This is a genomic window from Nostoc sp. 106C, from assembly GCF_002154725.1.
GTDB lineage: Bacteria > Cyanobacteriota > Cyanobacteriia > Cyanobacteriales > Nostocaceae > Aulosira.
This window is the reverse complement of record NZ_MTAW01000209.1, coordinates 1-50932: the sequence shown is the minus strand read 5'-3', so window position 1 is coordinate 50932 and position 50932 is coordinate 1. Positions and strand designations below refer to the sequence as shown.

39 protein-coding genes and 1 pseudogene are annotated in these 50932 nt (G+C 41.6%); 21 read left to right on the top strand and 19 right to left on the bottom strand.

The window, feature by feature from the left end; translation table 11 throughout:
• Window positions 1-312: 312 nt before the first annotated feature.
• The 3 genes from BV375_RS31415 to BV375_RS37350 all read right to left on the bottom strand — a co-directional run bounded on the left by BV375_RS31415 (window position 313) and on the right by BV375_RS37350 (window position 5183).
• Window positions 313-2259 carry a response regulator gene (locus BV375_RS31415; RefSeq protein ID WP_086767831.1) on the bottom strand — a complete coding sequence of 649 codons (1947 nt, stop codon included), beginning with the start codon at window positions 2257-2259 and terminating at the stop codon, window positions 313-315.
• A 631-nt stretch (window positions 2260-2890) separates the two neighbouring features.
• Window positions 2891-4375, bottom strand: coding sequence for an ATP-binding protein (locus BV375_RS31410; protein ID WP_086767830.1), 1485 nt, complete (start codon window positions 4373-4375; stop codon window positions 2891-2893).
• A 637-nt stretch (window positions 4376-5012) separates the two neighbouring features.
• Window positions 5013-5183, bottom strand: a complete 171-nt coding sequence (locus BV375_RS37350) for a hypothetical protein (RefSeq protein ID WP_166507572.1) — start codon at window positions 5181-5183, stop codon at window positions 5013-5015.
• A 301-nt stretch (window positions 5184-5484) separates the two neighbouring features.
• Between BV375_RS37350 and BV375_RS31405 the strand changes: the two genes are divergently transcribed.
• The 4 genes from BV375_RS31405 (at window position 5485) to BV375_RS31390 (ending at window position 9007) form a co-directional block, all read left to right on the top strand.
• Window positions 5485-5919: a SufE family protein gene (locus BV375_RS31405; RefSeq protein ID WP_086767828.1), complete on the top strand. Its 435-nt coding sequence runs from the start codon at window positions 5485-5487 to the stop codon at window positions 5917-5919.
• Window positions 5920-5942: 23 nt separating this feature from the next.
• A complete protein-coding gene (locus BV375_RS31400) occupies window positions 5943-6854 on the top strand; it encodes an alpha/beta hydrolase (RefSeq protein WP_086767826.1) in 912 nt (303 codons plus the stop codon).
• A gap of 36 nt (window positions 6855-6890) precedes the next feature.
• On the top strand, window positions 6891-7862 hold the full coding sequence (locus tag BV375_RS31395; RefSeq protein ID WP_086767824.1) for a GTP-binding protein: 972 nt from the start codon (window positions 6891-6893) through the stop codon (window positions 7860-7862).
• Between the two features lie 101 nt (window positions 7863-7963).
• Window positions 7964-9007 (top strand): WD40 repeat domain-containing protein, encoded by a 1044-nt coding sequence (locus BV375_RS31390; protein WP_086767822.1) that lies wholly within the window; start codon window positions 7964-7966, stop codon window positions 9005-9007.
• 144 nt (window positions 9008-9151) lie between these two features.
• Here BV375_RS31390 and BV375_RS31385 read toward each other — a convergent pair whose 3' ends face one another.
• Together BV375_RS31385 and BV375_RS31380 are read right to left on the bottom strand one after the other, a co-directional pair.
• Window positions 9152-9460: a HigA family addiction module antitoxin gene (locus BV375_RS31385; RefSeq protein ID WP_086767820.1), complete on the bottom strand. Its 309-nt coding sequence runs from the start codon at window positions 9458-9460 to the stop codon at window positions 9152-9154.
• Window positions 9461-9470: 10 nt separating this feature from the next.
• Window positions 9471-9755 (bottom strand): type II toxin-antitoxin system RelE/ParE family toxin, encoded by a 285-nt coding sequence (locus BV375_RS31380; protein WP_086767818.1) that lies wholly within the window; start codon window positions 9753-9755, stop codon window positions 9471-9473.
• Window positions 9756-10032: 277 nt separating this feature from the next.
• Between BV375_RS31380 and BV375_RS31375 the strand changes: the two genes are divergently transcribed.
• Entirely contained in the window at window positions 10033-10296 is a 264-nt protein-coding gene (locus tag BV375_RS31375) for a hypothetical protein (RefSeq protein WP_086767816.1), read from the top strand.
• 64 nt (window positions 10297-10360) lie between these two features.
• On the opposite strand, the gene BV375_RS31370 is transcribed toward BV375_RS31375, so the two are convergent.
• The 8 genes from BV375_RS31370 to pstS all read right to left on the bottom strand — a co-directional run bounded on the left by BV375_RS31370 (window position 10361) and on the right by pstS (window position 24482).
• Window positions 10361-12529: a DEAD/DEAH box helicase gene (locus tag BV375_RS31370; RefSeq protein WP_086767814.1), complete on the bottom strand. Its 2169-nt coding sequence runs from the start codon at window positions 12527-12529 to the stop codon at window positions 10361-10363.
• A gap of 328 nt (window positions 12530-12857) precedes the next feature.
• Window positions 12858-16640 (bottom strand): carbamoyltransferase C-terminal domain-containing protein, encoded by a 3783-nt coding sequence (locus tag BV375_RS31365; RefSeq protein ID WP_086767812.1) that lies wholly within the window; start codon window positions 16638-16640, stop codon window positions 12858-12860.
• A gap of 135 nt (window positions 16641-16775) precedes the next feature.
• A complete protein-coding gene (locus BV375_RS31360) occupies window positions 16776-18230 on the bottom strand; it encodes an ATP-binding protein (protein WP_086767810.1) in 1455 nt (484 codons plus the stop codon).
• 285 nt (window positions 18231-18515) lie between these two features.
• A complete protein-coding gene (locus BV375_RS31355; protein WP_086767808.1) occupies window positions 18516-19130 on the bottom strand; it encodes a cysteine hydrolase family protein in 615 nt (204 codons plus the stop codon).
• A gap of 1262 nt (window positions 19131-20392) precedes the next feature.
• Window positions 20393-21199 carry a phosphate ABC transporter ATP-binding protein PstB gene (gene pstB / locus BV375_RS31350; protein WP_086767806.1) on the bottom strand — a complete coding sequence of 269 codons (807 nt, stop codon included), beginning with the start codon at window positions 21197-21199 and terminating at the stop codon, window positions 20393-20395.
• Between the two features lie 51 nt (window positions 21200-21250).
• Complete coding sequence (gene pstA / locus BV375_RS31345; protein WP_086767804.1) at window positions 21251-22132, bottom strand: phosphate ABC transporter permease PstA; 882 nt, start codon at window positions 22130-22132, stop codon at window positions 21251-21253.
• A gap of 19 nt (window positions 22133-22151) precedes the next feature.
• Complete coding sequence (gene pstC, locus BV375_RS31340; RefSeq protein ID WP_086767802.1) at window positions 22152-23102, bottom strand: phosphate ABC transporter permease subunit PstC; 951 nt, start codon at window positions 23100-23102, stop codon at window positions 22152-22154.
• Window positions 23103-23306: 204 nt separating this feature from the next.
• Window positions 23307-24482, bottom strand: coding sequence for a phosphate ABC transporter substrate-binding protein PstS (gene pstS, locus BV375_RS31335; RefSeq protein WP_086767801.1), 1176 nt, complete (start codon window positions 24480-24482; stop codon window positions 23307-23309).
• 508 nt (window positions 24483-24990) lie between these two features.
• On the opposite strand from pstS, the gene BV375_RS31330 reads away from it, so the two are divergent.
• Together BV375_RS31330 and lspA are read left to right on the top strand one after the other, a co-directional pair.
• A complete protein-coding gene (locus BV375_RS31330) occupies window positions 24991-25578 on the top strand; it encodes a biotin transporter BioY (protein ID WP_086767799.1) in 588 nt (195 codons plus the stop codon).
• A gap of 90 nt (window positions 25579-25668) precedes the next feature.
• A complete protein-coding gene (lspA, locus tag BV375_RS31325; protein WP_086767797.1) occupies window positions 25669-26145 on the top strand; it encodes a signal peptidase II in 477 nt (158 codons plus the stop codon).
• A 371-nt stretch (window positions 26146-26516) separates the two neighbouring features.
• Here the strand turns inward: lspA and BV375_RS31320 are convergent, their stop codons facing one another.
• On the bottom strand, window positions 26517-27272 hold the full coding sequence (locus BV375_RS31320; protein ID WP_086767794.1) for a hypothetical protein: 756 nt from the start codon (window positions 27270-27272) through the stop codon (window positions 26517-26519).
• 434 nt (window positions 27273-27706) lie between these two features.
• Between BV375_RS31320 and BV375_RS31315 the strand changes: the two genes are divergently transcribed.
• Window positions 27707-29977 carry a transglycosylase domain-containing protein gene (locus tag BV375_RS31315; RefSeq protein ID WP_086767793.1) on the top strand — a complete coding sequence of 757 codons (2271 nt, stop codon included), beginning with the start codon at window positions 27707-27709 and terminating at the stop codon, window positions 29975-29977.
• 114 nt (window positions 29978-30091) lie between these two features.
• Here the strand turns inward: BV375_RS31315 and BV375_RS31310 are convergent, their stop codons facing one another.
• Window positions 30092-31582: a DUF4335 domain-containing protein gene (locus tag BV375_RS31310; protein WP_086767791.1), complete on the bottom strand. Its 1491-nt coding sequence runs from the start codon at window positions 31580-31582 to the stop codon at window positions 30092-30094.
• Window positions 31579-32205: a DUF3038 domain-containing protein gene (locus tag BV375_RS31305; RefSeq protein ID WP_086767789.1), complete on the bottom strand. Its 627-nt coding sequence runs from the start codon at window positions 32203-32205 to the stop codon at window positions 31579-31581. Before BV375_RS31305 ends, BV375_RS31310 begins: the two co-directional genes overlap by 4 nt.
• Window positions 32206-32611: 406 nt before the next feature.
• Here BV375_RS31305 and BV375_RS31300 point away from each other — a divergent pair, with 406 nt between their 5' ends.
• The 4 genes from BV375_RS31300 (at window position 32612) to BV375_RS31285 (ending at window position 35274) form a co-directional block, all read left to right on the top strand.
• Complete coding sequence (locus BV375_RS31300) at window positions 32612-33130, top strand: adenine phosphoribosyltransferase (RefSeq protein ID WP_086767787.1); 519 nt, start codon at window positions 32612-32614, stop codon at window positions 33128-33130.
• A 73-nt stretch (window positions 33131-33203) separates the two neighbouring features.
• Complete coding sequence (locus BV375_RS31295) at window positions 33204-34250, top strand: ABC transporter permease (protein WP_086767785.1); 1047 nt, start codon at window positions 33204-33206, stop codon at window positions 34248-34250.
• Window positions 34251-34303: 53 nt separating this feature from the next.
• Window positions 34304-34585, top strand: a complete 282-nt coding sequence (locus BV375_RS31290) for a hypothetical protein (RefSeq protein ID WP_086767783.1) — start codon at window positions 34304-34306, stop codon at window positions 34583-34585.
• A gap of 53 nt (window positions 34586-34638) precedes the next feature.
• Entirely contained in the window at window positions 34639-35274 is a 636-nt protein-coding gene (locus BV375_RS31285; protein WP_086767781.1) for a hypothetical protein, read from the top strand.
• 167 nt (window positions 35275-35441) lie between these two features.
• Here the strand turns inward: BV375_RS31285 and BV375_RS31280 are convergent, their stop codons facing one another.
• Window positions 35442-35978, bottom strand: coding sequence for a hypothetical protein (locus BV375_RS31280; protein WP_143842269.1), 537 nt, complete (start codon window positions 35976-35978; stop codon window positions 35442-35444).
• Window positions 35979-36217: 239 nt separating this feature from the next.
• On the opposite strand from BV375_RS31280, the gene BV375_RS31275 reads away from it, so the two are divergent.
• The 4 genes and pseudogenes from BV375_RS31275 to BV375_RS31250 all read left to right on the top strand — a co-directional run.
• On the top strand, window positions 36218-37297 hold the full coding sequence (locus BV375_RS31275) for an AAA family ATPase (RefSeq protein WP_086767777.1): 1080 nt from the start codon (window positions 36218-36220) through the stop codon (window positions 37295-37297).
• Window positions 37294-40008: an ATP-binding protein gene (locus BV375_RS31270; RefSeq protein ID WP_086767775.1), complete on the top strand. Its 2715-nt coding sequence runs from the start codon at window positions 37294-37296 to the stop codon at window positions 40006-40008. The genes BV375_RS31275 and BV375_RS31270 overlap by 4 nt, the downstream gene beginning before the upstream one ends.
• Before the next feature lie 1079 nt (window positions 40009-41087).
• Window positions 41088-41282, top strand: coding sequence for a DUF2949 domain-containing protein (locus BV375_RS31255; protein ID WP_086767771.1), 195 nt, complete (start codon window positions 41088-41090; stop codon window positions 41280-41282).
• A gap of 34 nt (window positions 41283-41316) precedes the next feature.
• Window positions 41317-41615, top strand: a pseudogene (locus BV375_RS31250) (6-phosphofructokinase); the annotation flags it as partial.
• A gap of 247 nt (window positions 41616-41862) precedes the next feature.
• Here BV375_RS31250 and BV375_RS31245 read toward each other — a convergent pair.
• The gene (locus BV375_RS31245; protein ID WP_086767769.1) at window positions 41863-42078 is read right to left on the bottom strand and encodes a hypothetical protein; all 216 of its coding nucleotides are present in this window, start codon (window positions 42076-42078) and stop codon (window positions 41863-41865) included.
• A 942-nt stretch (window positions 42079-43020) separates the two neighbouring features.
• Here BV375_RS31245 and BV375_RS31240 point away from each other — a divergent pair.
• The 4 genes from BV375_RS31240 to BV375_RS31225 all read left to right on the top strand — a co-directional run bounded on the left by BV375_RS31240 (window position 43021) and on the right by BV375_RS31225 (window position 48048).
• Complete coding sequence (locus tag BV375_RS31240; RefSeq protein WP_086767767.1) at window positions 43021-43857, top strand: DUF2382 domain-containing protein; 837 nt, start codon at window positions 43021-43023, stop codon at window positions 43855-43857.
• A 482-nt stretch (window positions 43858-44339) separates the two neighbouring features.
• A complete protein-coding gene (locus BV375_RS31235) occupies window positions 44340-45230 on the top strand; it encodes a DUF2382 domain-containing protein (protein WP_086767765.1) in 891 nt (296 codons plus the stop codon).
• A gap of 239 nt (window positions 45231-45469) precedes the next feature.
• The gene (locus tag BV375_RS31230; protein WP_086767763.1) at window positions 45470-46405 is read left to right on the top strand and encodes a DUF2382 domain-containing protein; all 936 of its coding nucleotides are present in this window, start codon (window positions 45470-45472) and stop codon (window positions 46403-46405) included.
• A gap of 719 nt (window positions 46406-47124) precedes the next feature.
• Complete coding sequence (locus BV375_RS31225) at window positions 47125-48048, top strand: ion channel (RefSeq protein WP_086767761.1); 924 nt, start codon at window positions 47125-47127, stop codon at window positions 48046-48048.
• A 3-nt stretch (window positions 48049-48051) separates the two neighbouring features.
• On the opposite strand, the gene BV375_RS31220 is transcribed toward BV375_RS31225, so the two are convergent.
• Window positions 48052-48237, bottom strand: a complete 186-nt coding sequence (locus BV375_RS31220; RefSeq protein WP_086688960.1) for a hypothetical protein — start codon at window positions 48235-48237, stop codon at window positions 48052-48054.
• Between the two features lie 361 nt (window positions 48238-48598).
• Between BV375_RS31220 and BV375_RS31215 the strand changes: the two genes are divergently transcribed.
• A complete protein-coding gene (locus BV375_RS31215) occupies window positions 48599-50782 on the top strand; it encodes an AAA-like domain-containing protein (protein ID WP_086767759.1) in 2184 nt (727 codons plus the stop codon).
• Window positions 50783-50932 lie beyond the last annotated feature (150 nt).

Sequence of the window (50932 nt, the reverse complement as noted above, 5' to 3'; positions counted from 1 at the left end):
TCTATGCCCTATCCCTTATGCAGCAACCTTTATAGGTAGGTTGTCACCCTCTGAGATCAAGGAATGCTATGGATAGCAAGCTTGTTTTATATCATGTCCGGCTGAACACTTGTCATGGCAAGCGAAGTGTACTCCAAAGGAGAACTCTTTCCCCGAAAGCTAGAGTAGCAATTTCAACACCTTTGCGATTGCTTCACTTCGTACCCTTCTCCTGCCAGAGACGCTACGCGAACGGGTTCTCCGAAGGAGTACGCAATGACAAGTGTTCAATCGGACATGATATGACATGTTACTTCTGACTTCTGGTGTATATCACCTGACGTTTAAAGTGAGGCTAAGAACCGCTTTCAGCAATTCTGAAGGATCTATTGGTTTAGCTAGATGTAGTTGAAATCCTGCTGATATCGCCTGCTGCCGATCTTCTGCTCCGGCGTGTGCTGTAATTGCTAAGGCGGGAAGATTAGCTCCTTGTTGTTGCAGCAGAGTACGCACTTTTTGCAGCAACGTATAACCATCTTCATTGGGCATACTAATATCACTAATTATGATATCTGGTTTATATTGTGTGAGTTTTTCTAAAGCTTCACTAGCGGAAGCTGCACTGATCACCTCAGCACCTTGTTGTTCTAATACAAAAACAATCAGCTCGCGAGAATCTGTTTGATCGTCTACGACGATCGCTTTAATCCCACGAAGCTCACAAGTAAAATCAAGTGGCGCTTGCGTCTGTTCTATTTGCGCTTGAGCAGATCTGAACGGTAGCATTACAGTAAAGGTTGCTCCCTGTCCTTCGCCTGGACTGGTAACTTCCAGAGTCCCACCGTGCATTTCGACTAAATAACGCGAGACTGCTAACCCTAAACCTAATCCACCAGTTGAGCGAGTCGTGGAAGCATCAGCCTGACGGAAATATTCAAAAACGTGAGGTAAGAAATCAGCGCTGATGCCAATACCTGTATCAGCAACCTGGAGTTGAGCGTAAGAGTCCACTTTTTGCGATCGCACTATCACCTGTCCACCTTTGGGAGTGAACTTAATAGCGTTGGAAAGCAGGTTCCAGCAGATTTGTTGTAGACGATTGGCGTTACCTGCAATCATACCTAAATTATGGTCAAGGATAAGCTGCACTTCCACAGACTTAGCTTCTGCCGCCGGACGCAGAGTTTCCGCAGTCGCCTCCACAACAGACACTAAATTGACTGGATGAATCTCTAATTTCAACTTACCTTGGATAATCCGAGAAAGATCCAGCAATTCTTCAATCATTTGCGCTTGGAAAGTAGTATTGCGATCGATAACTTCTAGTGCGCGATTGACGGTAGCTTGATCGAGGTGTCCTTTGCGCAGGAGTTTAATCCACCCCAGAATGGCATTAAGTGGCGTTCGTAATTCGTGGGAGAGGACAGCCAAAAATTCATCTTTGAGCCGACTAGCTGCTTCAGCATTGGCGCGAGCAGTTTGTTCTCGCTTGAGCAGACTGATGCGTTCTGCTTCAATTTGCTTGCGCTTGGTGATATCTACAGCAGTCATCACCACAGCATAGGGTTGATTTTGCGCATCATACACAGGTGCGAGGGAAAGACTAATATCCACTACAGCACCCTTCTTATGATGCTGCTGGATTTCCAGGTTATTTACAGTTTCATTGTGCAATGCGCGTTGAAAGTTGCGCTCAAAAATCTCTTGTTCATCCCCAGAAACTAAAGGTAATCGGCGGTCAATTATTTCCTTGGCATCCCAGCCGTAAATTTCCTGAGCCGCAGGATTCCAGGTCATAACTCGACCATCGACATGGAGCGTAATAATTGCGATTGGTGAAGCATTGACGACTGCTCGTAGCATATCATCCGTTTGTCGCAATATTTGCTCTGCCCGTTGGCGATCGCGTCGTTCTCGGCTTTCTTGTAATGCTCGCTGTACAGATGGCACCAATCTTCCCAACCGTTGTTTGAGGATATAGTCGGTTGCTCCTTGTTTCAGCGCCTCAATCGCGCTTTCTTCGCCAATTACCCCAGACACCAAAATAAATGGGATATCAGGACAAGTCGCTTTAGCTATCTCTAAGGCAGAAAACCCATCGAATGCCGGCAGTGAATAATCTGCCAAAATTAATTCAAAATTGGTAGTTTTTAATGCTTCCAGAAATTCTTCTTGGGTTTCGACACATACTAATACACACTCAATCCCACCATTTTTTAGTGTTGTCTGAATTAATTCGATATCAAATTGCGCATCTTCCAGCAGCAAAATATGCAACATGATTTTTATTTTTCTAATTTATTCGTGAGCCAAGTATGGTCAAAAGTGCATATAATCAGCACAATTTAAACATATGTAAATTTCTTAGACAATCTCTCTTACGTATAGTATTCAAGTGCTAGCGATCCCCTATCTCTAGCTAGAAATAGTTTTTAAATTTACTGATTTTTGGGTGAATTTTTGCTATTTATCTTTACTGTGCTACGCATGTCAGTTGTTTTTTATCTGGTTTAAAGCCTCGACTCATTGTGGGCGTTTTAAACATATCTTTGCCAGTGACCACCGACGGCTGACATAACAAACCTATTTCATTGGTGAAAAAACAAATAACATTTGTAAATCCTTCCTTGCTGTTCCCTGACTTAATAAACCTCTTACATAAGTCGATTTTTTGAAGATCGAACCACAGATGAACACACAGAGAAGTCGGAGCGGCGGCTACCCTTCGGGAACGCCTAAAGGCGAACCGCCGTAGACGCACGACTTACCGCAGGCATCTGAACTTCGGTGTAAACAAAGATAAATATCGGTGCTCATCTGCGTTTATCTGTGGTTTTTTTATTCTTATTCGGATTTTTGCAAGAAGTCTAATGAGTAATTTCACAACTCCTACGCAGATTGCAATAGATTGTTATTTGGGAACTGAAAAATAAAAATTTGCACCGACATCGATTTTTGCTTCTGCCCAAACTCTGCCACCATGACGGTGAATAATCCGCTGGACATTAGCTAGTCCAATGCCTATTCCACTGAATTCTTGGTCGCTATGAAGACGTTGAAAGACGCCAAAGAGGCGATTGAGGTATCGCATATTAAAGCCAACGCCATTGTCTCGCACAAAGAAAATTATCTCTTGCTCACCGTCCTGAGCGCCGATCACAATTTCTGAACGATCGCGGCGGCTGCTATACTTAACCGCATTCTCGATCAAATTTTGCCAGACTTGACGTAATAAGTTGCGATCGCCTTTTACTTCTGGTAGTGGCTCAATTTGCCAAGTAATAATTCGTTGGGGATTTTCCAACTCTATCTGCTGTTTTATCTGATTTACCAAACTATTCATGTCAACAGTTACGTACTGAAGTTCCGTTCTACCAGTCCGCGAAAACTCTAGTAAATCATCAATCATCTTTCCTGCTTGAGCGGTTAGCTGTTCCATAACTTGAACATAGTGCAGAACAGTTTCATCACCAATTGCTGATTCTAGATGTTGTTTGAGCAGTGTAATGAAACTGCCGATCTGACGAATAGGCGCTCGCAAATCGTGAGAGATGGAATAAGCAAAAGTCTCTAGTTCTTTATTAGCCGCCTCTAGCTGAGAAGTCCGTTCTTGAACCCGGCGTTCTAGGGTTTGATTTAGCTTTTGAATGTCAGCTTCTGCTTGTTTAGCTTCTGTAATGTTGTTTAACAACCCATCAATTAGAGTTCTGCCATTAATATCAATTAAAGTTTCACTGACACGAACCCAGACTTTCTTGCCATTAGGGTAGTGGAGTAGTGCTTGATACTCCCACTGTTCGCCTGGTGTCCCTCTTTTGACATTTAGCTCTGGTTGCTGTCGAAAAAATGTTTGCGCTGCTTCTAATGTTTCCAAACCCAGCAATTCCAAAAAGCTATTGTTAGCTTCTAGCAGTTCTCTATCTGGGGTAGCGCGAAACACTCCTACATTCAGTCGATCGAGCAAAGATTCAAGCTGAAGTTCTAATTGCGCAGCTTGGTTGCGAATTTGGGCATTTTGCCAAACTATACGCACTACTTGGGGCAAGCGGATAAAGTGTTTTGGTGATTTGACAACATAATCATCTAACCCAGCCTTCATCGCTGCTACCGCAATCTCTTGAGTGCCAGAGTTGGTAAACATAACGATCGGTCGTTTGGGATCGTGGGCTTTAATTGCGTGCAAAATATCCAGCCCAGTTGTCCACAGCAGATCGTAGTCCGTCACCACTAAATCAAAGCAATCTACTTGGAGTGCTTGAGCAAATTGCTCTGCATTGCCAACTTCCTCAACCTGAATTTGGGGAAACTCTCGTTTGAGTTGCCGCATGGCTAAAAGGCGATCGTCTGGATTATCATCAATCAGCAGAATACTTTGCAGTGCGCGCTCTTGATTCATGAATTTGTGCTGGAGATCAGCATCAATAGGTCAAGGGTCAACTGGCAATAGTCAAAGTTATTTCTTTATTTTGAATTGTTTACCTCCCCAGCTGCTTCTCTCCAATCGCTTTGACTACAAATCACTTTACCGCATTGTTCAACTGGAAAGAATCGAAGGATACTGATTCAGTCTTAGCCAATAACTGTCAAGCGCTTCTACCATTTTAATCAGTGCGGAGAACTTGACTTGTTTGACAAAGTAATAATTTACACTAATATTTTAAGTATAAGTACAAGATATTACCACTGCACAGCCGCCGCTACAACAGCGAGCCACGTAAGTAACCACGCAAAATTAATTACAGTCATTGCGAGCGTTCGCTGAAAGCGTTCCCGTTCGGCAAAGCCGTTCTCGAAGAGTAGGGTAGCGAAGCAATCACAAGGGCTGGGATTGCTACCCTGCGGGAAGCCGCTGCGCGTCTACATTTCGCTTCGCTGCATAAAGCCCTTCGGGCATGGCTTCGCTTAGCGCAATGACTTTGTGTAATTAATTATGTTTAACTACTTACTTTGCTGAATTTGCTATGATTTCAGGTTAACAGCACCAAGTTTATCGAAAATGCGATCGCACTGCGGCAGATAATTTGTAACAAGTTTTACTTATTTTTTTGAGCAGCTAGTTTCTGCTCCTGCTCATCACACCAAGCTGCAATTAATTCTTTAGCAATACTGCTCATATCCGTTTCTGACTGGACGCACAAGGACTTGAAACGGATCTTTAATTCTTTACCAATTATTAGTTTGACTGTATCTTCGGGTTTTGCCATCCCATTATTCTGGCATGGCGTAGGAGGAACATTATCACTATTCCCCTAATCCTATGTTCCCCTAGAAAGTTAAAAGTGATCGCTCCCAGCGCCAACCGGAAAAGCGATCGCCCCATTGCTTTATTTGGGCGTAGTTATAATTAATACAATTATTTCCTTGGGTAAAGTGAAAAATAGAAATTTATCAATACTTAGTCCTAGATCTAGGAGTACACAAGCCTTGGGAAATGCTCATGACAAGCGCGATCGCTCTCTAGATAATTTACACTCAAGGTGAGACCGATTATTTGCAGCTTCTGTTATGTCCTCTTCTACAGATTCTTTACCACCTGCTCTCGCTAAAATTGTCCAGCGCTTTCAACGCGCTTCCGACCCAAAGCGACGCTACGAACAACTCATCTGGTACGCTCAGAAGCTCCCAGCGTTCCCAGAAGCTGACAAGGTAGCAGAAAATAAAGTCCCTGGTTGTGTTTCCCAAGTTTATGTCACCGCAACCTTGGATGATGGCAAAGTTAAATATCAAGGAGATTCTGATTCTCAGTTAACCAAGGGATTAGTAGCTCTGTTGATTGAAGGTTTAAACGGTCTATCTCCCACAGAAATTGTCCAACTCGCACCAGATTTTATTCAAGCAACTGGTTTAAATGTCAGCCTGACCCCTTCCCGCGCCAACGGCTTTTATAACATTTTTAAAACGATGCAAAAAAAGGCGTTGGAATGTAAATTAGAACAGTAGTAGTGAGTGCCGAGTAAAAACTCATGTCTACCAATTTATTATCAACTGATGATGCTGTCGGATTTGGTGGAGTAGTTCAAGAATTTCTCTGGAATTGGGAAAATCAAACATTAAAGGTGGTTTACGAAACCCTTGGTCAAGGTTCACCTTTATTGCTACTACCAGCTTTTAGCAGCGTTTCCAGCCGTGAAGAAATGGGCGAACTTGCTAGGTTACTAGCTCCCCACTTTCAAGTTGTAGCGGTAGATTGGCCTGGTTTTGGTGAATCTTCTCGCCCCAGTTTAGATTATCGTCCAGAGCTATATGAGCAATTTTTAGCAGATTTTGTGCAATCTGTGTTTAGTACAGCAATTAATGTCTTAGCGGCTGGTCATGCTGCTAGTTATGTGTTGAAATTAGCTGTAAAACAGCCTGCTGCTTTCGCCAAAATTGTCTTAGTCGCTCCTACTTGGCGTGGTCCTTTGCCGACAATGGGGGCAAATCCCCAGGTAGCAGGTATGGTGAGAGGATTAGTGCGATCGCCTATTGTTGGTCAATTTCTCTACAAACTCAATACCCTGCCATCTTTCTTAAATTTTATGTACCGCCGCCATGTCTTTGTAAATGAGGCGAGACTTACCCCCAGTTTCATGGAAAAGAAGTGGCAAACAACGCAAAAACCAGGAGCGCGATTTGCTTCTGCTGCCTTTGTGACTGGTAATATTGATGCGGTACACGAGCAATCTGATTTTCTGGGATTAACGCAATCGCTATCTGTGCCACTCATGGTGATAATTGCCGAATCCAGTCCGCCTAAATCAAAAGCAGAAATGGAAGCGATGGCGGCGTTACTAGGAGTCAGCAGCGTTATACTTCCTGGTTCTTTGGGTCTGCATGAGGAATACCCAGCAGAGGTTCTAGAAGCCGTACTACCTTTTTTAAAAGCGTTATCATAGGCAGGCAATAATTATCAATAAAGTTGCCTTGAGATTATGATCTCTGCCGAAACATCCAAATCAGTACCTGTAACCGTCTTGACTGGTTATCTCGGTGCAGGTAAAACCACCTTACTAAATCACATCCTCACCTACGAACACGGTAAGAAAGTCGCTGTCATCGTCAATGAATTTGGGGAAGTGGGCATTGATAATCAATTAGTTATCGATGCAGATGAAGAAATCTTTGAGATGAATAATGGCTGTATCTGCTGTACAGTCAGGGGCGACTTGATTCGCATCATCGGCAATTTGATGAAGCGGCGCGATAAGTTTGACCATCTAGTAATTGAAACTACTGGTTTAGCCGATCCTGCACCAGTAATTCAAACATTCTTTGTTGATGAAGATATGCAAAATCAACTGTCTTTAGATGCAGTAGTAACTGTTGTTGATGCCAAGCATATCTGGCAGCATTGGGATGCGGATGAAGCCCAAGAACAAATTGCTTTTGCCGATGTAATTTTACTGAATAAAACTGATTTAGTAACGCCAGATGTATTAGAAGAACTAGAAAAGCGGATTCGGGGGATGAATGCATTAGCTAAAATCTACCGTACCCGTAATTCTGAATTATCAATGGATGCCCTATTGGGTGTGAAAGCCTTTGATCTGGATCGCGCTTTGGAAATCGATCCTAACTTTTTAGGTGAAGATGCTCACGTACATGATGAAACTGTCTATTCTGTAGCTTTAGTAGAAAAAGGCGCAATTGATGGACAAAAATTAAATGCTTGGATGACCGAGTTACTACGTACCCAAGGGCCCGATATTTTCCGTATGAAAGGCATTTTAAATATTGCAGGAGAAGAGAATCGCTTTGTGTTCCAAGGAGTGCATATGATATTTGATGGCAGACCCGATCGCCCTTGGAAATCCCACGAAACTCCTAAAAACGAACTAGTATTCATTGGTCGCAATCTTGATGAAGCCAAACTAAAACAAGATTTTCTAGCCTGTCTGGTCTAACAAAAATACTTTGCATTTTCCTTTGTGTCTCTGTGACTTTGTGGTTCAAAACTCTTTTTTAACCACAGAGACACAAAGACACAAAGAACTTTTAACACACTATGAACTTTACAACTAGCAAAGCCCAGGAATTTGAAGAACACTCTTCGGGACTACTTTCAGATTATGTAACTGCGATCGCTTGGTCGCCTGATGGTACAAACTTAGCAGCAACGTCTGCCGCTGGAGAAGTAGTACTGTGGAATCATGGCGACTTAACAACCTTGCAAGCTAGTAATGGTAAATCAGCAGATTGCATCGCCTTCTCCCCAGATGGGAAATTTTTAGCCATTGGCGGACAGGATGGACAGGTAAAAATTTGGCAAGGTCATGAATTAATTGCCACTTTAGAAAATGCCCCAGCATGGGTTGATAAGCTAGCTTGGAGTCACACAAGTAACCAACTAGCTTTTAGTTTGGGGCGTTATGTGCAAGTTTGGGATGCAGACACCAATGAAATTGTCGTCACCTTAAATTTCGATAACTCATCGGTGTTAGGAATTGACTGGCGCAGGGATGGAGAATACTTAGCCATTAGCGGTTATCAAGGAGTCAAAATTTGGCACACTCAAGACTGGGATGAAGAACCATATATCTTATCCATGTCTACTGTCAGTGTAGCTATGGCTTGGTCTCCTGATGGCAAATATCTCGCTTCTGGCAACATGGATCGCAGTGTTACGGTTTTGGAGTGGGGAAACCCCGACCCTTGGGTGATGCGCGGCTTTCCTGGTAAAATTCGCCAACTAGCATGGTCAGAAGCTACCACTCAATTAGGCGCACCGATTTTGGCATCCTCCAGCGTTGAAGGTATTGTAGTTTGGGAAAAGCTAGAAGATGATTCCTTAGGTTGGGAAGCGCGAGTTTTAACTAATCATGTTGATGTAATATCTGCGATCGCTTTTGCACCGCAAAGCTTCCTACTTGCATCCGCCGCTGCTGACGGCTGGCTATGTTTGTGGAATAACGCCCAAGAAATCAGCCAAATTCTTACAGGTGTATCAGCAGGATTTTCCTGTCTTGCTTGGCATCCTCAAAGTAATTTTCTGGCCGCAGGTGGTGAACAAGGGGAATTACTGATTTGGTCAAAAGTCTTGCCGGATTAACAATTTTGGTATCAATCAGGGAAAGCAAAAAAATAAACTATCTGCTCATTAGAGAACACCAATAATATATCTGTTTTACCGCAAGTTTTTGGATGTTTCCTAGCATTTAGATATTGTTTGAATTAACAGCCTCTAAAGTATCTCTTAAGCTACATCATTACAGGAAAGTTGAGAAATTTGATTGTAAATTTCTGCATTTTCTGCCAAAGCTTGGCGTAGATCGTATTGCGTTTGTAAATTCAACCAAAACTGAGCGCTGTTACCAAAATAGCGAGATAGCCGCAAAGCTGTATCTGCTGTAATACTGCGTTTTCCTGATAAAATCTCACTAATACGAGTCTGAGAAACACCGATATCTTTGCTCAATCTATAAGCTGTGATATTTAGTGGTTCCAAAAATTCTACAAGTAGAATTTCGCCAGGATGGATAATTGGGAGACGGTCATTCATCATGATTTTTTAGTCAGTGGTAATCTACTATTTCAACTTCCAAAGCATTATTTTCCTCTGTCCATACGAAGCAGATTCGCCATTGTTCGTTAATCCGAATACTATACTGTCCTTTTCGATCGCCAACTAGCTTTTCTAAGCGATTACCAGGTAGAACGCGCAAGTCGTTAATAGATGTTGCCGCGTCAAGAATCAGCAATTTTCGTAAAGCATTTTTTTGGATATTCGGTGAATACTGAGAAGATGTAAAGCCCTCAAAGATCAGCTTTGTCTCTTCAGATTTGAAACTGACAATCATAATCTTATCGCTTCGCGCTACTATCGTCAAACGTTAGTATATATTAGAACCAGACTTTTCAATTTGACTCTTAAAACGTCTAAGTTTATGAAACTAAGCCTTTATGTCATAGCAAATTTTATCTCTGGGGCAACCAAAACCCTACCTTTACTTGAAGACAATCTGTGACAATGGGCACTAATGAAGAAATTTACCAGTCATTTATCTCAGTAATCGCGGTTGAACGTAGCCAATAAATTGGCTATGCTGTATCACCAGCAGTCTTTATTTGTGAACTATGAATACACTCAAACGAATTTTAATTGCTTTTCCTCTCTTTCTTGCGTCTATGCTGTTCATAGCGAATCCAGCACAGGCATTTAGTTTAAAATCTGCACCTACTACACAAATCACGATGGTAGCATCTACACAACCAAGTTCCGAATTAGTAGTCCCAAACTTAACTCCAGCATCTCATGCAATTAGCGATCGCGCTGGTTGCAATTGTACTCAATGCGTTCAGTCTAAATTTCATTTACTACAAGGCAAGTTACCTCTTTAATTGTAGTCAGGACTTCAGTTCTTAAAATCAGAGCTAAAGTCCTGACTACGGTAATTTTCTAAACCTACCAATGCGCCACTTGTTGCTGTAATTCTTCAATATCTAAATAATCATTAATAAAAGCCTTTCGTAATAGTGGGTAAGGAATAAACTCATCATACTTTTGCAATTCTGGCGCTTCGGACTCACTTACTAAATATTCCGGCGTAATTCTTTCTTCAGCCAATGCCGCAATTTGGTGAACCAAGTCTGAAAATTTATTCTTGCCTAATTTTAGTGTCAGATAATAAGGATTCATACCGCCAATACTTTTAATTTCTAAAAATTCCCGACAGCAGGAATTTAGCCATCTTTCTAATGTGCGGTAAGCTAAAGTTCCCATCCAAGGAAATATACAGCATTTACCGTTTTCTATTCGCAATATATTCTGTTTATCTAAACCAGCATTTCTTGCCAAGTGACGAACTGTTTGTAAACATTGTAGAGCATTTGTTTGTAAGTAACTATATTCTAAATCTTCTAGTAAAACTTGCCGCATTCGTTGCAAAACTTTGGTATGGATAATTCCTCCACCCCCACGCCAATAAATACTAGCTTTACCTTCTACAGGATTAACCGAAATCACTCTTTTTTTAAAGTCAATTTCTGCTACTTCCCAAGTTCTTCCTGCTAAGGCAAATTGATTGCCAACAGGAGGTGGTTTTAATATACTGCCAATTTCTGTTTTACCTTGCTTTACCGCATATTCTTGACTATCAGCAAAGACAGCATAAAACTGAAATTTTCTGACTATTTTTTCTCCAGCTAATCCAATGATTAATTTACCTGTTTCTGTTGTTTGAATATGGTCAATATCAATTAAATAACGTAGCAATAGTTTAAAATCTTCCTGAGAAATAGCAGCAAAAGGTGGCAGGTTTAAAACTTGTTTCGCTAAGGCAGCAGGTGAAAGTTCGCCTGTTGCTGCTAAAATACTTATTGTTTGGTGATATAGCAAGCTCAAGGGATATTTTACAGGCTTAATTGGTTCAATCCATCGTTTCTCTAAATAAAGTTGAATAATCGCAATACACTGCAATAATTGCCAAGGAATTTGCTCTGGTAAAGATGCATCTAGGGAGGGTTGAGTTTCCGTACAAACAAAGCGCATATCAGCAGCTTCACCTCTTCTTCCGGTACGTCCTAAACGCTGTAAAAAACTAGCTACAGAAAGCGGAGATTCTAATTGAATAACTCTTTCTAAATGACCAATATCTATGCCTAATTCTAGAGTTAGAGTAGCAGCAGTCACTGCTGGATTATTGGGTTCACGCATAGCATTTTCAGCTACTTGCCGCAAGCTAGCAGATATACTGCCGTGATGTACATGATAAATATCTGGTAGTGCTTGTTCAGTGGCTATTCTTCGCAAAGATGCAATTACAGATTCCGTTTGCGTGCGATTATTAGCAAAGATCAGACACTTACGAGAGTTGCTAAGATTGAAAAGATATCTATCATATACAGTTACTTCTAATTCATCAACTTCATCATTGAGATAAAAATGTTCTACAGCAAGTTTAATTTGGCGTTTTCCAGCTTCAATTTGCGGAGTAACCACTGAATTTTCAGTCCCGGAACGTAACCATTCTTCTGCCATTGAATAATCACCAAGTGTTGCCGACAAACCAATGCGACGAGGTTGTGTTTGCGTTAAGTTAGCCAAACGCTGTAATTGACAAATAATCTGACAACCGCGTTCTGAACCCATAAAGGCGTGAATTTCGTCAATCACCACAAACCGTAAATCACCAAATAAGCGAATTAAGTCATGATGTTTGTTAACTAATAAGCTTTCTAACGATTCTGGCGTAATTTGTAGAATGCCTTTAGGGTTTTTTAAAAGTTTATTTTTATGACTTTGAGAAACATCACCATGCCAGTGCCAAACTGGAATATCTGCTGCTTTCAGCAAACCGTTGAGGCGCTCAAATTGATCGTTAATTAAAGCTTTGATCGGCCCAATATATAGCGCACCTATGGTAGCCGAAGGGTTTTCGTATAATTGAGTCACAACAGGCAAAAATGCCGCTTCTGTTTTACCCGCTGCCGTTGCAGCAGCAACTAGCAAGTGAGCGTTAGTATCAAAAATAACTTGACAAGCTGCAATTTGGGCTGGGCGTAATTCAGTCCAGTTGTGATGATAAATATATTCTTGGATAAACGGGGCAAGCCGATTAAATGTATCACTCATACCAATTTTGTAGTCTAGATTTTAGAGATGTTGCATGAAAAGTCTATAAAGCTGTTCCAGCAATTTCAAACAATACTACATATGCCAATTAAGTATGATTTTTTTGCATAAAAAATAGGTAATAGTTAACTTGCTACTACCCATTACCTATTACCTAATGTAAAAATTACAAATATCAATAATAACAGGATCAAATTGTCAAAATTCTATATTGCAGTAGATAAACACAAAAATACAAACATACCCATTAGATAGTCAAAGTCGCTGATGTAGAATTGATGTAATTTGCCATAAGTAAGAAAAAGACAATCAGCCAATATCTTCCCATTTACCGTAAATACGATGAGATGCAGGTTGGAGTTGTTTTGGTTTCTAATTCTTCAATTTTTAATCCTTCTGTCGCAGGCGGATCGTTCAATCGCCGATTCCGGTTAACACTGGGAGCTTCAACAGTTAAGTAAATGATACCCTTGTAAATCAATTCATAGAGCCAATCTTGATTAATTGCCGTTGCATAGGTTGCCCATTTAGGTTGGGAGCGATTGATATCTTGCAATAGGCGATACATTTGTTCGCTGATCGGGTAAGTAGTGAAATAGGGGTTATTGAGAGAAAATAACTCGATTTCGCGCTCTCCTGTTGTGGGGCTAGTTTCTAGACGGAATCGCAAATCAGGAGACATAGCCAAAAAGCGATCGCTAATTTGCTGTTCTTCTAGTAACTGTCGTTGCTGGAAATATTCTTGTACATCCTGATGAATTGGTTGATTCGGATTGTGGATTGTGCGGCTGTAATAAGAGCCTGTACAAGTACTATCAACCTGACAAATTAGGATGTAACCAAAGTTAACTGTGCGTAAACCACTGGTATAAAAGTTCTGTAGCCACTGGTCTAACTCAATGTTGTATTGTTCCCAAGTTTGATTAAAAGCTGTATGGCAATGGGGAACTGAAAACAGAATGTCATTGCGATCGGCTGTACTCAGTACTAACTTATGAGCCGGTCCTCCTTGCCACCATTGTTCCAGCTTAGACTCATACTGCTGGATATTCACCAGATCCGAAACAATAAACAGCCTGCCATGAGCCGCAAGGTGTTTTGCACTCTTAGTAATGATTTGAGCGAGAATTTCTTCACCAGTTACACCGCCATCTCGGAAGCGACAGTCCTGACTAGGACTAGGAACAAAGGGGGGATTTGCCAGAATCGTATCAAAGTAGCCAGAAGCAGCATCGTAGAGATCGCCCAAATAGAAGTGAGTATTGGATATGCCATTTAGTTGAGCATTAAACCGGGCAAAGCGAATTGCTCGTGGGTTAATATCAACTCCGATCGCTTCTTTTGTGTAACGACTTGCTACTAAGCTTTGAATACCGCTACCACAGCAGAGATCTAAAACTCGATTGGCTGGATATTGAGGAGCTGTGTAAACCAGCCCCATGCTATCCATACCTACGTACATCACAACATCTTCATCAATCCGATCTTCTGGCAGGATCATGTAGCGATGATCCGTAGCGACATATAATCCAGCAACAGCAAATAAATCGACTCGTGACACCCAATTTTCACCACGCTGAATTAACATACCCAAGCTACATAGGGTTGAGAATACCTCATTCCCAAAGATTTCTTGCAATCTGGCTTGCGTTAATGCACCCCGTAGCAAGAACAGACGAATCAGGTCTGCCAATATGGATTGGGGGAGTTGATAGCGATCGTAGTAGTGGAGATATGTCGGCTCAATTTGTTGCTGCGAGTTAATATCTAGCAATTTACAGATATTAGCTTCGTTATAACCTGCTTGCTGTAGACATTTATACAACTTGCGAAGAATACGCCGAGCAGAGAAGTTTTCATTCTCAAAAGGTGCAAAAGTTTGAGCTGAAATTCGAGGTAATGCTGAATCTACGGGTAATGCTTGGATGTATGAGTAAGTGGGTTCTAGTCGATAAATACAGAGTTGTTGATTCGCCCATTCAATTCTTTGTGTAAATTCATAGTGTGTCAGACGCAAATCAATTCGCATTTGTTCTAGCCAACTCTCAGGTGCATTAAGAACAGCTAACAACAGCTTAACTTCCTCAAAAGAATAAGTTGAGGGAGGTACTTGTTGCTTAAGATCTACTAAAGTAGATTTACTGAGAGGATTTAGTAGCAGAATTACATCACTAGAAAGCTTTGTCTGCAAGTTCCCATAAAAAGGAGTTTCAGGGAAGAGTACACTTGTTTCTTTGTATTGAGCGCCTTGATTAGAGAGTAACTGCAACTCTTCCAAAGACCAAGGACAGCCAACAGTATGACCAAAGAATAATGCCCGATCTAGCTTTGCCATTAAATCAGTTACACCAGGAGCACCTGAGGGAAGTCCATGTGGCAGGACAATATCACCAACTTTCGTCAAATGCTCTTCATAACTACGAACGGGGACATGGCGTTTAGAGATCCAGACGTTCTCAATCGCTAAATAATCAATATCAGTTCCTAAGAAAGTGGCGATCGCTTCTAATGGCGTCTCCACAATTGGTTGTCCTGCTACATTAAAGCTGGTATTCAGTAATACAGGCGGGCCCTGTCGTTCTTCGACTAATTTATAGCACAGTCTGTAAAAGTATGGATTGTCTTGTTCTGTAACAGTTTGGACTCGCCCTGTACCATCCACATGGGTGACAGCAGGAATCTGCTCGTGATATTCATTCTTGATGGTCGATACGAGTAGCATGAAAGGCGCTGCCACCTGTTGCTCAAATACCTGGGAAACAGTTTCTAGAGGAATGACTGGTGCAAATGGACGAAATGCCTCACGGAACTTGACCCTAAGATTTAAGATATCTTTCATCCGTTTAAAAGTAGGGTCGGCCATGATAGACCGATGTCCTAGTGCTCGCGGGCCATACTCTGCACCGCCTTCAAAGCGAGCTACAATACTGCCTTGTGCTAGGACTTGAGCAGTACGAGCAATCATTTCCTCTGCGGTCAACTGCTCAACCACAATTGAGTCTTGGAAGTGTTGAATTGCCTGAGAGACTCGATCACCATCGTAATGACGACCTAGAGTTGCCTGAGTCAAGGCTACTCGCTTTTGTCCAGCGCCTACCGTATTATATGCCCATAGCGCACAACCAGCGGCAATCCCACTATCGCCTGCTGCTGGAAAAATAAAAATATCATCCAGCTTGAGCTGCCGCAACAATTCGTAGTTGGCAACAGAATTTAAACCCACACCACCAGCAATACAAAGTTTTCTCAGTCCAGTTCGTTTGATTGCCAGACTCACAATATGCTGCAATGCCTGCTCTAGCTCTTTTTGTACCTTATAGGCTAGGTCAACTAGATAAGGACGTAGGTAGGGTTTACCTTCGCCATTGTCATAGCACTTTTCTAGTGCAGTGACTTCCAAAAAGATATCGTAGGCAGAAATTTTCAGGCTAAAAGAATCTTCTGTTGACTGAATCCAACGGTGCCAATTAGGCTGCTCCCCACCAAAGGGAGCTAAACCCATGAGTTTCCCTGCTTCTGCGTGCTGAATCCGCTCGCCTACTTGGGTGACAAATCCAGCTTTACGGGTGATGTACTCATAAACAAAGCCGAGGGTTGAGAGTTGAGCCAAGTGAGCTGCAACCATCTCATTATGCAACGTTGTAATTGTCTGCCCCCGTCCTTCATAGAGGGTATAGGATTCGGTGTAATGTGCAGGTGTTGTACTACCTGTAGCATCTACTGCCAAAATTAGCGCTTCATCAAATCCCGAAGGCCAGTAGGCAGAGTAAGCATGAGCCAAGTGATGACTGGGAATTCGCATCACCTTATCTGCAATCTCAGCAGGTAGTACTCGACGCAGAATGTCGGGAGCACAATCGTGACCTGGCATATTAGCAGTAATTGTTGCCAAATCGCTTAAGGTGATATTACAGGTATCCAAACAGTAACGCATAGCTTCTGCTGGAATCTGCATTTGTGCAGCCACACCAGGTGCATGGAGCATATAGCCAGGACTATATTTGTGGCGGTCAAGCCGTTCTTGTTCAATTGCGACCACAATTTCACCATCTTTAGCGATCGCGACTGAGCGCTCATGCCCTAAATTCATTCCCATATGGTATTGTGTCATTGTTTTATCTCCTCACTCAATAACCATCACTAAACCAAATATTATTTCTGCTAAATATTTTCAGCAAAAAGGTCTTATCAGATTGCTATCACCAGTAGACTCAATGGTTTTTAATTAAAATTTAAAAATCAAGTTTTAGTGTAAAAGCGATATCGGCAAATGAATTAAAAATTCTGTTCCCTTGCCTAACTCTGACGAACACTCCAACACTCCACTATGTTTTTCTACAATTATTTGATAGCTGATAGAAAGACCTAAACCTGTTCCTTTACCCACAGGTTTTGTTGTAAAAAACGGGTCAAAGATTTGCTTTCTGGTTATTTCATCCATGCCAATACCATTGTCAATAATCCGAATTGCCACATAAAGCTCGCCTACTACTTCAGTGTGAATCCGAATCATCGGTGTGAATAAAGCTATTTCCTCATCTTCCTCTGGCGATATCCGATGGGGAATTGCTTCGCTTTTACAGCGAGTCACAACTGCATCAATGGCGTTACTCAGCAAGTTCATAAACACCTGATTCAGTTGTCCTGCATAGCACTCTACTTGTGGCAATTCGCCGTACTCTTTAATCACCTGAATGGGGCTACGGTCTTTCGCTCCTTTGAGACGGCTTTGTAAAATCATTAAAGTACTGTTAATTCCTTCATGAATATCAACAGCTTTAATCTCTGCCTCATCCAGACGAGAGAAATTGCGCAGTGAAAGTACAATTTCGCTAATTCGATCTGCCCCCATTTGCATAGAAGACATGAGTCTGGGAAGGTCAGTTAGCAGAAAACTCAGATCAATTTTACGCGCTTTTTCCTGGATATCCTTGACTGGAGTAGAATAGTGCTGCTGATACAGACAGAGTAAATTTAACAACTCTTGGATATACTCATTTGCATGAATTATATTGCCATAAATAAAGTTGACAGGATTGTTAATTTCATGGGCAATTCCAGCAACTAACTGCCCTAAACTCGACATTTTTTCTGCATGTAGTAGTTTAGCTTGGGTTTGTTTAAGTTCTTGTAAAGTTGCTTCTAGCTGCTGAGTTTGCTGCTTCAATTGCTCCCTTGATTGCAAAAGAGTTGCTTCTGTTTGTCTGCGTTCATGATTTTCAAACCGTAGCTGCTCAATTCGCATTTGTAATGCTTCGTTTGCTTCTTTCAGTGCAGCTTGTGCTCGTTTGCGATCAGTGATGTTTGTTAAAGAGCCACTAATTTCTCCTTCATCTTCAGAACGAGCTGATAATTCTAGCCAGATAATTTCTGTACTTTTATGATGAAATCGTAATTCCCAACAGGCAAGATCCTGCTTAGTATGCATTTGAGTTAGAAAATTGAGCCAAAGCTGCCGATCCTCTGCATGAAGATAGTCATCTATTGGGTGATTCAAGCATTCCGATGTACTATACCCTAAAGTTAGTGTCCAAGCTTTATTTAAAAGTGTAAGATTCCCTGCTTTATCACACTTAAATACAATTTCCCGGAGATTTTCAACTAACTCTCGATAACGTCTTTCTGATTCTGAAATTTGTTCTATTAAACGGTACTGAATCTGAGTATGCAGTTCATTATCAGCTAAAAAATCTGGCTTCATATAAATATATAATCTGTTATTATGCAGGTGATATGACAGGATTAAAATGTATTATGTCTCAATATCATGCCTAATTAAAACACTTGCTTTAAATGCCTTTATTTTTCAAATTCCCCCTTGAATAATAAAGGTTTAGAGTAATGTGTTATTTACATTGTTCTTTGAAACTTAATAGCATTGAAAAACAAATTTTATTAAATAGCCCTAAAACTGTAATATGTTATTATTTGTATTGATTAATACCAAAAAAAATATCAAAAAGTTATTTTAAAATAGGTTTATTATCTAAGCCGAAACTCTGATTGCTAAATGGCTCAGTAATTCTGTGTGAGTCATCACTTCTGCATAAAGTGGAAAAATATTGCTACAGTAAAATCCTTGCTCAAATACAGTACGAGCTGAAGTGCAGTCAGAGAGAATTATTACGTGATAACCTTTTTCATGCGCAGAGCGTCCAGTTGAATCTATACATATAGATGTAACAGCACCTGCTAGCACAACATCTGTAATACCTTTTTGTTTGAGAATTTCATCAAGATTAGTATTAATAAATGCATTAAATCCTCGCTTACCAGGTACTTCCAAAATTCTGTCTTGGAAAGAGTTTAACTCTTCAATTGCTTCTGAACCTGGAGTTCCCATCTGAAAAGCGTTGACTTCTTTAATCGTTTTCAGAATACCAATTGGCTCGATTAATTCTTCATAGTTAGATGTAAAGAATATAGGAGTTGTGATAATCAGTGCAGGCGTAGAAGCAAGACAATTAAGTAAATGGACCGTGTTTGCAATAACATTTGTAACCTTGGATGATTCCTCTATTACTCCATAGAGAATTCCATTGGGTGAAAAGTAATCATTTTGATATCCAATCAAGATAAGTGCAGTCTTGTGAGATTCCATTATTGTATTTATTTAGCTAATGTAAACTATGAAGAAGGTTTCCCTTTTTATCAAAGTCACGAAAAGCAAGTTTGACGCGTCAAGCTCTACAGACTTTTGTCATGTAGTTAATAAAGAAACGCCACTAGCCTCAATTAGCAAAATTTTACCAATAGTTTTTACTAACCCGAATCAGTAATTTCTTTGAAGTTCAGGCATAATCGTACTAATTTTATATAAAGATTAACTTATGTAACGTTAATTTTAGCTAATGCCAACAATAATTTATTCGGTAAACTTATGGAAAATGTCCAGAGCGAAAAATAGCAAAAACTTATAATAATTAACTGTTATGTTATCAGCTTGATGCTAATGTTCTCTGACACATTCACCCTGAATAAATATGTTATTGCCAGTTTAACTTAGACCCTTGAAATAACGGAAATACAGGGTTTTTGAGATTGCTTGTTTACCCAGCGCGAGAACGCTTGCAGAGAACGGTAGTCATGACAGTTATGTGAGCGTATATGATATATTTACTATTACTTACCGTGTAAAAATAGCACTGATAATTTTTTTGAGTAGATCCTATTTTAAGCTTGTTTCAGTTGTCATCAATGCGTCTTCAAGGTAAACTCATATACTATTTTTATATCAATTCTTTTTTTGTTGTTAATTACATCTTTTTAACGAGTTGAATTTCTCATAATTATAGAATCAATTTCTGTTTTCACTAGCATTGATTTATTTCTAAGTTTTTATTAAGGAAACAAAATATTGAATTCGACAGTGTAAACAAGAATTGGGTTGGACAGATTATCGTTTTACTAATTTCCAGCATATTGAGAGGTGGTGGGAAATTATTTTCTGTATAGATATGAGAAAAATTATAGGTTGAGTTAAACAAAGAGCCACTCAACAAAATATAGCTAGATGTTAAGTTTAGTTGCTCAAATATCACTCGCTTTAATCCGTGAATCTGTCCCCGGAGGAGATTCCCCAAGCTATTGGGTTTAATGTTTTTTGAACTAACTAAACCGTATTGAAATATAAATATCTTAATTAAGAATAATTTTATTTTCAAGGAAAATTTAACTATGGTAATTTCCCATAAATAAAAAATTTTCCGTGACTGTCAACTGTTAACAGCCACAGATGAGTTTTATCCAATTCAATTGAGATTGGTATAGCAAATGATTTCACAAGCTAGTGTTTAATAGCTTTAGCAAGAGAAAGTTTACAGCTATCTAAACTCACTATTCCAATAACATATTTGGTAATATCTAACCAAATCTGCCACTGACATAATCTCTAGTATCTTCCTGCTTAGGATTATTGAAAATTAATTCGGTTGCATCGTATTCTACTAGATAGCCGCTACGACCTCCTTTATCTGTTTGTTGGACATTGAAAAAGGCTGTCATATCAGAAACTCGTGCAGCTTGTTGCATATTGTGAGTAACGATGACAATGGTGTATTGCTCTTTAAGCTCATGAATCAATTCTTCAATTCGTAGAGTAGAGATGGGGTCTAGAGCAGAACACGGTTCATCCATTAGTATAATTTCAGGTTGCACAGCGATCGCTCTGGCAATGCACAACCGTTGTTGTTGTCCACCAGATAAAGATAAGCCGCTTTGCCGCAGTTTGTCTTTCACTTCATCCCATAAAGCCGCCTGACGCAAACTCCGTTCCACCAATTCATCTAGATTTCCTTTGTAGCCGTTAATTTTCGCTCCAAAAGTGATATTGTCATAAATTGATTTGGGAAACGGGTTTGGTTTTTGAAATACCATCCCGATCCGACGACGCACCTCTACTGGATCAACATCGGATGCGTACAGATTTTTATCGTAATAATAAACTTTACCCTCTGCCCGAAAAGATTCAATCAGGTCATTGAGACGGTTGTAACATCTCAGTAACGTACTTTTACCACAACCAGACGGACCGATAAAGGCAGTAACCCGATTCTTTGGGATATTTAACCAAACGTCCCGCACAGCTAGGAAGTTGCCATAGTAAATATTCAGGTTCTCTGTACGTAATACAGTTTCGGTACCATTCACTGTGCTAATGTTAGAAACCATAAATAGTCTTGTGTAAGTTTGGGGGGTAGTAATGTACCAGACAATACTGCACTAAGCTTTCTGGCGAGTTGCCCAGCGTGCAATGATACTGGTGAGCAGTACCATCAACACTAAAATCAGAGAAGCTGCCCAAGCTAGTGACTGTAAATTTTTAAAGGGAGTAGTGGCGAAGTTATAAACTAAAACAGCAAGAGATGCTGTTGGTTTGAATAAGCTATTCGGCCAAAACGGGGAGAATAAAGCAGTAAATAGTAAAGGAGCAGTTTCTCCAGCGGCTCGGGCGATCGCTAACGTTGTTCCTGTTGCAATTGCTGGTAAAGCAGATGGCAATACCACTTGCGTCACAGTTTGAAATTTAGTTGCTCCTAAACCCACAGATGCTTGCCGCAAATCTTGTGATACTAACTGCAAGGCTTCGTCAGTGGTGCGGACAATAATTGGCAACATCAAAATCGCTAATGCAAACCCACCACCTATTGCTGAATAAGAACCTAAGTTGAGTTTTACCAACGTCAACACTACAATCCCGTAAGCAAATACCCCAGCAATAATTGACGGAACTCCACTGAGGATATTAGTAGCAAATCGGATCAATCTAGCTATTTTACCAGAACTAAATTCTGTCAAATAAATCGCCCCCAAAACGCCAAATGGGATGCTAATCAATGCTCCAATGCCTACCATCAGTAGCGTTCCTAAAATGGCATTACCAAAGCCGCCACCCTTTCTCAAAGGTGCTGGTGGCAACTCTGTAAATATGCTAGGGCTTAGACTGCTAAAGCCTTGGATGATAACGTAAGAAAGCACTGCCAGCAAAGGTACAAGCGCCAATAAACCACATATAAATGCTAAGACAGTCATTATTGTGTTAAAAAGCGTCCTCTTAGACATGGGGGCGCGCGTTAGGCTGCTTTCTGGATAACTAGAAGTCATAATTCATTCCACAACTACCCTAAATTCGCTTCATTCGGATAACGATTAATTCTGCAAAAATATTAACTATCAGTGTTAATACAAACAGAACTAAAGCTGCGTACATTAAAGCCGCTACTTGCAGTCCGCTAGCTTCCGAGAATTGATTTGCTAGTAGGGAAGAAATCGTATTGGCTGGTGCTAACAGTGAAATACTAATATTGTTGGAGTTACCAATCAACATTGTAACAGCCATTGTTTCTCCCATAGCCCGACCAAGTGCTAGCATTACAGCGCTAACGATGCCAGAAAAGGCTGCTGGAATTAAAACTTGAAAAATTGTTTCCCAACGAGTTGCGCCTAATCCCACAGATGCTTGACGCAAAGTCGGAGGTATAGAAATCAAGGCATCGCGAGATATGGCTGTGATAATTGGCAAGGTCATAATTGCTAAAATAACTCCCGCAGGTAACATTCCCGGACCCGTGGGAGGCGTACTAAAAATTGGTAAAAAGCCCAAGGAACTGTTGAGCCATTTGCCCAAGTTGGTTATAATTGGCACTAAAACAAAAATGCCCCAGATTCCGTAGACAACGCTAGGTATAGCTGCGAGCAGTTCTACTAAAAATACCAATACAATTCGCACTTTTGTTGGCAGAAAATTCTCACTCAATAAAACAGCAGTGCCAACGCCAACAGGTACAGCTAACAATAGACCGATAAATGAACTTACTAAAGTTCCATAAACTTGTGGCAGGACTCCATATTCATTATTAACTGGATTCCAACTGCTCTCGGCTAAAAAGCCCACACCAAACTGCTGGATAGCTGGCCAAGCCCCAATCGCAACCTGTACTGTAATCCACAATAAAGTCGCGGCGATCGCCAATGCAAAAATTCGAGTCAGCCAAATAAAGCTCCGATCTAGCGACTTTTCTATTTCTGAGCGATTTTTGATCGCTGATTTCAGATTCTGAGTATTTGTAGCCATGACTACTGACTTTAAAAATTAGATCAAGAAAAATGTGGGAGAAAACCAGATTTAGTAGAATTGTCGCTAGATAAACTGTTGAATCTGAAACTAGAATTTTAATTTGGGAGCAGCAAGAAAGCGACAAATCTAAGATAATTAGTCAAAAGTAAATTGACTTATAGCTCCCCATCCTCTAGCTCTTGACTTCTCTTACAAAAAATGCTATTTACTAGCACTAGTCGCACCGCCAACAGCAATCTTATAATCGGGACTGATTTGATCGGCAGCAGCAGCCACCTTAGCAATTACAGGTTGAGGTAAAGGAACATACCCTAGTTCCGTAGCTAGCTTTTGACCATCAGTTAAAGCGTACTCGATTAAGGCTTCTACTGCCTTGCCTTTTGCAGCATCATCATATTTTTTGTAAGCCAAAATCCAAGTATAGGTAACTATGGGATAAGAATCTGCACCTTCTGGATCTGTAATAAAAGCGCGGAGATTTTCTGGCAGAGTTACGGCTTCCAGGGTTTTAGATGCCGACTGATCGCTAGGTACAATAAATTTACCACCTTTATTTTCTAAAGCCGCAAATTTGAGATTATTTTGTTTGGCGTAGCCATATTCAATGTAACCAATTGCACCTTGAGTTTGTTGAATTTGGGCAGTCACACCTTCGTTACCCTTTGCACCAACACCCACTGGCCATTTTACACTTTTACCTTCACCTACCTTTGTTTTCCACTCTGGGCTAATAGCACTAAGATGTTTTGTGAACACACCCGTGGTTCCGCTACCATCAGAACGATATACAACTGTGATCGGCTGTTTAGGAAGCTTTGCGCCAGGGTTAGCCTTGGCAATGAGGGGATCATCCCAAGACTTGATTTTGCCTAGTAAAATATCGGTGTAAACTGTGCGTGGTAGCTTGAGTTCTGGAACATCAGGTAGATTGTAGGCTAGTACAATGCTACCTGCGGTCACAGGCAGCAAAATCACACCTTTCTGCACCTTCTGGATTTCTTCATCCTTCATGGCAACATCACTGGCACCAAAGTCTACAGTACCTTTGATAAACTGCTCAACGCCAGCACCGCTACCAACTGACTGATAGTTAACTTGCAAGTTAGGATATTTTTTGTTCAAATCGGTGAACCAACTTGTGTAAAGCGGTGCAGGAAAAGATGCACCAGCCCCTGTCAAAGAAATGTTTCCACCTAGATCCAATTTTTTGCCTGGGTTGGAGGCAGTAGTATCCGTAGCAGTACCAGGTGATTCCTTGGTAGCTGTATTTTCTGGGGTTTGCTGACCGCCACAAGCAGCTAGGCTAATTGTCAGTGCTAACACTGATATTGAAGCTGTTAGGCGATTATTTTTTATTGCACTTAAACGTGAGAGCATTGCTGTCAATTTTAGTCAACTTGCAAGTGAGCGCTTCTAAGATACCTCTAAAAGGTAAACTTGAAGGTAAACAAGAGGTTAACAACGTGAAAAATCTCTGTATTTTTTAGATGAATTTCCTAAAGGTAATTTTTTTATATTTAGATACAATTTATACATTTAATTGCAGGTGTAACATATGATGCTGAAAAAATTATGTAATACATATCTACAAAAGCTGTTTATATACTGTAATTTTGGTTTCTCAAGTCATGAAAAAAGTATTTAAATCAATATGAAGGTGATATAATTAAACGCTTCAATTTTTAACGATGAAGGTAGCTCTTAGCGCCCGATTAAATAGACATAGCAAATTCTGCATTTGGCGCCTGAGTTTATTTGAAACTACTGATTGCACAATAAAAATATTTACTGTTTAATGTGCCAGCACAAGTTTAATTTGAATGTTAATGCTTAGACTAGTTGTTTTAATCTCTTTTGCTTGCTTATTCCTTCCTCCTTTATATTAATGTTTGCTGCTTCCAATCAATTACTATGGTCCATGATTGGCTTACTCCTAACAATGGGTAGCACCTTCCTAGAAGCTTATGGCATTACCTTACCTTGGAATTGGAGTAAGCACGGTATTCAAACTTTTTCTTTAGGTGTCAGTTATCAAATTGGTGCGGTGCTTCTAGTAGGTTGTTTAGGAGGCAAAAATGCTGGCGCGCTCTCGCAAATCGCTTATTTAGTTATGGGTTTAACATTGCTACCAGTTTTTTCTGAAGGTGGCGGTATTGGTTATGTAAAGTTATCACACTTTGGTTATTTGCTGGGCTTTATTCCTGGAGCTTGGATTTGTGGCTTGTTAGCATTTAAAGCCAGACCAAGAGTAGAAAGTCTCGCATTTAGTTGTCTTTGTGGCTTGTTATCTGTCCACATCTGCGGTATTGCTTATTTGACTATCAGCTATTTTTTTCAGTGGAAAGGCACAGAAGATTTGACATTAATGCAAGCAATTCTGAAATATTCTTGGTCAGTACTACCAGGACAATTTACTGTAGTTTGTGCCGTTACTGTAATAGCATATGTATTAAGACATTTAATGTTTTACTAGTTATGCAGGGGCTAGAGAGCGAAAATCAAAAACTATTCTTCTCATCCCTACACTCTAGTCCTTAGTTCTTAGTCTCTAGTTCCTAATTTCATGCGTTTAAAAAATCACCTCTTCTGGCTCGCTGCTTTTATAGCTTTTTTCATTGACCAACTGACAAAATACTGGGTGGTGCAAACCTTTAAATTGGGACAAACACTACCACTTTTACAAGATGTTTTTCACATTACTTATGTTACCAACACTGGCGCAGCTTTTAGTCTTTTAACTGGAAAAGTGGAGTGGTTGCGTTGGCTATCTTTGGGAGTGAGTTTGGTCTTGATCGGACTAGCACTATTTAGTCCATTATTAAACTTGTGGGATCAGCTTGGCTACGGCTTGATTTTGGGTGGAGCAATGGGTAATGGAATTGATCGGTTTATTTTAGGTTACGTCGTTGATTTTCTTGATTTTCGGCTAATTAACTTTGCTGTATTTAATATGGCAGATTCATTTATAAGTATAGGTATTGTTTGTTTGCTAATTGCGTCTTTGCAAAAAACACCAACTTCAAGTCACAGATCGCGGTAATTCTCGATATTCAAATGTTGATTTATCTAATACTTTAGTTGAGGTTGAAGGAAAAAGAAGAGTAGAGAGTTATTTCTCGTATCTCATCTGCGGAAAAACTGCGATCGCACTACTACGCAAGATGAAAAAATACTACGGTAATTTGATTGTTAAACATCAACAAAACTCTTTAATGCTATTAAGCCTGGAGGTTTTTACCCCCAGGCTTATATTAGCTGAAATCTTTACTTAAAGATATTTAACCAGAACTTGAGATATTGGTTTTTGGAACTTTGCATTGCACAGTATGTAATTTTATTAACTGGTGCAAGATGTCAGATGAACTGACTATCTATGGTTGGCAAATTAATCTCAGAATTCGGTCTCAGCTTTTAGTTACCAGTAGAGGGAGCTTTTGGTAAGCCAGTACCTGGAACTTGAGTTGGAGAACTAGCACCTGGTTCGGTAGTGCTACCTGGGTTGCTAGAATCAGGTACGGTTGTGCTACCTGGCGCTAAAGTCCCAGGAGTACCAGAATCAGGGGTAGTAGTGCTGCCTGGTATTGGAGTTATTTTGTTAGTAGAGCCAGAATCAGGGGTGGTAGTGCTTCTTGGGACTGGAGTTAAACTACCAGGAGTACCAGACTCAGGTGTAGTAGTGCTGCCTGGTGCTGGAGCTGGAGTTATTTTGTTAGTAGAGCCAGAATCAGGTTTGGTAGTGCTTCCTGGTGCTGGAGTTGTATCTGGGGTAGATCCAGGTGTGGTGGTGCTTCCTGGTGTTGGATTTGTATCAGAAGGTGTAGGTCCAGGTGTGGTAGTAGTGTCTGGTGCTGGAGTTAATGTCCCAGATGGACGAGACTCAGGGCTGCTAGGGCTTCCTGGTGTTGTATTATCAGGAGTAGGACTAGTTGTACCGCTACTAGGCGCACCAGTGTTGACTGCGGTGCCACCTGGACAGCGTGAATTCAGCGGAAAATTCTCACACAGAACTTTCATGCCTTCTGGTGACATTTTAATTTCCGTTGGTGAACTAGTGGATGAACTATTAGACTGGGCAATGGAGGATTTACTAGACTGGGCTGCAGCAACATTAGCACTTAGCGCCAAAGTTAGGGCTGTACCAATCAGGCTCAGAGTTTTTCCCTTCATTCTGAATTAACCTCAACGGAACACTCCGCCCATTAAATCAAACAAAATTATTTATAAAATCTGTCTAAATGGGGATGTATATTTTTGCTGCAACATATGTGGATATGTTAAAGCGGTAAAATTTACATCCTTGATTTTGCGCTCGCTAGTTCTGACAAATACAAAAGCAAATTTACTGACTTGGATATTTATTCCTGTTAATAGTATATATAATAGGCATTCTAGAAGCGAAATCCAACTAGTAGCTTAGGTAAATAAGTGCTCAGGATGAATAACGTAAATATGCTGAATAGCTATTTTTTAGATGTAAAATCTATTCAAAAAAAATCAGTACAGCCAATTTCTGCTTAGGCTTATGAGTAAAATGGTGTAAGACTACCATTAAAATTGTAATTCTTCTAATTTTTCGTTAATAGGCGTGATGTAAATAGCCGATGAGTTCCCCGCAACCCCCTCAAAAGCCCCAAACGATACTTGGTCAACTGACACAAGCAGTACATACAATTCAAGCTAGGGTGGATTTTTCTAAACTAGCGCTCAAGCCTAATGCCAAAGTACCGGAACTCTGGGTGCAGGATGCGGGGGCAGATAAAGCAGAGGTGTATCCGTTGTTAGGCGATCGCTATATCCTAGGTCGCAGTTCTAAATCCAGCGATATAGTGATCCGCAACCCAGTAGTCAGTCAAATTCATCTTTCGCTATCGCGAGATTCTACGCAACGCACCCCCGTTTTCATCATTAAAGACGAAAACTCGACTAATGGTATTTACCGTGGCAAGCGCAGGATTGGTTCTTTGGAATTACGTCATGGTGATATCCTGACCTTGGGTCCACCCGAACTCGCCGCTTCAGTGCGCCTACAATATGTCGATCCACCAGCTTGGTATGTGAAAGCAGCCACTTGGACAGCTTATGGTGTTGGTGGGGTCAGCGCTTTATTCGCTTTGGTAATTGGTGTGGAATGGCTGAAGTTCTCGGTAAGACCTTTACCCACAACCACCCGCGCCCCAGTAATTGTTTACGCCCGTGATGGTGCTACTCCCCTGCGTGAACCAAGAACTACATCGCACGTAGACATGAAGCGATTAGAGGATTTTGGTCCTTATTTAGCAAAAGCTGTAATCGCTTCGGAGGATAGTCGTTATTACTGGCACTTTGGAGTTGACCCCTTGGGGATTTTGCGTGCTGTGTTGATTAATAGCCGCACTGGTGATGTGCAGCAAGGCGCTAGTACTGTTACTCAACAAGTTGCCCGCAGTTTATTCCGCGATTATGTAGGCAGACAAGATTCCCTAGGACGAAAATTACGGGAAGCAGTGGTTGCTCTCAAGCTAGAAACGTTTTATAGCAAAGACGATATTTTGCTGACTTATTTAAATCGCGTGTTTTTGGGTGCGGATACTTCTGGCTTTGAAGATGCGGCTCGATACTACTTTGATAAGTCGGCTAAAGAATTAACTTTGGCAGAAGCTGCAACTTTGGTAGGTATTTTGCCTGGGCCTAACGCCTTCGATTTTTGTGGCGATGGTCAAAATAAACTCCAAGCAGCTGAATACCGCAATCGCGTGATTAAGCGAATGGTAGAAATGGGGCAAATCAAAGCGGAGGATGCCAACCGTGCTAGACGTTCCACCGTCCAAGTTAGTCCTAAAGTTTGCGAACAGCAAGCCAAAACCATCAGTCCTTATTTTTACAGCTATGTCTTCCAAGAACTCGAATCAATTTTGGGCGAGGGAGCGGCAAAAGAGGGCAATTATATTATCGAAACCCAGCTAGATCCCGCAATTCAGGCTCAAGCAGAAGCAGCCTTACGCAATTCGGTAAATAACGCTGGGTCAAGTTTTGGCTTTTCTCAAGGTGCGCTCGTTACCTTGGATTCGAGCACTGGCGGTATCCTGGCTATGGTAGGCGGCACAGATTATAAAAAAACTCAATTCAATCGCGCAGTTCAAGCCAAAAGACAACCAGGTTCCACCTTTAAAATTTTTGCGTACACCGCTGCTATTCAGCAAGGAATTTCACCTTCTAAGAGTTATTCCTGTGCGCCTTTAACTTGGCAAGGCTTTACTTACAAACCCTGTCGTGCTGGTGCTGACACTAGTTTGGATATAGCTACTGGGCTGGCGCTTTCGGAAAATCCGATCGCTCTGCGGGTAGCGAGAGAAATTGGACTGGATAAAGTAGTAGCAATGGCCCAACGTTTGGGGATAAAATCTGCACTCGATCCGGTTCCTGGCTTAGTACTCGGTCAAAGCGTGGTTAATGTTTTGGAAATGACTGGTGCTTTTGGTGCAATTGGCAATCGTGGGGTATGGAATCCTCCCCATGCAATTAGTAGGATTTTAGATAGTAGTGATTGCCGCGATCACAAAGATTTAAAAACCTGCCGCGTGATTTACTCTTTCGATCAAGATCCTGATGGCAATAAGCGAGTGCTATCCAATGATGTAGCCGATGAGATGACTAGCTTAATGCGGGGGGTAGTAACCAGGGGTACAGGTCGCAGTGCTGCCATTGGATTAGGGGAAGCTGGTAAAACAGGTACAACGAATAACAACGTTGATTTGTGGTTTATCGGTTTTATTCCCAGTAGACGCTTGGTTACTGGGATTTGGTTAGGAAATGACAATAACTCCCCCACATCTGGTAGTAGTGCGCAAGCAGCTCAGTTATGGGGAAATTATATGGGGCGAATTGTTAAGTAAATAGTCAATTGTCATTTGTCAGTTGTCATTGGTCAACAGTCCAGTGTCCAGTGTCAAAGGTCATTTGTTATTTCTTTCCCTGCTCCCCCTTGTCTCCCTGTTCCCTGTTCCCTTTTATTGATATCCACGCCAGGGAGCTATTTCTAATTTGCCACTAGGCTGAAATATTATTTGGAAGTGTGCCAGAGGTTCTTTGGTGTTGGGAGCAACCAAATTTGAGCCGTAAGCTGCTTGTAATAACTGGGGAAGAGGAGTTTCTCTAGCATAGTCATAGGCAACTTGGTTGAGTGGTTCATAGTCGGCGATCGTACCATCTTTATTAACCGCCACCCGATACTTCAAATTTCTTTCAAAGTTGGGTGTACCAGCCCAGTTTTGGCGAACTGTATTATAAAGCTTCTGGCTTAAATCCTTGACTGCTTTAGGGTCAGTAATTTTAGCCCCAACAACTTCAGGTGTCTTAGCGTATCCTCGCCAAGGGCTAACTTCCAGCACACCTGATTTAGTCAGGACAACTTTAAATTGGGCAATTGGTTCGTTGCTAATAGAGCTACGATTGGCAGGATTATAAAGTAAGTTAGGTAGAGGCGTTTTTTGTATGTCCTCATTTGCCTTTTTATTCACCGCCTTATAGCCAACAATCGCACCATCCGCAGCTGCACCTACGCGATAAACTAAATCCTCTTTTAATTCTGAGCGATTAGTCCAAGCTGGATTAATTTGGTTATAAAGTTGACGATTCAATGCACGTAATTTAGACGCATCAGTAATTTCTGGAACAGTATTTAAAAGTGCTTCTAAATCTTTAACTGCGGGGGTTGCTGTCGGCGAGGGAGTGTTTGTAGGAGTTACAGCAGCCGTAGCTGTAGGCGTTGTTGTTGGGTTAGCTGTAGGAGCGATCGCTGATGCAGGATCTGTAGACTCAACAGCTGCTGGAGTAGCGCTAGGTGTCGCACTAGGTGTTGTAGAGTTAGTTTGATCTTGTGACTTTGGCTCTGGTGGACGTACTTGGGGAGATGGAATCAAGCTTAAAGCAAGTGCTGCTACCGCTAAACTTGAAACTCCAATACTAGCAGGTACTGCCTGCTTGAGCACAGCTTGACTGGCAATACTACTGCGTCTAGTAACGGGTTGTAATTCCAGGGATAACTCTGGTAAAGTTTGGGTGTCAGCAAAAAACTGATCCACCGCTTCTACTAAGTCAAATAGCTGTACAGTATTCAAATCTATTTGAACAGGCTCTTTAGTATGGTTAGGGTTAGCATCAAAACCTTCAGGTTCGCCCTCCGAATGCACAATCAATCTGTGGCGATCAATATCTAATTTCTGTAACTCTACTAATTCTGAATCTCGAATATGTGCTTGAGGATTTGGTACATTACTCAAAAATTCTTGAGCATAAGCACTAACCGCCCTCACCAAGCTTTCAAAAAATTCCCGTCCTCCCACTAAGGGCTGGTTATAACTAGATAAATAGCATTCTGCATTTACCAATATTGATAGTTCCGGACGCAATTCCTGAAAGTGTGCTGCCCTGCTGGCATCACTTAAACCTTCTAAGAGCAAAGTACAATTAGGTAAGCTATATTTACGTTGAATATTCATTCTACTTCCCCATCGAAAAGACTGATCCAGAACCGCTGCATTCCAGCTGTGCCAGTACAGAAGAGTAGTTGTCCCAATAAATTTATAGCCAGTTCATCTAATTTTTCATCAGAACTTAATGCCAGTACTCCAGAACGCCGGGAACTCATCCTACTCTTAAAATGCGTTCTAAATCGCTCTAGATAATTAGATAACCGTAAATTTTGTTCCAGTGGGATTTGCTTTTCATTCATTTGTTGATAAATCATTAGCAACTGACGAATGACAACTGTCAAACGCCGCGCTATGTAACAAGCAATAACCACCAAAGCTTTCGCTTCCATGATTGTTAAGGGACGGCGCATATGTGCTCTTCGTAGTGGGTTAGAACTACGCATTCGCCATAAATTCACTCGATCTTTAATAATTCCTTTTAGATCTAATTCTTCAGCAAAAGCTAGGATGGCTTCCGAACCACCCAGTTCTAAAGCTTCAATTGCCAGTAAAATTAGATCGATTTGTACCCGAGTTCTGCGGGGACATCCTTGTCCCTCTGTCGCCGGATCGGGTAAGGTATCCAGAATCATAGGCAATGAGGGCGGGGGAGGACTGTTGAAAGGTGTTAAACTTGCGGAGACATTCATTCTATAGATACCTTGTGCGGTTCCAACAGACTAGGTAAAACTAATTTAAGATAAATAGCGATACAAAAACATTAGGCTTGTAGCAGTAGTAGTACTGCCTGATATATACATTACTTCTTCTACTCAAAGGTTTCCGTATACTGAAATCTAAGTTCTTAACACATAAGTGTATCAACCTCATTTGGTAGTGCAATTCCATCCTTAGCTTGAGTTAGATTCAAGTTATCGTCAATGGATGGCGAAACTTGAGCTTAGATCCCCAGCGTATGACATTATAGTGTACGATTTGTCAGGTATCTGGAATTGGTGATTAGAGACTGGCGATCGCGAAAAAGGATGTTCTAAATCACCAATGCTCAATGCCTAATCTCTTATTCCCAATAATCAATCCCTAATACCAATTTTTATGGATTTGAAGTCGCTAATTCGTGATATCCCAGATTTTCCCAAACCTGGAATTTTATTTCGAGATATCACTACGCTACTGCGCGATCCTCAAGGGCTGCGCTATACTATTGACTTTTTCGCCCAACAATGTATAGACAGGGAAATGAACCCAGATTACATTGTGGGAATGGAGTCACGGGGCTTTATTTTTGGTTCTCCTTTGGCTTATAAATTAGGATCTGGTTTCATTCCCGCACGCAAAAAAGGCAAGTTACCAGCAGCAGTGCACTCAATCGAATATGAATTGGAGTACGGTACAGACTCCTTAGAAGTGCATCAAGATGCGTTACACCCAGGTAGCCGAGTTTTAATTGTGGACGATTTAATTGCCACAGGCGGAACGGCGAGTGCAACTGCGAAGTTAGTGCAGAAAATTGGCTGCGAATTAGTGGGCTTTGGGTTTATTATCGAGCTACGGGATTTACAAGGACGTAAACATCTGCCAGATGTGCCGATTATCTCCCTAATTGAATATTAGTCAAGAGTCCAAAAGTCCCACTTACAGACCCATGACTCTTGATCCTTGATTCTTGACCCTTGACTAACTGCATATGACATCTACAAGAATTTCTATGGAGACAGGTCGGGACTGGCTAATTAGGCTGGTCACGAGTGAGACTTTTATTTATGTAATGAAAAGGTTACTACAGGCACTGTTGACTTTATTTTTAGCGTCAGCATTGTCATTTTTCATTATTCAACTGGCTCCAGGGGATTATGTAGATACATTGCGGCAAAACCCAAAGATCTCTCCAGAAAGAATTGAGGAAATAAAGCGGCAGTTTGGTTTGGATAAGTCTTGGCCAGAGCAATTTGGCTTATGGCTGTGGCGAATCTTTACAAAAGGAGATTTTGGTACTAGTTTTGTTTACCAACGCTCTGTGGCTTCGCTGTTGGGGGAACGCATATCAGCGACTTTGCTGTTAGCGATCGCTTCTTTAATTATTACCTGGGCGATCGCTATTCCTTTAGGGATTATCGCCGCCGTTAAGCAAAATAAGTTAATTGACCGCATCTTGCAGGTAATTAGTTACACCGGACAAGGATTTCCCAGTTTCATAACTGCCCTATTTCTGCTGATTTTAGCTCAAGTTACCTCACCTCTGTTCCCAGTAGGTGGGATGACTAGCATCAATAACTCAGAACTGTCCTGGTTTGGCAAACTCCTCGATCTTGGTTGGCACATGATTTTACCAACGATCGCGCTTTCGATTACCAGTTTTGCTGGCTTGCAACGCATTATGCGTGGCGAATTATTAGATGTTCTGCGTCAAGATTATATCCAAACGGCTCGTGCTAAAGGATTGCCAGAAAACCGTGTGATTTATGTTCATGCTCTGCGCAATGCTATTAACCCTTTAATTACCTTATTGGGTTTTGAGTTAGCTGGTTTATTAAACGGTGCATTCATTGCCGAACAGTTCTTTAACTGGCCTGGTTTAGGCAGGTTAACTTTACAGGCTTTACAAGCTCAAGATTTGTACTTACTAATGGCAAGCTTAGTGATGGGTGCAGTACTCTTGATTCTTGGTAATTTAGCAGCTGACTTGATGCTGAAGGCTGCCGATCCACGCATTCGCTTGGAAAATTTGAATTAGCTCAGTTGCATTTATTCGCCTCTCCTCATCCTCCATTTCCTTATCTGTTCGCCATGCTGTCCGAAGTATATTATCTGCTGCGCTCAAGATCTGATGGTCGTTATCTCACAGCTCGTCCCAACGCTGAAGCATTGGGTTATCTGTTGTTGTTTAAGGAAAACTTTGATGCTTTGAGCTATCTCAACACCCACGCCGCAGAGGTGGCAAACCGCTTTGCTGTAGAATCTATTCCTGGTACACAGGTGAGTAGTTTACTCAAACGCTGGGGTTTTAACGGTGTGGGTATTGTTACTGACCCTTTATTACCTAAGGTTGAGTTTTTGCAGCATGGTTAATATTCGGTGTTAGAAAAGACTTCAGAGCAAATCTTGTCTTGAGGTGACAGGGTATGGATGAAGTTGTCAAAAAAGTCGCTGCATTGGGTTTACCAGGTGTAATTTTGGTAATCACAATGGCTGCTACAGGCTTTACGGGTGCTGCTGCTATCACCGCAGCTTTGGCTTTTTTGGGTGGCCCGGCGGGGATGCTGGGTGGAATTGCTGTGTTGGGACTGACAGGTTTGATTACCGATGCTTTGGCGAAAGTCAGTTTGGAAGATTTGCTGACAGGAGTTTATTGCCAACGCCGACAAACTGAACCACATGGCAAACTTTTAGATGAGATTGATTCTTTGTCGCTGTTTGACGGCGATATGAAAGACAGACTTAAGACGACTGTAACTGATGGGTGCGGTTGTGCAACGGTAGTTAGTGATAATACAACAGATGATGCTAGAGATGCGATCGCCATCCTAGAAAATGTCCCCGGTATAACTCGCGCACACCACAGAGATTTTAAGAGTTCCAACCCGATAATGAGGCTGAGAGATGGAAGCGTGGTGAGAACTTGGAAAAACCAGTTAGGAGTTGACCATGTTTTTATTAGCGATCGCAATGACAGAATGATTTACGGTGGCTTTGTTGGCTGGATTCACAGCGAAGCTTTAAACCAAGCACTCATTCGCATCAGGCGAGATTTTACTTAGCACCACTCTTCACAATCACCTGAGAAGAGAATAAATTATTAGGCTAATAGCTAAATTCGTCTAAAGACAACTGGTAAAGTTTTTAGTCCACTTGAGTGGACTTAGGCTATTAGCCTTGGAATTCATTCCAAGGCGGACGATGGTGTTAATTGAGAATCTTGCAACGTTTAAGAGCCAACATCCAAAGTAAAGTAGAAACTCTTATCAACAATTCTGTTGCTGCCATCATATTTGATGATAGGAATCATCGCTTGATGTTGCCCTGGCTCAAGTTTCCAGGTTTTTTGGAAGTTACCAATTTTGTGACAAACACCTGTATGAATCGGGAAGTCACTAAGAGTTAGCAGAACATCTTTATAACTCTCAACTCCATTTTTGAAGAGCAGAGCTTTTGCTTCTAATTTATTAAGGCTGACTTCAGATGGTATGCAATAGCTGAGATCCAAAATTTTTAAAGTATCTCCAGCTTTCAGAGGAATCCGTTGATGATTAATTACTTGCAGAGGTTCGTCGCTATTAATTTGCACAGTGAGATTAGCAACACAAATTTTAGATGCAAGATTTGGGTTGCATTGTGATGTAGGAGGCTTAATTTCTGGCTTATTATGAGGGTTTACAGTAATCCAGGCAGCACCTACAACACCTGCGAAGCCTATCAGGGCGACTACCACGGGCACGATTACTTTATCCATTGATAATCTCATATTAATTTTCCTCCTCCAACTTACTTTTTAAGCAAAACTCAATATCTTTAACATCAAAATCATAAAATTTTGCTTCGATAATGTCCCAGAAAGAGCTTTCTGGTTATTCTGAAAAATACCGGAAAAATTTTTCCGCATTTTCTCATAATTGGAAAAGCGCTATATTTAAATTCAGTTAAATTCAGCCTTGCTGCTAGTGAAGCCTCGCTTGCCAAGGTGTTGAGGAGTAGAGCATAACTATGAACTCTTGGCAAAACTTTCTACTTGTGGATGTATGTCTTCAGTATGGTTTGAGCCAGACGGAACAGGCGATTCTTTTGGCAAAATTTCCTGATGAGAATACTGTAAATGATAATAATCAGGTTGCAGACCAATCATTAGAAAATCCTCTACTTCCTGACTCGGAAGACACTGTGAGGAAGCATATGTGGAATATGTACCACAAGCGATTGTCTCCTCAGCCAGACCGCGAAGGCTTCCCCGATTACAATCAGAGAATTCGAGACAAAGATGCCAAATTTCTAGCTTGGCTTAAACCTAAATATTTAGAATGGTTGAGAACTCAAAACTATAATATTGCTCCTCCCGTTCCTGCTTCCACAGATAACCCATTTATTCCCCTCAATGACATCATCACCGAACAGCATTTATTGTTCGGTCGAGAAAGAGAGATTGCAAGAGTATTTGAAACCCTAAACAGTGGCAGTAGCGTAGCACTTATTGGAGAGAAAAAAATCGGCAAGTCTTCTCTACTCCAAGCTATTTACCAACAGGCACAATATCAGCTGCTCAAACCACGCAAGGCAATTTATCTCAATTTAAGCCTTATTTTTAATGACGAAGACTTTTATGATGAACTCTGCTATCAGGTGGGAATCCCTGTTAGCAAAGGTCGGCAATTAATTCGTGAGTTACAAAAACAGCAATTATTGCTGTTATTAGACGAAGTACAACAAATGACTTGGGATGGTTTTACCAGGGAATTACGCCAACAACTGCGCGGTTTGGCTGACGGACAAGCTAACCCACCTCTGCGCTTGGTGATTGCAGCTAGCGAACACCTGGATGTTTTGTTTCCTGATAGCCGAGATAATCCCTCACCGTTCCAAGGCGTTTGCATTGAAGAACTTATCCAGCCTTGGGACGAAAATATGGTTCGTGGGTTTATTGACAGTCGTTTAGTGAATACTCAGGTTAGTTTTACAGAAGAGGAAATCATTCAACTTACCCAAGAAAGTGGCGGACACCCCCAGCGACTTATGTATTGGTGTCATCGAACCTACTCGCGGTATATCGAGAGGATGAAAACTGAGTTATGAGTCAACACCCACCTGTACCGCGTTTAAATTTAGCGCCTAAATTACGCCGTCCCCTCTCACTGTGGAATCCCTTAGATTATCTACGCCTGTTGTACTGGGTATTTTATTTTCCCCAGGCTTTGCGGTGGTATGTGGATACTTTCGGGGGTGGGTATATCCCTGAAAGTGAAATGAATTGGCGAAAAGGATTAGAGTTGTTGCGTCAAAATCCTATCCAGCGCCAGTTACTTTTCCAAGGGTTAGTTTTAACAGTAGCTACACCAGTGGTTGTAAGCCTAATTTTTGAGACGATAGATGTTCGCGTTGACTGGTTCGGCGTGGTGGTAGGCGTGGCGTTCGGCGTGGTGGTAGGCGTGGCGGGAGGAGTGGCGTTAGGCGTGGCGGGAGGAGTGGCGTTAGGCGTGGCGTTCGGCGTGGCGTTCGGCGTGGTGTTAGGCGTGGCGTTCGGCGTGGTGTTCGGCGTGGCGGTAGGCGTGGCGGTAGGCGTGGCGGTAGGCGTGGCGGTAGGCATGGCGTTCGGCGTGGCGTTAGGCGTGGCGGGAGCCGTGGGGTTCGGCGTGGCGGGAGGAGTGGCGTTAGGCGTGGCGTTCTGCGTGGCGTTCGGCGTGGCGTTAGGCGTGGCGTTAGGCGTGGCGTTAGGCATGGCGTTCGGCGTGGCGGGAGGAGTGGCGGTAGGCGTGGCGTTCGGCGTGGCGGTAGGCGTCGCGGTTATGCGTCCAGAGAATTGGCTAGTTGGCTTACCTTTAAATTTACAAAAAATCCCAAATGGTAGTTTTTTACTTCCCCGTATCACTTCAATTCCCTTACCCAATCTTGATAAGCGCTTGCAGAATTGGCTCCAACAAGATTGGGAAACAGCTTTGCATAATACTAATGAATTGCTAGCTTATACTCTGCAATTTATTCCCGTTGTACAAGCAGTTAATAAAGTACTTGCCAAAATCCCATCAGAGGAAATTATTTGGCACATCTCTCGGCTAGTTGAAGCTCCTTTTGATTGGAACCTAGTACGTTTTGCTTCAGCTTCTCTAGAAGAACAACTAAAATCAGAGGCAGTCAAAGAGTTTTTTATTCTCCCTCGTTCTTGGAAGGGAATGTTGCAAGCTCGTTTGCTTACAGACATCCGCTTAGATACTTCTTCCCGTGCTGCTGCTGCTGGTTTTTGGTATCTACATGAAAAAGAACCAGTGAAAGCAACAGAAGCTTTTGCTGTAGTGCGTTCTCTTCTCTATGGCGAGGAAATGTATACTCTTGCTCAAACTCTTGCAACATTTTACGAAGCTAAAGAACCAGGCTCTATTGCTACTGTACAAGTACCTACTTTTCCGCCAGAACACCTTTTACGTCCAGCTACCTGGAGTACAATTACTAGCCTGCGTCGAGTCGTTGAGGATGTCCAATTTGTTAATCGCAGCGTATCACGTTCCGCTAAATCTTTGGCTCTCAATCGCGCTTTAGGTGAACTCACTAACATCCTCAATCAAGCCAATAATTTGCCGCAAGCCGAACGCGGACTAATTGTAGATATCGCCCAAACCTGGAAAGAAAGCCTGTTACAAATCGCTGGTGAGGTAGGGGAAGTTACCATCACCAAGCCTGTGATTAATCCTTATATAGTAGGCGACCCTGTTCAAGGTAATCTCTTCGTTGGGCGAGAAGATGTCATCAGACAGTTAGAAGAACTTTGGGTGATGGGTCATCAACTCCAGTCTTTAGTTCTCTACGGTCACAGGCGTATGGGTAAAACTTCTATCTTAGTTAACGCCGCTAATTCTCTAGGTTCAGGGATACAGCTAGTTTATGTCAACCTGCTGCGGTTGGGAGATACTCCGCAAGGAGTTGGCGAGGTGCTAATGGCAATTACTGATGAAATTTCGCAAGCTGTAAAAATTCCACCTCCAACTGATGCAGATTTGCTCAACCTCCCCTACCGAACTTTTGAACGTTATTTGAAACAAGTAGAAGCACAATTAGAAGGTGGGTTAATTATTGCTTTGGATGAGTTCGAGAAAATTGAAGAACTAATTGAAGCGGGAAGAATCCCCCAAGATTTTATGGGTTTTCTGCGGGGGTTGGTGCAAATGAGTTCTAAAGTTGCCTTTGCTTTTGCTGGTTTGCACACCTTAGAGGAAATGACAGCAGATTATTTCCAGCCTTTCTTTGCTAGCGTCATCCCCATCCATGTAGGCTTTCAAGAACGTGCAGCTACTAGGCAAATTTTAGCTAACCCAGATGATGACTTCCTCCTCGACTATACGCCGGAAGCGCTAGATGAAATTTATGCTTTAACATCTGGTCAACCTTATTTAGTGCAACTGCTGGGATTCCAGCTAGTGCGCCGCTACAATGATTTTGTGTTTGAGCAAGGGCGCTCCCGCAATCCGGTTTTTACGGTGGAAGATGTGGCAGCAGTTATCAATGATCCTGAGTTTTTTAAGCGCGGACGCTACTATTTTGACGGGGTTTGGGGTCAGGCGATGCGCGGTGCTGAGGGTCAGCAGGCGATAATACAAGTACTTGCACCGCACCCAGAGGGGTTAAGTTTAGATACTTTAGCTGAGTCTACGGCTTTGGCTGGCGAACAGTTACAAGCAGCGCTTGGTATTTTAATGCGTCATGATGTGGTTGCACAGGCTGAGGGACGCTGGCGAATTATTGTAGAACTGTTTCGCCGTTGGGTTTTGCAAAGTCATCCGCTGTTGGGGGAGTAAGGCGGAGGGCAGTGGTTCGACTTCGCTCACCAACCAGGCAGAAGGGGTTAGAATTTTCGTTGATTGATTGTGTAAGAAGTCTCTTGTGAAGAGATGCGGGGACGCGGAGAAGGGGAGAAAGTGTTGCGTGAGGTTTTCCTGATGCAGTTGGCTGTGAATTTGAAGGTAAGTGAGTAAGTATAGTCATTGCGAGCGAAATGAAATGAAGCGATCGCTGAAAGCGTTCCCGCAGGGTAGCAATCTCACCACCATTGCGATTGCTTCGCTTCGCTCGCAATGACAAGTTTTCAACCAGACATAATATCAGCACTTCCTGAATGAGTCTTTGATACTCGTGAGCGAGTCTTTGATACTCGTGGACGAGTCTTTGATACTCGTGAATGAGTCTTTGATACTCGTGAATGAGTCTTTGATACTCATGAGCGAGTCTTTGATACTCGTGAGCGAGTCTTTGATACTCGTGAATGAGTCTTTGATACTCGTGAGCGAGTCTTTAATACTCGCGGACGAGTCTTTGATACTCGTGGACGAGTCTTTGATACTCGTGAATGAGTCTTTGATACTCGCGGACGAGTCTTTAATACTCGCGGACGAGTTTTTGATACTCGTGAATCAGTATAATAGACCAGGCTGTCGGTCACAGCAGTGCTCATACGTGTCAACTTAACGTGAAACCCTTGTTAAAACGTGATTTTGTATTCACTCACCTACCATTACGATCCTCGTCACCCCACCCCAGTTTTGTCTAAAGCCAAAACTTCCCCTCCCCGCAGGCGGAGAGAAGTTGCGTGCGGGGGTTCCCCCCCGTTGAGCAAACTTCGGGGGAGGGGATTAAGGGGAGGGGTAAAACGTATGTGGGATAAGCGTTTGAGCTTAAGTTGACACCAATGAGCAGTGCTGTGCCCCTACGATAGATGTGGTTCAAATGCGTGATAATACTCGTGAAGCAATAATCTTGCGTTCTCCTTCGCGTCTATCGCGAGAAAACAAAGCGCTTGTAAATAAAATTATTAAATCCTCACAAGTTCCTCAAATTTGTTACTTAACCTCTTTCTATAGCCAAAACAAGGGTGACAACTATGGAAACCAAAAGACTGGCAAAATTTCTCCGTTTTTTGCAAGAAGAGTTGGCAATTCCGGCAGAGGGTTTGCAACTGGCGTTGCGACATCCTGAGCAAAATCCTAATTTGTTACCTATGATTCTTTGGCAGTATGGGCTGGTGTCATTAAGCCAGCTAGACGAGATTTTTGATTGGTTAAATGGAGTGTTTTAGCTGAAATTGCTATGACTACACAAAAGCGACTGGCATTCTTAGCAGTGGCGGTGACTGTCCGGGACTGAATAAGGTAATTTGCGCAGTTGTCAGCCATGCGACTCTTAGCTCTGGTTGGCAGGTGGAGGAAATTCCTTATGCTACAAAAGGTCTGTGGAAGTAATGGGAGGCACAGCAGGTCATTTAGCACTGCATTCTGGCATTGCAGAGGGTGCAGATGTAATTTTGATTCCGAAAATTCCCTATACAATTAAGGATACTTCCGAACATCTGGCAGAATTACGCGATCGCAGGGGACGCAGATTTGCAATTTTAGTTGTCGCAGAAGCTGCGCATATTCTAGAAGATTCATCTAAAATATGCATCCTGTGAAAAACTATCCTGTGGTATCGCACAGCGGTTTTGGCTAAAAGTCTGTCACTTGTAGATCCAAATAATTACACGACTTACGCAAGGACTACGATTTTACGTAATTACGAGCGAAGCGAAGTAATCGCAAAGGCTTAGTTTTTCGTCCCGAGTGCGTAAGTCCTAAATTATCTGGTAGAAACAGCGCGATCTGGTATTTATCTTGGGAATACTACTGCTGCATCTGCTCAATTAGCTCATGTTTTGATTTATCAATATTAGCCTTTGGTAATTCTGGAGATGGCGTTACCTCAGGCGGAACAGCATTTAGAGTATTCTCAACAACCCATGCATTGCCTTCAATCCAAGGATTAGCAAAGGTAGTTTCAGCAATCAGTAACACTGAGGCAATCAATAATATCAGTGTTAAAAACACAGTTCTCCACATAAAACTTTTCCCAGTTTGATGAGCAAGGTTTTACTTTCACTCTAAACCAACTGCTAATTAAATAACTCAGTAGACATAAATCAACACAACTTTACAAGTTATTAAAAACTGAGGGCTGAAAGGGGCATAAGCAGGATCAGGGGAAATAACCAATTCTCAAGTAACTTAGGCACAGTCGCTGAGAATATCGCCTGAATTTTGGGAATTAGAGAACAGGCGATCGCACTATTTAAATTAGTAATCATGATATGTACGAACGGTAATTTATTCCATCCCTACAACCTGAATGACTTTGACCACCGTCTCTCATAATACTTTCAAAATTATCCAATAATATATTTTTATATAGGAATTAGCTTTATTTTTGAAAGAATCACCTTTAGCTTGTTCTTTCTTCTTGCCCGTTTCCTAACTCTACAAATAAGTTTACAAATAAAATATAGGACTCGTATTTGATTTTTGTGAAACTAGGTACACTCCACCTGTATTCTTTCTTATTTCCGATTTCCCGTTACCTACAGCTACTTTGTAAGTTCAGGAATCAAATCTGATTATTATATGAACGCTATATGTCAATACGGTTCAGTTAAGGTGATAAGAGTTCTCATCTGTCGAACAAAAACCAAGATTTGGGAGATTCTCCCCCAAACCCCCGATTGGGGGACGGTTGCGTCCCCCAAGCCCCCTCCAAAATAATTGTTCGGTTTTTTGTTTAGTAATTATTTGTGAACTTTGTTGTCAATGAATTTTCTTAACTGAACTGTATTGCGCTATATGTACCTTAAGTTATATGCCAATCGGTAAGTAAATTATTTTAAATTCGATAATTTTCACCTATAAAGCATGAGGATTTTTATCGAATTCAGCCGCCAGCAGGATGAAAATAATTGCAATACTTCTTAGGCTGATACATAGATAATTGCAGCCAGTTTGGAATAACTTATGCCTCTCTACAAACTCGAAGATTTTGAACCTAGCTACCGAGAAATCTTTGGTGGTGATGACGTTAAAGCTTTGGAACTCTACACTGAAGGAGGAGTGAGAGTTGGCTCAGTTGCCGATGCTTTAGTTGATGACGATGGTCGTTTTCGGTATCTAGTAATTGACACAACCTTAGATGGTGGTAATAAGAAAATATTACTACCTATTGGTCTTGCTCATATTAATTATGCCGAAAAGCGTGTATTTGTGGATGGTTTGAGTAAAGAGCAGGTAGCGCGTTTACCTGAATATCACGAAAACATTGTTGTTAATGAAGATTATGAAAACAATGTCCGTAATGTTTATCGTTCACCCAATAGCCAATTGACCTCCGATCAGGGAAGATCTAGCTACCAAGCACCGGAGTTATATGAATTAAATGCGCAAGATCAACAAACTATCAAACTATATGAAGAACGATTAATTGCTCATAAAAATCGGGTTAAAGCCGGAGAAGTCACAGTTGGTAAGCATATTGAAACGGAAACTGCACAAGTTTCAGTACCTCTGCAAAAAGAGCGCGTTGTCATTGAGAGAGTGACTCCAACCACAGAAACTGTAGTAAATTCACAAGAATTACAATTCCAAGAAGGAGAAGTAGCACGCATAGAAGTTTACGAAGAAACACCTGAGATTCGTAAAGAAACGGTTGTGCGCGAAGAAGTCCGAGTTAGAAAAGTAGTAGATAGCGATACTGTTGAAGCACAAGAGACAGTGCGTCGGGAAGAGTTAGATATTAATACTTCAGGTAATTTGGATGTGAACGAAACAAATACACCTAGAGATACAGCTATTTAATTAGCTAGTATCTTAAGGTTGAGGCGATCGCAATCAGCTTAAAACCCAAAATATAAAAATTTTGCAGTTAGCGATCGCTACTTACTGACATATGTGAGTATTAAAGGGGATCTGCTCTCAACAATCATCGCTATAGTACAGGCAGAGTCGATTATTATATCTGCCTGTACTATTAATTTTTTAAACAAAAGTTAACTAAAAAATTAAGAAACAATAACTAAAAAATTAGATTTTAATTGCATAAATCAAATACCAAACTCATATTTATTTAATTTTAAAAAAAATTAAGTACATCTCTACCGCCCTGATTTTCTGTTTCCTAACTACACAATTAATTTTAGGAGTCAAATCGGATTGCTATATATACTTCTTAAGTTAAACATTCATAAATTTAATTCAGTCGTGAGAAAGATGGAAAAAAATTAATAAAATTCTAGTTTAGTTATTAGCAGATGAAAGTAAAAATTTGAGGGAAAAATATAATGGCACTTTACAAACTAGATGATTTTGATCCCAACTATCGCGATACTTTTCAGGGTGAAGACATCAAAGGGCTTGGGGTCTATGCAGAAGGCAGAGATGAAAAGATTGGCTCTGTCAGCGATGTTTTAGTAGATGATGAAGGGCACTTCCGTTATCTAGTTGTTGACTTAGGCTTCTGGATTTTTGGTAAGAAAGTATTGTTACCTATTGGACGTGCTCGAATTGACTATAATACTGATCGCGTTTACGCCATTGGCATGACCAGACAGCAAGCAGAAGATTTACCTGAGTTCAACGAACGCTCAGGAGTCGATTACGACTATGAAGAGCGAGTACGTGGGGTGTATCGCCGTCCTGTAGATGCAACATCTGCTGCTGTGGACACACCAGCAGCCTTGGATACCAACTATCAGCCATTATCAACGCCAAGCACTCCTACTTATAACCGCGATACATACACTTACGACCACGAGCCTTCTTTGTACAACATCAATGAACGTGATAATCAAACTCTGAAATTGTATGAAGAAAGGCTAATTGCTGGGAAGAGACGGCAGAAAGCAGGAGAAGTAGCCATTGGTAAGCGCGTGGAAACTGATACTGCAAGTGTATCAGTACCTTTAGAAAGAGAGCGTGTGGTCATTGAGCGGGTAACACCAACAGATGCTGGTCGTCCTGTTGCTCCTGGCGAAGCTAATTTCCGCGAAGGTGAAGTAGCTCGCGTGGAAATCTATGAAGAAACTCCTGAAATCCGCAAAGAAGCAGTTGTACGTGAAGAAGTCAGAGTTTCAAAAGTTGTAGAGCAAGAAACCTCTGAAGCTCAAGCAACTGTACGTCGTGAAGAATTAGATGTAGATACTACTGGCGGACTGCCAATTGAAGAACGCTAATTAACTGAGTTATTAGCACATAACTAATAACTAGTTAGACATGGTGCAGGTAGAGCTATCAGATAGCTTTGCCTGTACTGAGAATGAATCAGGAATATCAATTCTGAATTTTAGATTTTGCTTTAACTAGAGCCACATAATTGGCAAATAGTTGAACTATTAATATTTTTTCTTTTTTCAGTAAGAGTGGCTAACACTATAGTTTAGCCGAGCCAAAAGTAGTTAATAATTTTTGCCTTATGAATAGCCAAACTGTGGCAAGAAAACCAGAGCTAGCAAATCCAGCAGCAACTATTAATCAACGGGTTAGCAAGCTGCTGGAAAACTTGGGAAGCAAAGTGAGAAATTTTGCTGTATTAGATAAAAAAGGACAACTGGTAGGTGAAGTCCGAGAGCTAGTTTTAGACGCAGGAAATCGGCTAAACTTAGTTATATCTCAACGAGTAAATCAATACAGTTTAGAATTTAGCGGCAAACACTTAACAGATAGATATAAGTTGTTAAAATTGCGCAGCCAGAGAATTCAAAAAATTGATCATGCTACTCAATCAATTTTTGTAGATTTAGAAAAATCTGAAATAGAAAATATGCCTGAAAATTTAGAAGTTAACAAAACAGGTGAACAGATAATATCAGATAGCTCAAGTGAGCAAATAGTTAATAATCAAACTCTAAATGGCAGCCTGGAAACTAAAAATGGTAACCTAGAAGCTACAAATAGAGCAGAGATTAGTGAAGAAAATATTATTAATTTACTAGAAGAACGATTAGTAGTTAATAGTAATAAACGTAAAGTTGGCGATGTAATTGTTCGCAAAGAAATTGAAACTCGGATGGTACAAGTTCCTGTCCGGCGAGAAAAACTGATTGTAGAACAAGTCAGCCCAGAACACAAACAGCTAGCAGAAATAGATTTAGGGCAAGAGACAATCTCTAGTATTAATTTGACTGAAGAAGAAATATCTGAAGTTGCAAACCTTGACAATGGTTTAACTGTCAATGGCTTGTTTACTTCTCCTAAGATTGCTAGCCTACTTTTAAATGCGATCGCTCTTGAAAAGCAACCTGGTTGTCAACAGGTGCGAGTGACAATTGTTGTTGACAATGAGGAGTACCGTCAGAAATACCAAGAGTGGTTTGACCGCTGTTCTCAAGGTCAAGCACCAAAAGCGTAAAAATCAGTTTTTATTTAAGTCAGCTAGTATTAGGGTGAGCATTGCTCATCCTAATTTTTTATTACAGCCTTTTCTATTTATTTGAACTGCATATTTTGTAAGGGCACAACAATAGACCTGCCTTGAAAATAAGGCAGGAGGCAGGAGGAAAAGACATTTTCATTGTTCCTTGTGAGTTGCACTCATGAAGTCTCTTGCATAAGTCGATTTTTTGAATATCGAACCACAGATAAACGCAGATGAACACAGATAAATATCGGTGTTTATCTGTGTTCATCTGTGGTTTTTTTATTCTTATTCAGATTTTTGCAAGAAGTCTAATGTTGTGCCCTACTTTGTGGTTTACAGGACTTACGCAAAATTATGAAAAAACGAACCGCAAAGACAGGTTCGCCGAAGGCGTTCCCGAAGGGTAGGACACAAAGGAAAGAGGGTTTTAGAGGGTTCTTGCGTAAGTCCTAGTTTATTCACCTGAAAATAGTTTGCGGCAATTATTCGTCATCGGCTGTTCTCTTGTGTTTCGATGTATCTACACGCTGTATAGGTGTATGGGGAATTACAGCGTTAGGTTAAAATCGTAAAACTGAGTGAATTAATCAAAGCTATGAAAGTGCTAATTTAGCAATTTGAATTTATCAGCAATAGATAACCACCTGGTTGTTACTTGCCCAAGCAAACCTAGTCATTTCAACAGACAGCAGTTCTTTTGGCTAATTCCAATGAGATTTCGATTGCAGAAACTTTTTCGGAAGCACAAGCCGCATCGGTCCCAGCGAGTTTGCATCAAAGTCAGGGACGGACAATTCCATATTGTGGGCTTAGGTGCTTGGTATTCTTACTGGCGCGACCCTTATCATCTGCTGTTAACAATTCCCTGGACTGGATTTTTGCTGCTAGCTGGTGTTGGGTATATAGCTACTAATGCCATATTTGCTTTAGCTTACTTGGCTGGAGGAAACTGTATTGAAAATGCTCGACCTGGGTCTTTTTTAGATGTCTTCTTTTTTAGCGTACAAACCCTGGCATCCATCGGCTATGGGGCGTTGTATCCTAAAACACTTTACGCCAATATAGTTGTCACTATTGAAGCAATGGCAGGTTTGATGGGAATTGCGGTCACTACAGGACTGGCGTTTGCGCGATTCTCCCGTCCGACTGCGCGGGTGCTTTTTAGCCGCGTCGCTGTAATTACACCCCATGATGGTGAACCAACTCTCATGTTCCGCACCGCCAATCAGCGTCGCAACCTAATTCTGGAAGCACAAATGCGAGTGTACATGATGCGGGATGAAATGACCTTAGAGGGGGATTACATCCGTCGGATCTACGATTTGAAACTGCGCAGGAATCAGTCACCTAGCTTTACATTAACTTGGTTAGCGATGCATACCATCGATGAGTATAGCCCTCTGTTTGGGATGACCGCAGAATCTTTAGTTCAATCAAATACCACTCTTGTTATTTCGGTAAGTGGTATTGATGAAACAGTGGCACAAGTTGTCCATGCTCGTCATACCTATGGTGCTACTCAGATTTTGTGGAATTATCAATTTGTGAATATCATGCACGATACAGAAGATGGAAATCGCTACATTGATTACCAAAGCTTCCACGATGTGTTATCTCTAGATGAAGTGAGTTAAAAGTTAAACAGAAGTTTCAGTGGGTAATGGTTTAACTACAACTCGACCATTTTCAACCACAGTACAATTTTTGACTACACTTTTGCTGTGGTTGTCTGGAACATCTTGGCACTGTTTTTGATGAGAGATGTTTTGCTCCTGTTGTTGATTAAGGGTAACAACACAACACGAGCATGGTGTTGGAGACATATAAATTATTTTGACCTCTATATTAATTATCGCGCTACTAATAGCATTCGGCTAAAAAATTTGCTAGCTTGACACGACGCCGACACCCTAGAAGGGTGTGGCTACACGAACAAAGCCCACCTCCGTGGGCTGAGAAAGATCAGCCTGCAAAGACAAACTTGATTGATGAGTTCACTCATGGGGGAAATCACGTCAGTGTCTACCCTACGGCAAGGCGTCTCAGGGTGTCTACAACAAAGGAAACCCATTCAAATAATACATATCTTCAAGAGCTTCTTAGATTCTGCCCGTAATTCTCCGTAACTCTGCTGTAGTAAACTGCATCTAGAGAGAAAGCCTAGTTGCAACATTTAAAGGCAGTGTGAAAAAAATCCTGATTTTATCAGCAAATCCCAAGAATACGGACAGACTGCGCTTGGATGAAGAAGTACGAGAAATTCAGGCTGGTTTAGAACGTGCCAAGATTCGAGAGCAGTTTGAGATGATTACTAAATGGGCTGTGCGTCCTGAAGATTTGCGGCGGGCGCTTTTAGATCATCAACCGGAGATTGTCCATTTTTCGGGACATGGGGAAGGGGATAAAGGTTTGGTTTTGGAGGATGATAACGGACAGTTGCAACTGGTGAGTACAGAGTCACTGGGCAGACTGTTTAGGTTATTTCAAGACAAGATAGAGTGTGTGCTGTTAAACGCCTGTTATAGTGAGGCGCAAGCTGAAGCGATTCACCAACATATTAATTATGTAGTAGGAATGAATCAGGCGATAGGCGATCGCGCCGCAATTAAATTTGCTGTCGGGTTTTATGATGCACTAGGCGCAGGTAGATCCTACGATGATGCATACGAGTTTGAGCGCATTGCCATTGAATTAGAAAATATCCCTGAATATTCCACCCCAATCCTCAAAAGCCGCAAGCTATCAGTTGCACAACAACCAACACAACCAGAAATCTTACCCTTTCCCCCTTCCCCCTTTCCCCTTCCCGTTCGGCTGAGCGAAGCCGAAGCCCCTTCCCCCAACTCCCAACCCAAACGCATCTTCATCAGCTACAAGCGTAGCGTCACCCCCGATGAACAAGTTGCATCGCAAGTCCATCAAGCGCTTGCTCAACATCACACAGTTTTTATCGACCAAATTATTACAGTAGGTACACGCTGGGCTGAACGCATTGAAGCAGAACTTCACCAAGCCGATTTTCTGATTGTTTTCCTTTCCGAGCATTCTGTCCACAGCGAGATGGTGGAGGCAGAAATTGCTACAGCCAACCGCCTGGCTAAGGAACAAAGCGGAAAACCGATAATTCTCCCCGTGCGGCTGGCGTATCTAGAACCGTTTCAGTATCCTTTGAGTGCTTATCTGGATGGGATTAATTGGGCAATCTGGCGAAATGCGGAGGATACACCGCGCTTGATTGCGGAATTGATGCAGGCGATTTCTGGGGGTGAATTGGCAATTGGGGAGGCGAATAAAGCTGAATTACTTCAGCCACGTCAAGCATCAGCGTTACCTCAGCCTTTTGCTTCCGCACAGCCGATATCCCTGGAAATGCCAGAAGGGACGATGGATGGCGAGTCTCAGTTTTATGTGGAACGCGCTTGTGATGTTCTGGCTTTAAATGCGATTCAGCGTCAAGGTGTCACCATCACCATTAAAGGCCCCCGACAAATGGGCAAGAGTTCTTTGTTAATTCGCACTTGTAACGCGGCGATGAATGCAGGTAAGCGCGTGGCTTTCTTAGATTTTCAATTATTTGATCAATCAGCCTTAACTAATGCTGACTTATTCTTTCGGCAATTTTGCACTTGGCTAACTGATGAAATAGAAATGGCGGATAGAGTTGCTGAATATTGGAATTTGCCTTTGGGTAATAGTCAACGTTGCACCCGCTATATTGGGCGCTATTTGTTAAAAGAATTTGGTCAGCCTTTGGTGTTAGCAATGGATGAAGTTGAGAGGGCTTTTGATACCGAATTCCGTTCCGATTTCTTTGGAATGCTTCGCAGTTGGCACAACAACCGCGCCACTACACCAATATGGAAGCAACTCGATTTAGCGCTGGTGACTTCTACCGAACCCTACCAATTAATTGATAATCTCAACCAATCGCCGTTTAATGTGGGCGAGGTGATTGACTTAGAAGATTTTACCGCCGCACAGGTTGCTGACCTTAATCGCCGTCATAGTTCACTGCTTAACGCTAATGAAGAACAGCAGTTAATGACGTTGCTGAATGGACATCCTTATTTAGTCAGGCTGGCGCTTTATTTAATCGCCAGTCAGCGCCTCACGACTACTGAATTATTTGCCAAAGCTACGGCGGATAATGGCCCCTTTGGTAATCATCTGCGGAACCATTTGTTTCGGCTGCATAGTAAAGCGGAGTTAGTGCCAAGTATGCTTCAGGTAATTCGCCATAATAGCTGCGATGATGAGCGTGTTTTCTTTCGGCTGCGGGGTGCGGGTTTGGTGCGGCGGGAGGGGCGAACAGTGATCCCGCGTTGTCAACTTTACGCCGATTATTTCCGGGAGAACTTGCGTGGGTAAACGGGAAGCCTTGGTAGGGTGCGTTATCACGAAGTGTAACGCACCGAAAATCTCGGACGGTGCGTTAGCTACGGATTTAGATCCCCGACTTCTTGAACTCGACTTTAGCCATTAAAGAGCAACGAAACAAAATGTAAAGAAAATGGAGCC

Coding starts and splice junctions, on each gene's coding strand:
- BV375_RS31230 (WP_086767763.1), top strand. CDS start 45,470: ATGAATAGCCAAACTGTGGCAAGAAAACCAGAGCTAGCAAATCCAGCA.
- BV375_RS31410 (WP_086767830.1), bottom strand. CDS start 4,375: ATGAATCAAGAGCGCGCACTGCAAAGTATTCTGCTGATTGATGATAAT.
- BV375_RS31305 (WP_086767789.1), bottom strand. CDS start 32,205: ATGAATGTCTCCGCAAGTTTAACACCTTTCAACAGTCCTCCCCCGCCC.
- BV375_RS31315 (WP_086767793.1), top strand. CDS start 27,707: ATGAGTTCCCCGCAACCCCCTCAAAAGCCCCAAACGATACTTGGTCAA.
- BV375_RS31225 (WP_086767761.1), top strand. CDS start 47,125: ATGAGATTTCGATTGCAGAAACTTTTTCGGAAGCACAAGCCGCATCGG.
- BV375_RS31400 (WP_086767826.1), top strand. CDS start 5,943: ATGTCTACCAATTTATTATCAACTGATGATGCTGTCGGATTTGGTGGA.
- BV375_RS31390 (WP_086767822.1), top strand. CDS start 7,964: ATGAACTTTACAACTAGCAAAGCCCAGGAATTTGAAGAACACTCTTCG.
- pstA (WP_086767804.1), bottom strand. CDS start 22,132: ATGACTTCTAGTTATCCAGAAAGCAGCCTAACGCGCGCCCCCATGTCT.
- BV375_RS31415 (WP_086767831.1), bottom strand. CDS start 2,259: ATGTTGCATATTTTGCTGCTGGAAGATGCGCAATTTGATATCGAATTA.
- pstB (WP_086767806.1), bottom strand. CDS start 21,199: ATGGTTTCTAACATTAGCACAGTGAATGGTACCGAAACTGTATTACGT.
- pstS (WP_086767801.1), bottom strand. CDS start 24,482: ATGCTCTCACGTTTAAGTGCAATAAAAAATAATCGCCTAACAGCTTCA.
- BV375_RS31240 (WP_086767767.1), top strand. CDS start 43,021: ATGCCTCTCTACAAACTCGAAGATTTTGAACCTAGCTACCGAGAAATC.
- BV375_RS31375 (WP_086767816.1), top strand. CDS start 10,033: ATGAATACACTCAAACGAATTTTAATTGCTTTTCCTCTCTTTCTTGCG.
- BV375_RS31380 (WP_086767818.1), bottom strand. CDS start 9,755: ATGATTGTCAGTTTCAAATCTGAAGAGACAAAGCTGATCTTTGAGGGC.
- BV375_RS31310 (WP_086767791.1), bottom strand. CDS start 31,582: ATGAATATTCAACGTAAATATAGCTTACCTAATTGTACTTTGCTCTTA.
- BV375_RS31330 (WP_086767799.1), top strand. CDS start 24,991: ATGTTTGCTGCTTCCAATCAATTACTATGGTCCATGATTGGCTTACTC.
- BV375_RS37350 (WP_166507572.1), bottom strand. CDS start 5,183: ATGGCAAAACCCGAAGATACAGTCAAACTAATAATTGGTAAAGAATTA.
- BV375_RS31295 (WP_086767785.1), top strand. CDS start 33,204: ATGACATCTACAAGAATTTCTATGGAGACAGGTCGGGACTGGCTAATT.
- BV375_RS31285 (WP_086767781.1), top strand. CDS start 34,639: ATGGATGAAGTTGTCAAAAAAGTCGCTGCATTGGGTTTACCAGGTGTA.
- BV375_RS31355 (WP_086767808.1), bottom strand. CDS start 19,130: ATGGAATCTCACAAGACTGCACTTATCTTGATTGGATATCAAAATGAT.
- BV375_RS31235 (WP_086767765.1), top strand. CDS start 44,340: ATGGCACTTTACAAACTAGATGATTTTGATCCCAACTATCGCGATACT.
- BV375_RS31255 (WP_086767771.1), top strand. CDS start 41,088: ATGGAAACCAAAAGACTGGCAAAATTTCTCCGTTTTTTGCAAGAAGAG.
- BV375_RS31405 (WP_086767828.1), top strand. CDS start 5,485: ATGTCCTCTTCTACAGATTCTTTACCACCTGCTCTCGCTAAAATTGTC.
- BV375_RS31370 (WP_086767814.1), bottom strand. CDS start 12,529: ATGAGTGATACATTTAATCGGCTTGCCCCGTTTATCCAAGAATATATT.
- BV375_RS31220 (WP_086688960.1), bottom strand. CDS start 48,237: ATGTCTCCAACACCATGCTCGTGTTGTGTTGTTACCCTTAATCAACAA.
- BV375_RS31300 (WP_086767787.1), top strand. CDS start 32,612: ATGGATTTGAAGTCGCTAATTCGTGATATCCCAGATTTTCCCAAACCT.
- BV375_RS31270 (WP_086767775.1), top strand. CDS start 37,294: ATGAGTCAACACCCACCTGTACCGCGTTTAAATTTAGCGCCTAAATTA.
- BV375_RS31290 (WP_086767783.1), top strand. CDS start 34,304: ATGCTGTCCGAAGTATATTATCTGCTGCGCTCAAGATCTGATGGTCGT.
- BV375_RS31365 (WP_086767812.1), bottom strand. CDS start 16,640: ATGACACAATACCATATGGGAATGAATTTAGGGCATGAGCGCTCAGTC.
- BV375_RS31280 (WP_143842269.1), bottom strand. CDS start 35,978: ATGAGATTATCAATGGATAAAGTAATCGTGCCCGTGGTAGTCGCCCTG.
- BV375_RS31320 (WP_086767794.1), bottom strand. CDS start 27,272: ATGAAGGGAAAAACTCTGAGCCTGATTGGTACAGCCCTAACTTTGGCG.
- pstC (WP_086767802.1), bottom strand. CDS start 23,102: ATGGCTACAAATACTCAGAATCTGAAATCAGCGATCAAAAATCGCTCA.
- lspA (WP_086767797.1), top strand. CDS start 25,669: ATGCGTTTAAAAAATCACCTCTTCTGGCTCGCTGCTTTTATAGCTTTT.
- BV375_RS31395 (WP_086767824.1), top strand. CDS start 6,891: ATGATCTCTGCCGAAACATCCAAATCAGTACCTGTAACCGTCTTGACT.
- BV375_RS31385 (WP_086767820.1), bottom strand. CDS start 9,460: ATGATGAATGACCGTCTCCCAATTATCCATCCTGGCGAAATTCTACTT.
- BV375_RS31245 (WP_086767769.1), bottom strand. CDS start 42,078: ATGTGGAGAACTGTGTTTTTAACACTGATATTATTGATTGCCTCAGTG.
- BV375_RS31360 (WP_086767810.1), bottom strand. CDS start 18,230: ATGAAGCCAGATTTTTTAGCTGATAATGAACTGCATACTCAGATTCAG.
- BV375_RS31275 (WP_086767777.1), top strand. CDS start 36,218: ATGAACTCTTGGCAAAACTTTCTACTTGTGGATGTATGTCTTCAGTAT.